Below are 57,671 nucleotides of genomic sequence, written 5' to 3' on the forward strand. Positions count from 1 at the left end.
TCCGTCACGAGCCAGGCGACCCGTCGGGGCGGCTCGAACTCGGTGACCCGAAACGCGGAGTAGTGCAGGTCCGGCACTCGGTAGCTGTATTCGTCCCCGACGGCGGTGGTGCTGCCCTCGACACCTCCGGACCACCAGCTCGCGACGTCATTGATGGCGGCGAAGGCCTGCTCGGGGGTCTGGTCGACGGAGAACGTGATGGTCAGGTCGTTGGTGTTCATGAAAGGACTCCTTGCCGAACGTGACTTGCATGATGCAACTACCGTAGTACCCAAACTTTCATCACGCAAGCAACTTGCTACGATCGGCACCATGCTGGGCAAGACATACGACAGTCAGGTCTGTTCGATCGCCCGCGCCCTGGAGATCGTGGGCGAGCGGTGGAGTCTGTTGGTCATCCGCGACGCGCTGTTCGCCGGCGTCACCCGCTTCTCCGACTTCCAGCACAACCTGGGCATCGCGACGAACGTGCTGCAGTCGCGGCTCGACAGCTTTGTCGAGGCCGGCCTGATGGAGCGGCCCGGAGAGCCCCGGCAGCGCGACTACGTGCTGACGGAGATGGGGCGCGACCTGGCGCCCGTGCTCGTGGCCCTGACCGAGTGGGGCGACCGCTGGGCGGCCCCCGGCGAGCCGCCGATCCTGTATCGCCACCAGGGTTGCCCGGAGCCGGTCCACGCGGTGGCCCGCTGCGCCACGCACGGTGACCTGGCCCCCGCCGACATCACGGTCACGATCGGCCCCGGCATGCCCGCCGACTATCTCGCGGGACGACGACCACGCCGCGACGGCGCAGCGCAGCCCTCCTGACACACGTGTGGCCCGGCTCCCCGAGGGGAACCGGGCCACACGGCATACGAGATCAGGCGGCCGGAGGCCGTCCGGGGGTGCTCAGTCCTCGTCGTCGAGCTTGACCGAGGAGGTCTGCTGCACCTGCACGAGGAACTCGTGGTTGGACTTGGTCTTTCGGAGCCGGTCCAGCAGCAGCTCGACGGCCTGCTGGGAGTCGAGCGCCGAGAGCACGCGGCGCAGCTTCCACATGATCTTCAGCTCCTCGGAGCCCATCAGGATCTCCTCGCGGCGCGTGCCGGAGGGGTTCACGTCGATGGCCGGGAAGATGCGGCGGTCCGCCAGCTGGCGGGACAGGCGCAGCTCCATGTTGCCGGTGCCCTTGAACTCCTCGAAGATGACCTCGTCCATCTTGGAGCCGGTCTCCACCAGGGCGGTCGCCAGGATGGTCAGCGAGCCGCCGTGCTCGATGTTGCGGGCGGCACCGAAGAACCGCTTCGGCGGGTAGAGCGCGCTGGAGTCGACACCACCGGACAGGATGCGCCCGCTGGCCGGGGCGGCCAGGTTGTAGGCGCGACCCAGGCGGGTGATCGAGTCGAGCAGGACGACGACGTCGCCGCCCATCTCGACCAGACGCTTGGCCCGCTCGATGGCCAGCTCGGCCACGGTGGTGTGGTCGTCGGCCGGACGGTCGAAGGTGGAGGCGATGACCTCACCCTTGACCGTGCGCTGCATGTCGGTGACCTCCTCGGGGCGCTCGTCCACCAGGACGATCATCAGGTGCGCCTCGGGGTTGTTCTGCGTGATCGCGTTCGCGATCGACTGCAGGATGAGGGTCTTGCCCGCCTTGGGCGGGGAGACGATCAGGCCACGCTGTCCCTTGCCGATCGGGCTGACCAGGTCGATCATCCGCGTCGTCAGGTTCTTCTGCTCGGTCTCCAGCCGCAGACGGTCCTGGGGGTAGAGCGGGGTCAGCTTGGAGAACTCCGCACGGCCCTTGGCCTCCTCCGGGGACTGGCCGTTGACAGTGTCGAGACGGACCAGTGCGTTGTACTTCTGGCGGTCGCCGCGCCCCCCGGAGTGCTGCTGCTGGCCGTCGGCCTTGATCGCACCGGTGACCGCGTCACCCTTGCGCAGACCGTTCTTGCGGACCATGCCCATCGGGACGTAGACATCGCTCGGGCCGGGCAGGTAACCGGTGGTGCGGATGAAGCCGTAGTTGTCGAGGATGTCCAGGACACCGGCGACGGGGACGAGCACGTCCTCCTCGCTGTAGCTGGTCTCCTGCTCGTCGGCGTAGTTGTCGTTGTCGCCCCGGTTACGACCGCGCTTGCGGTCCCGGCCCCGCTGACGGCTGCGGCGGCGGCCGCGGCCACCGTCCTCGTCGTCGAAGCGGTTGCCGCGGTTGTTCTGGCCGCCCTGGCGGTTGTCACCCTGGCGGTTGTCACCCTGGCGGTTGTCGTCGCCGCCCTGCCGGTCCTGCTGACCACCGCGGTTGTCCTGGCGGTTGTCGTCACGGCCACCCTGCTGGTTGCCGCCCTGGCGGTTGTCGTCACGGCCACCCTGCTGGTTGCCGCCCTGGCGGTTGTCCTGCTGGCCACCGCGGTTGTCCTGCTGACGGTTGTCCTGGCGGTTGTCCTCACCGCCGCCCTGCTGGTTGCCGCCCTGGCGGTTGTCCTGCTGACGGTTGTCGCGCTGGCCACGGCCCTGACGGCCACTGTCCCGGGACTCGTCCCGGCCACCATCGCGGGACTCGTCGCGCGGCTCACGGTCCTGGCGGGGCTGCTGGCTGTCAGAGTCGCTCGGAGCGTCCTGCGCGGGGGCGCTGTCGTCCTTGCCCGCGGCGCGTGACTGCGGCGCACCGGCCGCAGCTGCGACACGGCGCGAGCGGCGCGGCGCCCGCTGCTCGGGCTCCGTGGCGCCTGTCCCCTCAGCGGCCTGGGGAGCGGTGGAACGGTCGTTGGTCTGAGGCGTCTCGTCGCGCGCCGCGGCCGGAGCGGCCTTCTCGGCGGCTGGCGCAGTCTTGCTGGTCGCGGTCGTGTTGCCGCCCTCCCGCCTGGCCCTGATCGCTTCGACGAGGTCCGCCTTACGCATCTTGGGAGACACGGTGATGCCCATGCTCCCGGCCAGGGACTGCAGCTCAGCAACGCGCATCGAGCTCAAAGAGCCCCCGGAGCGGCTCGGTGCAGCGGTTTCGGTGGTGTCTGTCACGAAGGTTTCCTTCTCCCTCGGAGGGGCCCGCACCATGCGTGGCCCAGGGGTAACAAGGGTGATCCGGCTCTTGCCGGCCCGAGTGGGAATCACCGACCAGTGCGAGGCGATGTGACCACGCGAGAAGCGCGTGGCTGCACCACATGCATGGTGGTGGGATCACTACACGAGAACCACGGGCTGATCCCGCAGCGTCATTCGCGAGTGTGTCTTCACGGTATCACTTGTTGGTCCACACCTCGAATACGCGCTCCGACACACCGGTGGCAGGCCACCCCGGGCACACCTGTGGCAGGCCCGCCGGGGACATCGGACTGGCGGGAGCGTCGGGGCTCCGGTCCGTGGCTCAGCCGAGCTTGACGTTGACCTGCTTGATCTGGGTGAACCCTTCCAGCATGCCCTCCAGGGAGAGCTCGCGACCGATGCCGCTGGTCTTCATGCCACCGTAGGACTGGCCGACGACCTGACCGCCGCCCTGGTTGACCTGGACCCAGCCGGAGTCGATCTGGTGGGCCATTGTCAGCGCGCGGTCCAGATTCTTGGAGAAGACGAACGCCGCCAGGCCGTAGTGCGAGTCGTTGGCCATCGACACGACCTCTTCCTGGCCCTTCCACGGGATGACCGCCAGGACGGGCCCAAAGATCTCCTCCTGCGCGATCCGCCAGTCATTGGAGACCTGGGTGAGGATCATCGGCGCGTGGTAGAACCCAGGCGGACCGACCTGCAGGGCCGGCCGACCGTCATACGCCACCTCGACGCCCTCCTGAGCGAGGCCGTCCTCGATGTAGCCCTGCACCCGGTCCCACTGCTTGGCGTTGATGATGCAACCGATGTCGGAGGCCTCCTCGCGGGGGTCGCCCACGACCAGCTGCTCGGTGCGGGCGACCAGCTTGGCGAGGAACTCATCGTGCACCTCCTCGTGCAGGAACAGGCGTGAGCCGGTGGTGCAGCTCTGGCTCTGCCGGGCGAACCGACTCGCCAGGAGCACCTGCTCGACGACCTCGTCGGTGCACGAGTCGGCGTCCACGATGCAGGGCGACTTGCCGCCGAGCTCCAGGGAGGTGTGCGCCAGCCGGGCCCCGGCCTTGGCTGCCACCTGGTGCCCGACGAGCGTCGACCCGGTGAAGGAGACCTTGTCCACGTCCTCGTGCTGGACGAGGGCCTCGCCGATCTCGGCGCCGTAGCCGGTGACGACATTGAGCACACCGGGTGGCAGGTGCTCGGCGCAGATCCGGGCGAGCTCCAGGATGGTCAGCGGTGCGTCCTCGGCAGCCTTGAGCACCATGGTGTTGCCGGCCACGAGGGCGCCGGGCACCTTGAACCCGGCAATCATCAGCGGGCTGTTCCACGGCAGGATGCCGGCGACGACCCCGAGGGGCTGGCGCCTGGTGTACTGCAGCTGGCCGTCGGCGGTCGGCAGCACGGTGCCCTTCACCTCGCCCGCGACTCCCGCCATATAACGGAAGCACGCGACCAGGTTGAGCGCCTCCGGGCGGGCCTGGGTCCGGATCGCGTTGCCGGTGTCCAGGGCCGTCAGCGTGGCCAGGTCCTCGACGTGCTCCTCGAGGGAGTCCGCGATCCGCAGGAGCGCCCGCTGGCGCTCGGTGAAGGACAACGCGGCCCAAGCCGGGAACGCAGCCCGGGCTGCCCTCACCGCTCGATCGGCGTCCTCGGCCCGGGCACGCGGCGTCGTGGCGATCACCACGTTGCGGTCGGTCGGTGTGATCACCTCGAGGGTCTCACCGGATGCCGCAGGCACCCACTCGCCGCCAATGTGCATCAACTGCTCGTCCACGTCCACTCCAATTCTTGGGGAGGTTTGGACCGCTCCATCACCATTTTTGGGGAGGATCGGCACGGCTCCCGCCCTAGTCTCGCGCAGCCACCCTGGACCGCGCCACGTTGACCACGTCGCCGAGCACGGCCGACGCGGTCTCATCGCCACCGGCACCGGCACCCGAGAGCCGCAGGCTCCCGGCCGACTCGGCCTCGATGATCACCATGTTGGTGCCCTCCCGGGTGAGCCCGAAGGGATGGTCGGCCGCGACCGGGGTCGGCCGCACCGCCACCTCGACGCGCCGCGCGGAGGGAGGCCCGGAACACCACGCGGACGCGATCAGCTTGATCACCTGGCCGGTGCCGCGAGCGTTCTCGAAGTCGGCGTCGGTCAGTCCGGTGATCCCCTCGCGCTGCACATCCTCCAGCCCGACGTCCTCGCCCCAGGCAACGCGCGCCAGGAGCACGATCTTGGCCGCGGCGTCCAGCCCGTCGAGGTCCTCCGCGGGGTCGGCCTCGAGATATCCCAGGTCACCCGCCTGCTGCACCGCTTCCTGGAAGGGCACACCCAGCCGGGCAACCATGTCGAGGATGTAGTTGGTCGAGCCGTTGACGATGCCGCTGATCGACAGGATCTTGTCACCGGCCAGCGCCTGGTTCACCGTGCGCATCACCGGCACGGCGGCGACCACGGCGGCCTCGTACTCCAGGGAGCGCCCGGCCCGGTCAGCCAGGTCCTGCAGCTCGACGCCGTGCTGGGCCAGCAACTGCTTGTTGGCGGTGACCACGTCGGCACCCGCGGCGAGGGCGCGCTCGATCAGCCCACGAGCAGGCTGTATGCCGCCCATCACCTCCACGACGACGTCCGCCTGATCGACCAGGGACTCTGGGTCGTCGGTGAGGAGTCCCTGGGGGACCCCGGCCAGGTCACGGGGGCGACTCACGTCGCGCACCGCGATGCCGGTCAGCTCCAGCGGAGCCCCGACCCGTTGCTCGAGCAGATCTGCCCGGTCGGTCAGCCGGCGCGCGACGGCGGCGCCGACGGTGCCGGCGCCGAGGAGCGCGACGCGCACGGCGGGCACGGCACTCACATCCGCTCCGGGGCGGTGACGCCCAGCAGTCCCAGGCCGTTGGCCAGCACCTGCCGGGTGGCGTCGTTGAGCCACAGCCGGGTGCGGTGCAGGTCGGTGATCTCCTCGTGCTGGTCCGTGGGGCGGACCCGGCACTCGTCGTACCACTTGTGGAAGGAGGCGGCCAGGGACTCCAGGTAGCGCGCCACCCGGTGGGGTTCCCGCAGGGTCGCGGCCTGAGCCACGACCCGCGGGAAGTCGCCGAGCGCCGCGAGCAGAGTGGCCTCGGCCTCGTGGTTCAGCAAGGAGGGGTCGAACCCGTCGGTGCGGTGGACGCCGTCCTCACCGGCCAGGCGTGCCACGTTGCAGGTGCGCGCGTGGGCGTACTGCACGTAGAAGACCGGGTTGTCGTTGCTCCGCTTGCGCATCTCCTCGCCGTCCAGGTCCAGCGGGGAGTCGGCGGGGTAGCGGGCCAGGGAGTAGCGCAGCGGGTCGGACCCGATCCACTCGAGCAGGTCGGTGAGATAGATGGCGTTGCCGCGCCGTTTGCCCATCCGGGCACCGGCGATCGTGATCAGCTGACCGATCAGGATCTCGATGTTGACCTGCGGATCGTCGCCCGCGCACGCGGCGATCGCCTTGAGGCGACCAACGTAGCCATGGTGGTCGGCGCCGAGCAGATAGATCTTCTCCGGGAAGCCGCGGTCCTTCTTGCTCAGGTAGTACGCCGCATCGGAGGCGAAGTAGGTGGGCACCCCGTTGGCGCGGATGAGCACGCGGTCGCGGTCGTCACCGAAGTCGGTGGTGCGCAGCCAGACCGCGCCGTCCTGGTCGAAGACGTGGCCCTGCTCACGCAGCCGCTCCACGGCCTGCTCCACGGCACCGTCGTGCAGGGTGCGCTCGGAGAACCAGACGTCGAAGTGCACCTGGAAGCTGTCCAGGGTCTCCTGCATCTGTGCGAGCTGGAGCCGGTAGCCCAGTTCCCGGGCCACCTGGACCTGCTCGTCCGCGGGCAGCTCCAGCAGGTCCGGGCGCTCGGCGAGCACTCCGGCGGCCAGCCCCTCGACATACTCACCGGGGTAGCCGCCCTCGGGCACCTCCGTGCCGGCGGCACGGGCCACGATCGAGGCGCCGAAGAGGTCCATCTGGTGGCCGGCGTCATTGGTGTAGTGCTCGGCGGTGACCTCGGCACCCGAGGCGAGCAGCAGGCGGCGGATCGCGTCGCCGAGTGCCGCCCAACGGGTGTGCCCGATGTGCAGTGGGCCGGTCGGGTTCGCCGAGACGAACTCCAGGTTGAGGACCCGGCCCTGCATCGTCTGGTTGCTGCCGAACGTCGCACCCGCATCCACGATGCTGCGAGCCAGCTCACCGGCGCTCGCGGCGTCCAGGGTGATGTTGAGGAAGCCCGGTCCGGCGACCTCCACCGCGGCGATCCCGTCCACCGCACCCAGTCGTCCGGCGAGGTCGGTCGCCAGGTCGCGCGGTGGCACACCGGCCGGTTTGGCCAGTTGCAGCGCGATATTCGTGGACCAGTCGCCGTGCTCCCTACTCCTGGGTCGCTCGACGCGCACCTCACGCGGAACCTCGACGGTGAGGTCGCCGGCGGCGACGGCCTGGTCGAGGGCGGCAATGATGGCTGCGGCGAGTTGCTCAGGGGTCACCCAGTGGAGTCTAGTTCCGTGGGGCACTGCCAGACGACGGGCGTATGCCGAGGGGCGCGGGCAGCAGGATGGTGTCCGTGCTCGCCCCTACGGTGCAGACATGAGTCGACTGCACCTGGAGAACGTGACCAGCCAGAACTTGCCGGCCTTGACCGAGTTTGCCCTCAGACCCGGGCAGGAACAGTTCGTAGCCCCCGTCGTGCACTCGATCGCCGAGGCCTACGTGACCCCGACAGCCTGGCCCAGAGCGATCCTGCGGGACACGGAGGTGGTCGGGTTCGTCATGGCCAACTTCGACCCGGAGAACGACATGGAAGCCTTCCGCTGCGGAATCTGGCGGCTGAGCGTTGCCGCCGACACCCAGGGGCAGGGCGTGGGTCGGTATGCGGTCGAAGAGGTGGCCCGCGAGGCTCGCAGCCGCGGCCAGGAGCGGATGACCGTCCTGTGGGCCGAGGGTGAAGGCGGTCCGGAGGACTTCTATCTGCGCTGCGGCTTCGAGCCGACCGGCGAGCGCCTCTTCGACCAGGTTGTGGGCACGCGTTCCACCGCCGAGGTGGCTCGGCCGTAGGTGGCTCGACCACGGAGCGCACGCACACAGGCCGCTGACCTGTTACTCCAGGTCAGCGGCCTGTGGTGTCGTTGCGCCCCCGGCAGGATTCGAACCTGCGCTCCCGCCTCCGGAGGGCGGTGCTCTATCCCCTGAGCTACGGGGGCAACGGCGTCACAGATTACCAGCCCGGGAGGGATGCTCCGTCATCGCTCATCCGACACCGTGCGCGTGGTGCGCCGCCCGACCAGCCGACCACCCGGCATACGGACGTGGTCGGGCAGTGGGATCCTGGTGCCATGACCACGCCGACCCATTCCTTCATCGCCGGGCACGATGTCGCCAGCGGCGACACCTACGACAACATCGATCCGGCGACCGGCCAGAGCCTCGGCCCGGTCTCCCGGGGCGGCGCCGACGAGGTCGACCAGGCCGTCTCCAGCGGCGAGCTCGCTCAGCGGGACTGGGTGCGGACCACGCCCGAGCAGCGCTCCAACCTGCTCACCGCCTGGGCGGCACTGGTGGACCGGGACGCCGAGGAGCTGGCCCGGCTGGAGAGCGAGGACACCGGCAAACCCCTGACCCAGGCACGCACCGACGCGACCGTGGCCGCGCGCTACCTGCGCTTCTATGCCCACGCCATCGACTCCTACTACGGCCTGACCATCCCCAAGGGGCCGGACCTGCACGCCTACACCCTGCGCGAGCCGTTCGGGGTCGTCGGCTCGGTCATCGCGTGGAACTACCCGATGCAGCTGTTCTCTCGCTCGGTCGCCGCGGCGGTGGCCACGGGCAATGCCACGGTCGTCAAGCCCGCGGACGAGACGCCGCGGACCGCCGTGGCTCTCGCGCGACTGGCGCTCGAGGCCGGGATCCCGGCGGGCATCGTCAACGTGGTGACCGGCACCGGCGCGGAAGCCGGTGCCGCGCTGACGGCGCATCCCGGCGTGGCGCACCTCAGCTTCGTCGGGTCCACGGAGGTCGGCTCGCTCATCGCCCACGCTGCGGCGGACCGGGTGGTCCCGACCGTGTTGGAGCTGGGCGGCAAATCGGCCCAGGTCGTCTTCGCCGACGCCGACCTGACCGCGGCAGCCGAGGCGGTCGTGCGTGGCGTCCTGCAGAACGCCGGCCAGACCTGCTCCGCGGGCTCCCGCCTGATCGTGCACCGCGCCGTCCAGGACGAGCTGCTCGATGCGGTCATCCAGCGGTTCCGCGCCGTGACCATCGGCCCGGGCTCCGAGGACCCGGACCTGGGCCCGCTGGTGTCGGCCAAGCAGCAGCAGCGGGTCGAGGGTTTCATGGACGACCTAGCCGGCGGCGAGCTGCTCGTGGGCGGCTCCCGGCCCGACGGCGACCACCTCGCATCGGGCGCCTACTTCTCCCCCACCCTGGTGCACGGCGTCGACCCGCAGGGCCGCCTGGCCCAGGAGGAGGTGTTCGGCCCCGTCATCGCCTCGATGGCTTTCGACGCGGAGGACGAGGCGGTCGCCCTGGCCAACGGCACCGACTACGGACTGCTCGCCGCGGTGTGGACCAGCGACCTCTCCCGCGGGCACCGCCTGGCCTCGGCCCTGCGCGCCGGCCAGGTCTTCGTCAACAACTACGGCGCCGGCGGCGGCGTCGAGCTGCCGTTCGGCGGGTGGGGCAAGTCCGGCTACGGCCGGGAGAAGGGTTATGAGGCACTCGATGCCTTCACCCAGACCAAGACCGTGGTCGTCAAGCTCTGACCCGCCCTCGAGACACGACACCTGTGGGAGCGGTGCGCCACGGCCGGCGCACCGCTCCCGGTGTCACCGGCTGAGGTTCTGGAACTGACGCACCGCCAGCGGGACAAAGATCGCCATGATGAGCGCTGGCCAGACGACCGCACCGAGGAGTGCCTGGCCGTCGATCCAGTAGCTGGGCTCACCCAGCCCGGCCCCCGGTGTCGCGAACAGCTCACGGATCGCGTTGGCCGTGGAGGAGATCGGGTTCCAGGCCGCGACCGCACCCAGCCAGCCCGGCATCATCTCCGGCGGCGCGAAGACCGAGGAGATGAACCCGAGCGGGAACGCGACGGCGAACAGCGAGCCGGCCACCTCGCTGTTCTTGATGAGCAGGCCGAGGTAGATCCCCACGAAGATCAGGGCCAGGCGGAGCCATAGCAGCAGCCCGAAGGCGGCCAGCGTCTCGACCAGGCTGCCTCCGGCTCGCCACCCGACGATCAGGGCGATGCCCGCGATGGTCGCCAGGTCGACGGCTGCCTGGATGATGTCGGAGACCCCGCGGCCGGTGACCACGGCCGATGGTGCCATCGGCATGGACCGATAGCGATCCATGAAGCCCTTCTCCTTGTTCAGGGTGACCGCAAAGGCGGTGTTCATGAAGCCGAACGCCATGGTCATGGCAAACATCCCGGGCATCGCGTAGTCGACGTAACCCTCCCCGGCCCCCTGCCCCGTCACGTCCATGGCGGAGCCGAAGACGTAGACGAACATCAGCACCATCACGACCGGCATGCCGAGCTGCCAGGCGAACGTGGACGGCTGACGCGCCAGGTGGGTCAGCTCCTGCTCGACGATGGTCCAGCAGTCGCGCAGCGCCCAGGTCAGCCGGGAGCCCAGCGAGTCCTTCTCGGTGCCGGGCACCGGGGCGGCCGCCAGCGTGCCGCCTTCGGTCGGTGTCGGAGTGCGTCCCGTGGTGCTCATCGTGTGGCCTCGCTCGTCAGGTGCAGGAATGCTTCGTCCAGGGTCGGGCGGCGCAACCCGATGTCGGAGATCTCGATCTGTTCGGCCTGGATGCGGCTGGCCACCGCGGTGAGCGCGGCAACGCCGTCGGGCACGGCGACGCTGGTGCGACCCGCCTCACGGTCCACCGTCACCTCCAGCCCGGTGACCCCGGCCACCAGGTCGGCCACCCCGGACAGGGCGTCCGGGTCGGCGACGGCCACCTCGAGCCGCTCGTCACCGATGCGCCTCTTCAGCCCGGCGGGGGTGTCCTCGATGAAGTTGCGACCATGGTCGATCACGCTGATCCGGTCGCAGAGCTGGTCGGCCTCGTCGAGGTAGTGGGTGGTCATCAGCACCGTCGTCCCCTGGGCCGCGAGCTCGCGCACGGCCTGCCAGACCTCGCGTCGGCCGGCGGGGTCCAGGCCGGTCGTCGGCTCGTCCAGGAACAACACGGCCGGCGCCAGGATCATGCTCGCCGCCAGGTCGAGGCGGCGGCGCATCCCACCCGAGAAGGTCTTGGGGGACCTCCCCGACGATTCCTGCAACCCAAAGATCTCCAGCAGTTCATCGGCCCGGCGTCGCGCCGAGGCCCGGTCCAGCCGGAAGAGCCGACCGAAGGTGGTGAGGTTCTGGCGAGCGCTGAGCTTGTCATCGATGGCGGTCTGCTGACCCACCAGTCCGATGCTCGAGCGCACCTGCCGCGGCTGGGTCCGCACGTCATAACCGGCCACGGACGCCTCGCCGGCGTCGCTGCGGGTGAGCGTGGCCAGGATCCGGACGGTCGTGGTCTTGCCGGCCCCGTTCGGACCGAGGAGGCCGTGGACCGTGCCGCGCGGGACCGACAGGTCGACCCCGTCCAGGGCCAGTTTTGCCCCGTATCTCTTGGTCAGTCCGCGCGTGCGGACGGTCAACTCCGAGGGATTCACAACTCCTCCAAAATGTTCTGGGTACATCGCACGCAGCAGACTAGCGTACAGTGTCCGCAGATAGCAATTGACCTGCCGTGGAGGACTGGTGGAGATTGACCGGTGAGCACCCCGTCACCCGCAGCCTGCGCCTGCTCTGGCACGGGCTGCCTCCTGCCCGCAAGGGGCCCCGACCGAGCCTGACGCTGGACCAGATCGTGCGGGCCGCGATCGCGATCGCGGACGCCGAGGGACTGGACGCACTCTCGATGCGCGCTCTCGCCCGGGAGCTGAACGTCGGCACGATGTCGCTCTACCGCTACGTGCAGGACAAGGCAGAGCTGATGCACCTGGTCCTGGACCACGTCACCGTCCGCACGGTCGAGGACGGCACTCCGGCCACCGACTGGCGCACCATGCTGGAGACCATCTCCCAGGACGCTCGCCAGATGTACCTCGCGCACCCGTGGCTGCTGCAGGTCAACTGGAGCTCGCCGGTCCTTGGCCCCGGAAGTGTCGGCGACCTGGAGCGCACTCTCTCGTCCCTGACGGAGCTGCCCTTCAGCGACCGAGAGCGGATCATGCTCGTCACGCTCCTGGACGCCTACGTCACCGGCTCGGTCCGTCAGGAGGTCCTCTTCGATCAGGCCTCGGCGCTGACAGACCTGACCTATGAGGAGTTCTGGGAGCTCCAGCTGCCGTTCCTGGAGGCGGCCATGGAGTCCGGGCGGTTCCCCACCATGGCCGCGATGTCGGAGGACTCCTTCAGCGGCGGGTGGGAGGAGACCTTCGAGCTGGGCCTCACCCTGCTGCTCGATGGCGTGGAGCGAGAGGTTGCGCGCCGCGAGTCAGCCAGCCACGCGTCTCCCCCCAACGACTGACAACCGTCACTGTCCCGACCGCCGGATCTCCCCCAGAATGGGGATGCGTGGGCCGCCCGGCACGTGATGGGCTGTATGCCGGATGGTCACCGCCGTCCACGACCCGAAGGGAAGTCCTTGATGACCGTGTCTGCCCCGGCAGAGCACCCGCCCCGGTCCCGCGACGCCGCTATCGTCGTGCGCGACCTGACCAAGAAGTTCGGCGACTTCGTCGCCGTGGACAGCCTCTCCTTCGAGGTGGCACCGGGTCGGATCACCGGGTTCCTCGGTCCCAACGGTGCTGGCAAGACCACCACGCTGCGCATGCTGCTGGGGCTGATCCGCCCCACCGCAGGCACGGGCCTGATCGACGGCGTGACCTATGCCCAGCTGGATCGTCCTCTGCAGACGGTGGGCGCGGCACTCGAGGCGACCAACTTCCACCCCGGCCGCAGCGGTCGGGATCACCTTCGGGTGCTCGCGGCGACCCACGGCATACCGGACTCCAGGGTGGATGAGCTCCTGACGCTGGTCGGGATCCCGGCCGCCGCCCGCAAACGGGCCGGCGGCTACTCGATGGGGATGCGCCAGCGCCTGGGGTTGGCGGCCGCCCTGCTGGGCGACCCGCACGTGCTGATCCTCGACGAGCCGGCCAACGGGCTAGACCCCGAGGGAATCCGCTGGCTGCGCGGCTTCCTCCGCCACCTGGCGAGCCAGGGCAAGACCATCCTGATCTCCTCGCACCTGCTCAGTGAGGTCGAGCAGACCGTCGACGACGTGGTGATCATCGCCAACGGCGAGCTGGTCCGGCAGGGCACGATGGAAGAGCTGCACGGCGAGTCGACCGCACTCGTTCGCACGAGCAACGCCCGCGGCCTGATCGAGGCCCTGCAGGGTGCCGGGCTCGAGGCCGGCGACGAGGCGGCCCAGGGACCGGGTGCGGTCCGGGTCACCACCGACGACCTCGTGCGTGTCGGTGACATCGCCCTGGCGGCCGGGGTGCCTGTCCACGAGCTGCGGATCCTGCGCACCGACCTGGAGCGCCTCTACTTCCAGCTCACCGAGTCACCCGAGCGGCAGAACCGCAACCGGTCCGAGGCTGGGCCACCACCCTCCGGCCCGCCGGTCGACCAACCACCGGGAGCACCCGGCATACCCGGTCCCGGTCCGGACACGACGCGGGGGGGCCAGCGATGAGTCACCTGATCCGTTCCGAGCTGCGCAAGTACTTCTCCACCCGGATGTGGTGGGGCATGACGCTGGCGATGTTCTTCGTCGGTGCGCTCTTCGCCGCGTTCACCGGCTACTTCACCCTCTACGGCGAGATGCCCGTGGGCCAGGCCATGGTCAGCGTCAAGGACGCCATGCCCGAGCTGACGCTGGTCCGGATGATCTACAGCGCCGGCATCCAGTTCGGCTACATGCTCGCCCTGGTGATCGGCGTGCTCAGCATGGGGCAGGAGTTCCGGCACAAGACGATCTCCAACACCTTCCTGGCCGGGCCCCGGCGCCACCAGGTGGTCCTGGCCAAGGTGGCCGCCCTCGTGGTCATCCTGGTCGTCAACGCCGTCGCGCACATCGCCGGGTCCGTCCTGGGCGGCGGCATCCTGCTCAGCACCGCCGGCGTGACCCTCTTCCCGGACGCGGGGGCCCTCGCTCAGACCTTCGCGCTGATGGCCCTGATCCTCGTCGTCTGGGGCCTGATCGGGCTGGGTCTGGGCGTGCTGATCCCCAACCAGGTCGCCGCCCTCTTCCTCGGCATCGCGATCACCCTCATCGTCGAGCCGCTGGTCGCGCTCGCCCTGTCCTTCTTCGAGGGCGTGGACGTGCTGGCGAAGTTCTTCCCGAGTCAGGCCACCACGGCGACACTGTCGGTCTTCGATGGTGTCGATCCCGCCCTGGCCGAGGCCATGGGTGCCGGCGGCGACCAGCTCACCTGGTGGGGCGGCGCGGTGACCCTGCTGTGCTACGCCCTGGTCATGACGCTCATCGGCCTGCTGCTGACCCGGCGACGGGACATCGCCTGACCCGCCTCAGCGGCCCTCAGCCGAGGCTCCGAAGACCTGGGGCGGGGACACGGCCGGGAGGCCATGGCCGGGTCCGCGGGAACTGTCTCCGGACCCGCGGGGCCGGCTGTGCGGGATAGCGCGCATCAGGGATAGGCTTGCCACACAAGTTCGGCCGACTACCTGTGAGAAAGAGGCGCGCACGCCGTGGCGAACCACTCCCCCAGCAGCGACAACCCCCTGGCAGACTTCGGGGCCAACGAGTGGCTCGTGGAGGACATGCGCGAGCGCTATCTGGCGGACCCACAATCCGTCGACGTCGTGTGGCGCGAGTTCTTTGCCGGCCGTGACGGAGGTGCGCCGACCGAGTCGATGACCAAGGAGAAGGCCGCTGACGGTCCGGTCGGCGAGCAGAAGCGCCCGGAGACGTCGGACGCGCAGGGTCAGCCCGCCCCGGCTGCCAAGCCGGTCCCCGCGGACCCCGCACCGGCGCAGACCAAGTCCGCCGAGGCGAAGGCTCCCGCGAAGGCTGCCGAGACGAAGGCTGCTCCCGACAAGTCGGCCGAGACGAAGACTGCTCCCGACAAGGCTGCCGAGACGAAGGCTGCTCCCGACAAGCCGGCCGAGTCCAAGTCGGCCGAGTCCAAGTCGGACGGCGGTGCGCCGACCCCGCGGGACGCCCCCGCACGCAAGTCGGCCAAGCCCCAGTCGGAGTCACAGGTGACCAAGCTGCGCGGTGCCACCGCACGCACTGTCACCAACATGGAGCAGAGCCTCACGGTGCCGACGGCGACCAGCCTGCGCGCGATCCCGGCGAAGCTGCTCATCGACAACCGCATCGTGATCAACAACCACCTGTCGCGCAGCCGCGGCGGCAAGGTGTCCTTCACCCACCTCATCGGCTACGCCATGGTGAAGGCCCTGCAGGCGATGCCCGAGATGAACAACAGCTACACCGAGCAGGACGGCAAGCCACACATCGTGGAGCCGGCCCACGTCAACTTCGGTCTGGCCATCGACCTGCCCAAGCCAGACGGGACCCGCCAGCTCGTCGTGCCCAACATCAAGGGCGCCGAGTCGATGGACTTCGCCAACTTCTGGGGCGCCTACGAGGACCTGGTCGCCAAGGCCCGCGACAACAAGCTGACCCTGGAGGACTACCAGGGCACCACCATCTCGTTGACCAACCCCGGCGGCATCGGCACCGTCTCGTCCGTGCCGCGACTGATGCCCGGTCAGGGCGCGATCATCGGTGTCGGCACCCTGGACTACCCCGCGGAGTGGGAGGGCGCCAGCAGCGAGGCCATCGCACGCGCGGCGGTGAGTAAGGTGCTGACGCTCACCTCGACCTACGACCACCGGATCATCCAGGGCGCTCAGTCAGGCGAGTTCCTGCGCGTGCTCCACCAGCTGCTGCTGGGGGCCGACGGGTTCTACGACGACATCTTCACCGGGCTGCGGATCCCCTACGAGCCGGTCCGCTGGGCACCCGATGTCACCGCCAGCCACGACGACGACGTCTCCAAGGCCTCGCGCGTCCAGGAGCTGATCCACGCCTACCGGGTCCGTGGTCACCTGATGGCCGACACCGACCCGCTGGAGTACCGCCAGCGGCGGCACCACGACCTGGACATCACCAACCACGGTCTGACGCTGTGGGACCTGGAGCGCAGCTTCCCCACGGGCGGTTTCGGTGGCTCGGCGCGCCTGACGCTCCGCAAGATCCTGGGGATCCTGCGGGACTCCTACTGCCGCACCATCGGCATCGAGTACATGCACATCCAGGACCCGGAAGAGCGGGCCTGGATCCAGCGGCACGTCGAGATCCCCTATGAGAAGACGTCGGCGGACGAGCAGCTGCGCATCCTGCGGCGCCTCAACGCCGCAGAGGCCTTCGAGACCTTCCTGCAGACCAAGTTCGTCGGGCAGAAGCGGTTCAGCCTCGAGGGCGGTGAGTCCGTCATCGCGCTGCTGGACCAGATCCTCACCGACTCGGCCAACGACGGCCTGGACGAGGTCTGCATCGGGATGCCGCACCGTGGCCGACTCAACGTCCTGGCCAACCTCGCGGGCAAGTCCTACGGTCAGATCTTCCGTGAGTTCGAGGGCAAGCAGGCTGCCGGGTCCGTCCAGGGCTCCGGCGACGTGAAGTACCACCTCGGCACCGAGGGCGAGTTCGTCACCGAGAGCGGCATGTCCACCCAGGTCTACCTCGCGGCCAACCCCTCGCACCTGGAGGCCGTCAACCCGGTCCTGGAGGGCATCGTGCGGGCCAAGCAGGACCGCCTCGACCTGGCTGGGGAGTCCTTCACCGTGCTGCCGGTGCTGATGCACGGCGATGCGGCCTTCGCGGGACAGGGTGTGGTCGCCGAGACCCTCAACCTGTCCCAGCTGCGTGGCTACCGCACGGGCGGGACGATCCACGTGGTCATCAACAACCAGGTGGGCTTCACCACCAGCCCGGAGGCATCGCGGTCCACGGTCTACTGCACCGATGTGGCCCGCATGGTCCAGGCCCCGATCTTCCACGTCAACGGTGATGACCCCGAGGCCTGTGTGCGCGTCGCCGAGCTGGCCTACGAGTACCGCCAGCAGTTCAACAAGGACGTCGTGATCGACATGGTCTGCTACCGCCGGCGCGGTCACAACGAGGGTGACGACCCCTCGATGACCCAGCCGTTGATGTATGACCTGATCGAGAACAAGCGCTCGGTGCGCAAGCTCTACACCGAGTCCCTGGTCGGTCGCGGCGACATCACCATCGACGACGCCGAGAACGCGCTGCGGGACTACCAGCACCAGCTGGAGCATGTCTTCACCGAGACGAAGGCGGCTCTGAAGGGTGAGGACGGCACGACCGGTCAGCTCGACCGGCCCCGCGCCCAGGACGAGGATGACCGCGCTCCGCGCAAGCCGCACCAGACCCGGATCTCCAGTGAGCTCGTCGAGAAGATCGGTGACGCCTTCGCGAACACCCCCGACGGGTTCACGGTCCACCCCAAGTTGGCTCAGCTCATGGAGCGCCGCCAGCAGATGACCCGCGAGGGTGGCGTCGACTGGGCGATGGGTGAGCTGCTCGCGATCGGCTCGCTCCTGGTGGAGGGCACCCCCGTGCGCTTTGCTGGCCAGGACACCCGTCGCGGCACGTTCGTGCAGCGCCACGCGGTGCTGACCGACAAGACCAATGCCACCGAGTGGAACCCCCTGCTGCACCTGTCCGAGGACCAGGCCAAGTTCTGGATCTACGACTCGCTGCTCAGTGAGTACGCCGCGATGGGCTTCGAGTACGGCTACTCCGTCGAGCGCCCGGACGCACTGGTGCTGTGGGAGGCGCAGTTCGGCGACTTCGTCAACGGCGCGCAGACCGTCATCGACGAGTTCGTCTCCTCCTCCGAGCAGAAGTGGGACCAGCGCTCCTCGGTTGTGCTCCTCCTCCCCCACGGTTACGAGGGCCAGGGGCCGGACCACTCCTCGGCCCGCATCGAGCGGTTCCTGCAGCTGTGTGCCGAGGACAACATGACGGTGGCCTATCCCTCCACCCCTGCCTCCTACTTCCACCTGCTGCGCAAGCAGGCCTTCCAGCGTCCGCGCAAGCCGCTGATCGTGTTCACCCCGAAGGCCATGCTGCGGCTGAAGTCGGCAGGCAGCAGCCCGGAGGACTTCACCACCGGCACCTTCGCCCCGGTTCTTCCGGACCGCGTCGAGCTGGACGCCGAGAAGGTCGACCGCGTGCTCCTGGTCAGCAGCAAGCTGACCTACGAGCTCGAGGACGAGCGCACCAAGCGGGAGGATGAGCGCACCGCGATCATCCGGGTCGAGCAGCTCTACCCGGTCCCCGGCCGCGAGGTCGCCGAGCAGGTCAAGGCGTTCCCGAACGCCGAGCTGGTCTGGGTGCAGAACGAGCCGAAGAACCAGGGAGCCTGGCCGTTCATGGCGCTCAACCTGCCCGAGTCGATGGCACAGCACGGTGAGGACCGGCCCCTGCGGGTCGTGTCGCGTCCCGCCTCGGCCTCGCCGGCCACGGGCTCGGCCAAGGTGCACGCCGTCGAGCAGGAGGCGCTGCTCAGGGGCGCCTTCGACCGCTGAGGGGTCGGGCACGGTCCGGTCGCTCTGAAATACTGTCGCCCATGAGTTCACCCGAGGTCACCACCACGTCCGGCACGACGCTTCCGCCAGGGTGGACGTCGCAGGAACCCACCGACCGCGACGTCGAAGACCTGGTCCGGCTGCTGCGGCGGCACGAGAAGCAGGCGCGGGGCTGGCCGGGGGCGGACAGTGAGCAGGTCACGGCAGACGTGACCGGCCATGGCGCCGTCATGCGCACGAACTGGCTGGTGCGGGACGGCGAGGGCACCGCGCGTGCGTGGGTGAGTTGCCACGACCGTGCCGCCGGCCGCGTGCTGGTGGGGGTCACGGTCGACCCGGACCTGACCGCGGAGCTGGCCGAGCCGGTGGCGGCCTACTGCTTCGCGCTGGCGGAGCAGATCTCGGCCGACATCGCCCGCGATCGCGGGCTCGCCGCGACCCAGATGGACTCCGGAGCCTTCGAGGACGATGAGCGCCAGGACCGCTGGCTGAAGCAGGCGGGGTTCCGCCTGGTGCGCACGTGGTGGCAGATGGAGCGTCCCGTCACCCCTGCCGAGGCGACCGACCATCCCGAGCCCCGTGAGGGCGTCGTGGTGCGCAGAGTCCGCCGGGACGACGCGGTGGGGCTGCCGGAGGACGCGGACCTGCACGCGGTCCACGAGATCCTCGAGGAGTCCTTCGCGGACCACTTCAACAACTACCGGGAGACCTTCGAGGAGTTCCTGGCACGGCTGCGCGCCGACCCGGGGCACCGCTGGGACCACTGGTGGCTGGCCGAGGTCGACGGGCGACCGGCCGGGGCACTGGTGGGCACCACGGTCACCGGCCGCTTGGACGCCGCTGGCAACCCGGTGCCCGACGGTTCCTACATCGAGTACATCGGCGTCCACTCCAGCGCCCGGGGCCGCGGAGTGGCCAAGGCCCTTCTGTGGGCGGTGGTCGCCGACGCCGCCGCACGCGGACGCAACCGGGTGGGCCTGGAGGTCGACGCGCAGTCCCCCACCGGCGCCGACGGGCTCTACACCGCGTTGGGTTGGCAGACGGTCTACGTGACAGAGTCGTGGCACAAGGATGTGGCCGCCTCGGCGGGTTAGTCTGCGGCTGTGTACTTCACCGACCGCGGCATCGAGGAGCTAGCCACCCGACGTGGCGAGGAGGAGGTCACTCTTGCGTGGCTCTCCGAGCAGTTGCGCACCTTTGTCGACGTGCACCCAGAGTTCGAGACGGCCACTGACCGACTCGCCACCTGGCTGGCCCGGTTGGATGACGATGATGACGAATGATGGAGGACACCTGTGACACCCGCCGACGACGAGTCCGTCGTGGAGTTCAACCCCAGCGCCGAGTTCCACGTCGCTGACGGCCCCCGCGATATCGGGCTCTGTTTCGTGGGCGACGGCTTCGTCGCCGGATACGGCGACCCGAAGGCCCTCGGCTGGGTCAGCCGGGTCGTGGGCCGCAGCCCGGTCGCGGACGCTGACCTGACCGCCTACAACCTGGGCGTGCGCGGCGAGTCCAGCGCCGACGTGATGACGCGCTGGCGCGGCGAGTGCGCACCGCGGTGGAGCGGCCGCTCCGAGCGACGTCTCGTCGTCGGGGTCGGCGCGACCGACATCGCAGCAGGCATCACGACCGCTCGCTCGCGACTCAACCTGGCCAACATCCTGGACGAGGCCACCACGACGGGCATCGGCACCTTCGTCGTGGGCCCGACCCCGACGCTCGACGCCGAGGTGAACCAACGCCTCGAGGTGCTGGCCGATGCCCAGGCCGATGTCTGCGCCCGGCGGTCGGTCCCCTATGTCGACTGCTTCCACCCGCTGCGGGACCACGACCAGTGGCAGTCCGACCTCGCCGCGGGCGACGGGGTGCACCCGGGCCAGGCAGGCTACGGCCTGATGGCCTGGTTGGTCCTCCACGCGAACTGGCAGGGTTGGCTCAAGATCAACGGCTGAGCCCGTCGAGCGATGGGGTCAGCGGCTGAGCCCGTCGAGCCACGCGCGAGACTCCTCATAGGCCGCTGCGGTCGCCACGTCGGGGACGGCGGCTGGCGCACCATCAGCCCGTGGGTAGGACCCGAGATAACGCACGTCGGCACAGATCCGGCGCAGCCCGGCGAGTGCCTCCGCCACACGCGGCTCGCTGAGATGTCCTAGAGCCTCGATCGCGAAGCAGTACTGCCCCAAGGCCTCCCCCGTCGGTCGTGACTCGAGGCGCACCAGGTCGACCCCGCGCATCGCGAACTGATTGAGCAGGTCGAGCAACGCACCGGCGTGGTTGTGTCGCAGATACGCCACGACCGTCGTGACGTCGGCCCCGGTCGCCTCGGGCACCACCCCGGGACGAGCCAGCCGGATGAACCGGGTGACGGCCCCCTGACGGTCGGCGATCCCGTCCTCCAGCACCACCAGGTCGTGGCGCTCGGCCGCCAGAGGAGCGGCGATGGCCGCGTCATAGACCTCCGCCGCCACGAGGACGGCAGCGCGGGCCGTCGAGGACTCCGGGATCACCTCGGCGTCGGGGAGGTGAGCCGCCAGCCACTCCCGCGTCTGGGCGATGGCCACCGGGTGCGTGGCAACCCGTCGCACCGCGGACAACTGCGTGCCGGACCGCGCCATCAGGGCGAACTCCACCTCCACGTGGACCTCCGCGGTGATCACGAGGGGTTCGCCGCGGATCAGCTCATCGAGGGTGGCCGAGACCGAGCCCTCCACCGAGTTCTCAAAGGGCACCAGTGCCGCGTCGAGGGAGCCTTCACGCACCGCCTGCAGTGCCGCCGGCACGTTGGGCGCCGCCCAGGCGGTCTCGGCTGCGACCGGGTCGAGCCGCCGCAGGGCTGCCTCGGTGAAGGTCCCCGCTGGGCCGAGGAAGCCCAGGCCACCCCCGCTCACGGGGTCAGCACGACCTTGCCGAAGACCTCACCGGCGGCCAGCGCGGCGATGCCGTCCGCCGCGTCAGCCAACGGGATCACCCGGTCGATCACCGGCCGCAGGCCGGTCTGCTCCATGAGCCGGGAGACCTGCACCAGCTGCTCGCGGTTGCCCATCGTGGAGCCCTGCACCCGCAGTTGGTGGAAGAAGATCCTGGTCAGTTCCGCCTTCGTGGGTGCGTCCCCGGAGGTGGCACCCGCGATCACGAGGGTGCCGCCGGGTCGCAGGCTGGACACCGAGTGCGACCAGGTCGCCGCCCCGACGGTCTCCAGGACCACATCGACCCGCTCGGGCAGCCGCTCGCCGGGAGCGAAGACCGCTTCCGCGCCGAGCTCCAGGGCACGCTGCCGGCGTGCCTCGTCCCGGCTCGTCGCCCACACCCGATAACCGGTGGCGGCCCCGATGCCGATGGCCGCGGTGGCCACGCCCCCACCGACGCCCTGCACGAGCACCGTCGACCCGGGGGGAGCCCCGTTGACGCACAGCATCTTGTAGGCGGTCAGGAAAGCGGTGGGCAGGCAGGCCGCCTCCTCGAAGGAGAGGCCGGGTGGCTTGGGCACCAGGTTGCCGGCGGGCACCACGACCTGCTCGGCCAGGGTGCCCTGATAGCGCTCGGACAGCAGGGAGCGGCGGGGGTCGAGGGTCTGCTCCCCGGTCCACCCGGGCGAGGAGACGACGGCGTGGACGAGCACCTCCCGGCCGTCCTGGTCGACACCGGCGGCGTCGCACCCCAGGATCATGGGCAGTTTGTCCTGCCCGAGACCGACCCCACGCAGTGACCAGACGTCGTGGTGGTTCAGGGCGGCGGCACGGACGTCGACCTTCACCCACCCGTCGGGGACCTCGGGCTCCGGTCGCTCCCCGACCACCAGCCCCGCGACCGGGTCATCGGGATGGATCTCAGCGGCATAGGCAGCAAGCATGAGGACACGTTATCGGCCTGTTGAGCAGGGTCACCACCGGCCTGTTGAGCAGGGTCACCACCGGCCTGCTGAGCAGGGTCACCACCGGCCTGTTGGCGCGAGGTCGGCGACCGCAGGGATCAGTAGGCTCCAGCACCCTCGGGTCGGATCACCACACGGAACGTGCGCCACATGATCATGATGTCGAGCAGCGGCGTCCAGTTCTCCACGTAGTAGAGGTCCAGTCGCACGGACTCGGACCAGGACAGGTTGCTGCGTCCGCTGATCTGCCACATGCCCGTCATGCCCGGCTTGACCAGCAGCCGTCGTCGCGTGTCGGACTCGTAGGCAGCCACCTCCCGGGGCAACGGAGGGCGTGGACCGACCAGACTCATCTCGCCGCGGATCACATTGAGGAGCTGCGGGAACTCATCCAGGCTGTATTTGCGCAGCACCCGGCCGATCCGGGTGACCCGCGGGTCGTCCTGCAACTTGAACAGCGGGCCGGCTGCCTCGTTGGCCGCCATCAGCTGGGGCAGCACGGACTCGGCATCGGTGATCATGGTCCGGAACTTGAGCATCCGGAAGGTCTGTCCGTCCCGACCGACCCGTTCCTGGCGGAAGAAGATCGGGCCCCGGTCGTCGATCACGATCAGCACGGCCACCGCGAGGAAGATCGGGAGCAGCAGGAGCATGATCACGGCGGCCCCGATGCGGTCCATCATGTTCTTGACGACCAGGCTCGGACCGGTGAAGCTGGGCGCCTCCACATGGATCAGCGGCAGGCCCTGCACCGGGCGGGTCAGCACCCGGGGGCCAGCGACGTCCATGATGCCGGGGGCGACGACCAGGTCGATGTCGGTGCCCTCCAGAGCCCAGCCCAGTCGCCGGAGCCCAGCGCCGCCGAGGCCGGCGGAGGAGGAGACAGCGATCACGTCGACGTCCATCTCGATGCCCCGGATCAGCACATCGCTTTCCGTGCCGACCACCGGGACGCCGGCGACGAGGTCACCGTCGGCGTCGTCGACGCAGGCACCGAGCACGTGGTAGCCGGCGTCCGGGGTGCGCCGCAGCGCGACCACGAGGTCGGTCACCTGCTCCTGGTTGCCGACCAGCAGCACCTGGTCGGAGAGCATCCCGGCGCGCCGTTGGTGGACCAGCCACCGTCGGGCACCCCACCGGGATGCGAGCAGGAGCAGCGTGCCCAGCGGGAAGGCCAGCAGCACATACCCCCGCGCCACGTCCTGCTTGAGGGCATAGGCGAGGACCGCCACCACGGCGAAGAGCCAGAGCGAGGCCTGGAAGACGTTGCGATACTCCTGGACGCCGTGACCACTGAACCGCCCGTCATAGGCGGAGTGCACCTGGAGCATCAGCACCCAGGCCACGGCCAGCACCAGACCGATCTGCCAGTAGGCCCAGCCCTGCCGCGTCGTGGCGGTCGTGGCGGTCGTCAGGTTGGCTTCAGTGAGCCCGAACCGCGTGATGGTGGTGATGGTCAGCGCCGCGAGGATCACGGCCAGGTCGGCGATCCGCAACCACTGCAGGTGACCGGCGAGATAGTTGCGTGCCCGGGTCGGTCCCGCTCCACGTCGGGGTTCGGGGGCAGCCAGGTCGGCGAGGGTCTCCGGAACGACGAAGAGCGGTGTCGGGCGGGGCGATGCCACCTGGGCGCTGTCGACTGATGAGGAGGACCGATGCAGCGAGAGTCGCTGCAGGTCACTGCTCTGCTGCGTCGTCATGAGCACCCCGTTTGTCCTTCGACAGAACCGGCCTTTACCGATTCATGACCATTTGCAGGCTAGTTGTTTACTGACAGATGCGCCACCCCAAACGGGAAATCGTCATAAAGTCGCAGGTCAGCGGACTCGCGCGGGCGCGTCGGGAGACCGTCACATGGACTTTACCCAGGGTTTACCATCACCGGGGCAACCCCGGAAGGACCCTCGGGTGGCTCTGTGCAGCTGGTCCTCACGTTCCCGTGAGGTGCGGGCAAAAGGGCCTACTGCTCCGTGGAGCGCCAGCGAGACCCGTGGGCCAGCGCCTGGATCGTGCGAGGCTGGTCGCCCTCCAGCGGGTGCCCGTCCCGGTCGGGCTGTCGGGACAGCACCAGCTCGAGTCGGTCCTCGGCCAGCTCCTCGGCCAGGCCGTGGCCCCACTCGACCACCGTGACGACCTCCTCGAGATCGGTGTCGAGGTCGAGGTCGTCAAGCTCGGCGAGACCACCCAGCCGGTAGGCGTCGACGTGCACCAGATCCGGCCCGTTCCCCAACGAGGGATGCACCCGGGCGATGACGAAGGTCGGTGAGGTGATCGGTCCGCGGACCCCCAGCCCCTCCCCGATGCCCTGGGTCAGGGTCGTCTTGCCGGCGGCAAGGTCACCGGTCAACAGCACTAGGTCACCCGCTCGCAGGACCCTCCCGAGGGCTGCTCCGAACGCGTGAGTCTCCCCCGCGGTCGCCAGCTCGACCTGCTCGCCGGCGAGCAGGGCGGCCAGCGCCGCTCGCTCTCTCATGCCTGCTGCCGCGACCGGCTCCGGGACGGCCGGGACTCTCGCTCACGTCGCCGTTTGCTGAGGTTGGTGACCGTATGCCGTGCGCCGGCTCGGTGCGCTCGCCCCCGTCCGCGTTCGGCGCGGGAGATCAGGGCCAGCAGCTCCTGGGACAGCAGGTCGGGGTGCTCGAGCATGATGATGTGGCCGGCGTCCCGGACCAGCACGTGCTCTGCTCCCGGGACCGCTTCGACGATCTCGCGACTGTGCACGGCCGAGGTCAGGGCGTCCTTCTCGCCGTTGAAGACCAGGACCTCCTGGTCGACCAGGTGGGCCAGGGCCGTGCGCTTGTCGTGGTCCTCCAGGGTGTGTCCGTAGGCCGACATGACCGACAGCGGCGTGCCGAAGATCATGTCCGCCGTGAGGCGCACGACCGACAGCGGCACCGGCGACCCGAAGGAGCCTCGGGCGACGAAGAACTCCTGCAGCTCACGCCCGCCGCGCAGCGCCGAGTCGACGAAGTCCTGGTGCGTGGACAGCTCCCGCAGCACCGTGGGCCCGAACCGGGTGACCACTCCACCGAGCAGGGACCCCAACCCCCAGGTGATCCGGTGCAGGCCACCGGCGCTCGTGCTGATCAGGGCGACCCCGAGGACCCGCTCCCGGAACAGCCCGGGATCGGCCTCCGCGAGGGCCATGACGGTCATTCCACCCATCGAGTGGCCGGCCAGCACCAGGTCGCCGGTGGGCGCCACGTCAGCGATCACCTGCGCCAGATCCACACCGAGCTGCTCGATCGCATAGGACTCAGTGGCCCCTTCTCCGGAGCTCCCGTGTCCGCGCAGGTCCCAGGTCACCACCCGATAGCCCGCCTCGGTCAGGGCCTGTCGCTGATAGAACCAGCACCGCAGGTCCAGGGTGAAGCCGTGGCAGAGGATGACCGTCGTGCCGCCCTCGTCCCACCCCTCGGGCTGATCGATCTCCACGTGCAGGGGCACGCCGTCGTCGGCCAGCACCACGCGGGTCTCGGACGGCACGATCGTGAAGTCCTCGTCCTCCCCCAGCGCGATCGCGTGGCGCCGGTCGCGCCACAGCCGATCCACAGCGATGGCGCCGACCGCGGCCAGCCCGGCCGCGGCGACCCCAGCTCCCACACCGACCAGAGTGCTGTTGCGGGCCTGGCTCACTCCGGTCTCCTGTCTGCCTGGGCCCAGGGCATCTCCCCGGACCGGGGTCCGACAAACTCCCGGGGCACCCGGGGGCCGAACCTGGTGACGATCTCATAGTTGATGGTGCCGATCGCCTCGGCCCAGTCCTGTGCCGTGGGCTCACCCCTGGTCCCGGGACCGAACAGGACGATCTCATCTCCCGGCGCCACCGGGAGGTCACCAGCGTCGACCACGAACTGGTCCATGCAGACCCGTCCGGCGATCCGCCGGCGCGCTCCAGCCACCAGGACCTCGGCGACCCCGGAGGCATGACGTGGCACACCGTCGGCATAGCCCAGCGGGATATCGACGAGAGTGGTGGGCGCGGTCGTGGTGTAGGTGTGCCCGTAGGAGACTCCCTGTCCGGCAGGAACCCGTTTCACCACGGACGCCGAGGCGGACGCTGTCATGGCCGGCACCAGCCCGAAGTCCTCGGAACTGCCCACCGAGGGAGCGGGAGTCAGTCCGTAGACGGCCAGGCCCGGGCGCACCAGGTCCCAGGCCGCGGCCGGCGTGGTGAGCGTGGCGGCAGAGTTGGACATGTGCCGCACGTCGGGGCGCAGACCCGCCCGCTCGGCGAGCGCCACCGCCTCAGTGAAGGCCTCCTGCTGGGCCAGCACGGTGGGATGTTCGGGCGCGTCGGCATACGCGAAGTGCGTGAACAGGCCGGTGACCCGCAGCGCCTCCTCCGCCTCGAGCTGCCGTGCCCGCTCGACCAGCAGCGCCCAGTCACTGGCCACGCCGGTCGGCGAGAACATATAGGCCCCGTTGCGGCCGAGCCCGGTGTCGACCTTGAGCTGGACCCGGGCGGTGTGGCCGGTCTCGCGTGCGGCTGCGGCGATCTCATCGAGCATCCAGGTGCCCGAGACCCCGATGTCGATGCGCTCGGTGATGGCCGCGGCGAACCCTGCCCCTGGCGCGTGCAGCCAGGCCAGGACCGGGGCCGTGATGCCGGCCGCCCGCAGGGTCATCGCCTCGGGCAGCTGGGCCACCCCCAACCAGCTCGCCCCTCCGAGAAGGGCCGCTCGCGCCGAGGGCACCAGGCCGTGGCCATAGGCATCGGCCTTGACCACAGCCATCACCCCGGCCGAGCCGGCCCGCTGGCGCAGCACCCCGACGTTGGCGGCGATGGCGCCGAGGTCCACCACGACGCGGGCCGGGAAGGGCACCGGGATCGGGGCCCGGGCCAGGGTCGCGGCAGGGCCCTGGCTCGCGGCAGAGTCCTGGGTCGCGACAGGTCCTTGGGTCGCGGCGGGGTCCTGGGTCGCGGCGGGGTCCTGGGGCGCGGCAGGGTCCTGGGTCACGGCAGGACTCTGGGTCGTGGCCGGGTCCGGCGTTGGTGCGGTCATGATCGGTCCAGTCTGCCAGCGGCAGGACGTTCAGCCAGGTAGGCCGGCCTGCACCGCGGCGAGCTGGGTCATCAGGCTGCTCTCGATGGCGCCCTCGCCTGCCTGCACCGCCGCGGCGATGCGCTCCCCCAGCTCGGCGGTGGAGGCACCCATCCGCTCGCCCGAGAGCTCCGGCAGGTCCGCGAGGACGCCGGCCGTCGCCGACTCGACCGCCGCGGCCGCCGCACCTTCCCCCAGGCTGGCCAGGCACAGCGCGAGGGACAGCCCGGCGCCGGCGGGGTTGGCCCACCCCTTTCCGGCGATGTCGGGAGCGGAGCCGTGCACCGGCTCGAACATGCTGGGGGCCGACCCCTCGATGTTGAGGTTGCCGCTGGCCGCGACGCCCAGGCCACCCTGCAGGACCGCCCCCAGGTCGGTGATGATGTCGCCGAACAGGTTGTCGGTCACCACCACGTCGAACCGCTCGGGCGAGACCGGCAGGTGCATGCACATGGCGTCGACGTGCACGTAGTCGTGCTCCACGTCCGGGAAGCGTGCGGCGACCTCCTCCACCACGTCCAACCAGAGGGCTCCGGCCTCGACGAGCACATTCGTCTTGTGACAGAGGGTGACCCTGCCTCGCCGTTGCTCTGCGAGACGGAACGCGAAGTCCACAGCCCGGTGCACGGCATACCAGGTGTTGGTCGATCCCTGGGTGGCGACGGCGGCGGGAGTCCCCTGGTGCACCGTGCTGCCGCCCCCCACATAGGAGCCCTCGGAGTTCTCCCGGACCACGACCAGGTCGCACCGCTCCGGCGTGAGGCCGGCGATGGGCGTGGGCACCCCGGGATAGAGCCGGACCGGGCGCAGGTTGATGGCCTGGCGCAGTTCGGCGCGCAGGGCCAGGATGATGCCGCGCTCGAGGATGCCGGGCGTGACCCGGGGGCTGCCGATGGCGCCGAACAGGATGGTGTCCTGCTCCCGCAGCGTCTCGATCGCCGAGCTGGTGAGCAGGTCACCGGACTCCAGGTAGGCGTCGGCGCCAAGCGGCACCTCGGTGCGCGAAGTGGTGAAGCCGAACCGGTCCTGGGCGGCGTCCAGGATGGTCAGAGCCGCCTCCGTCACCTCGGGACCGATGCCGTCGCCCCCGATGACCGCGAGCTTGTGGGACCGGCCGGTGCTCGCGTCCTCAACGCTGGGCTTGTCCAGACCTGACTGCGACACGGGGTCCTCCTTGGCTCGCACGACTCGTGCGGGTCAGTCTGCACGATGCGACCGCGGGCGGTGCGCACGGCCCCGCACCTCACACCGCTTTCCGTGGCGTCAATCCCCACGGCTAGAGTGTCGAGAAACCCGGACCGGTGCAGGTGAGCACCGGTCGTGATGAGTCTGTGAAGGAGGAGCGATGGGACACACGCTGGCCGAGAAGGTCTGGCGCTCGCACGTGGTGCGACAGGCGGAGGGTGAACCGGACCTTCTCTACATTGATCTGCATCTGGTGCACGAGGTGACCAGCCCGCAGGCGTTCGAGGGGTTGACGGCCGCGGGGCGGACGGTGCGGCGTCCGGATCTGACCGTGGCCACCGAGGACCACAATGTGCCCACGACGCCGGGGCCGGTGCTGGACCTGATCAGCAAGACCCAGTTGGAGGCGTTGACCGCCAACTGTGCGAAGTTCGGGATCGTGCACCACCGGCGGGGCCGGTTGGGGCAGGGCATCGTCCACGTGATCGGCCCGGAGCTGGGGCTGACCCAGCCGGGGATGACGATCGTCTGCGGTGACAGCCACACCTCCACCCACGGCGCGTTCGGGGCGCTGGCCTTCGGCATCGGCACCTCCGAGGTCGAGCACGTGCTGGCCACCCAGACGCTGCCGCTCAAGCCGTTCAAGACGATGGCGATCAACGTCACCGGCCAGCTCGCGCCGGGAGCCAGCGCCAAGGACATCATCCTGGCCGTGATCAACCGGATCGGCACCGGCGGCGGGCAGGGATTCGTGCTGGAGTACCGCGGCGAGGCTATCGAGAGCCTGTCGATGGAGGGCCGGATGACGATCTGCAACATGTCGATCGAGGCCGGTGCCCGGGCGGGCATGATCGCCCCCGACGAGACGACCTTCGCCTATGTGCAGGGCCGCCCGCACGCCCCGACCGGCGCCGACTGGGACACCGCCGTGGAAGCCTGGCGGCAACTGCGCACCGACGACGACGCGGTCTTCGACGAGGAGATCACGATCGACGCGGCCACCCTGACGCCGTATGTCACCTGGGGCACCAACCCGGGCCAGTCAGTGACCCTGGACGAGGCCGTGCCCGACCCGGCCGAGCTGGGCGATGACGACGCCCGCGGCAACGCGCAACGGGCCCTGGAGTACATGGACCTGACCCCGGGCACCCCGATGCGCGACATCACCGTGGACGCGGTCTTCCTCGGGTCCTGCACCAACGGCCGGATCGAGGACCTGCGCCTGGCCGCCAGCGTCCTGCGCGGCCGGCACGTCGCCCCCGACGTGCGGATGATGGTCGTCCCCGGCTCGCACGCCGTGCGCCTGCAGGCCGAGCAGGAGGGCCTGGACGTCGTGTTCACCGACGCCGGCGCCGAGTGGCGCCTGGCCGGGTGCTCGATGTGCCTGGGCATGAACCCCGACCAGCTCGCCCCGCAGGAACGGTGCGCCTCCACCTCCAACCGCAACTTCGAGGGCCGGCAGGGCGCCCGCTCCCGCACCCACCTGGTCTCTCCCGCCGTCGCCGCCGCGACCGCGGTGCGCGGCACCCTGTCCGCCCCCACCGACCTGGACACCCCCACCGGCCCCGGGCCACGGCATACCAGCGACCCGACGCACCAGGAGGTCCCGGCCTGATGGAGAAGTTCACCACCCACACCGGCGTCGGTGTCCCGTTGCGCCGCAGCAACATCGACACCGACCAGATCATCCCTGCCCAATGGCTCAAGCGGGTGGCCCGCACCGGATTCGAGGAGGGCCTGTTCTCCCGGTGGCGCGAGGACCCCTCCTTCGTCCTGAACCAAGAGGCGTATGCGCAGGGCTCGGTCCTGGTGACCGGCCCCGACTTCGGCACCGGGTCCAGTCGCGAGCACGCCGTGTGGGCGCTGCAACAGTTCGGCTTCCGCGTCGTCATCTCCTCCCGCTTCGGCGACATCTTCCGCGGCAACAGCGGCAAGGGCGGCCTGCTCACCGCCCAGGTCGCCCAGCCCGACGTCGAACTCATCCTCAAGCACCTGGAGAACAACCCCGGCGCGACCATCACCGTCGACCTGCAGGCCCGCACCGTCACCGCCGACGACATCGTCGCGTCCTTCACCGTCGATGACTACGTCGCCTGGCGCCTGCTCAACGGCCTCGACGACATCTCCCTCACCCTCCAGCACGAGGACGACATCACCGCCTACGAAGCCTCCCGGCCGGCCTACAAGCCCGTCGTCACCGCGGAGACCGGCGCTGCCCCGCGGGCTCAGATCCAGGTCTCCACTGCGCCGACCGGCGACTGATCGGTCGATGGCGTCCGGCGCACTGTAGTTGCGGTGCTGTTGCCGCCTGATCGGCTGCTGTGCTACCCGACGCCTCAATCGGCTGACGTCTGCCCGGCTTATGTCATGCAGTCCCAGGGTGATGACCCTGGGACTGCATGACATAGCGAGGGTCCGAGCATGCGTCAGGGGGTCACGAGAGGGGCAGGTCACGCGAAGTTCGGGTCACGCGAAGTTCGGGTCACGCGAGGGGCAGGCAGGGCGGTTGCTCAGACACCGCGTCCCTTCCACCCTCGCTGACGGAGAGCCTGGGACACCTGCGCAAGAAAACCAGCCTCATCGACCAACAGTCCGAGCACCGGGATCTCCAGGGTCAGGTCGCTGGCCAGCGTGCGGTCGTTGCGCCTGCGCGCGTCAGCGACTGGTCCCAGGCCCGCATAGTGCTGGGCACCGTTGATCTCGGCGTGCACTCCATACCTGTCAAACCACACGTCCAGGTAGACCAACCCCTGGGACGTGTGTCGCACCTCCTGACGCGACGGTTCAGGGAGCCCGCGACGACGGCAGACTCGGGCGAAGTCCAGCTCACCCAGGGCGTGCGCGCCGTCGCAGACCAGCGGAATCGCCTCGGACAGCAGGGCGCCCCGCGGATGCCGTTGGATGGCCTCCCACTCCCGCAGCAGACGATCGGCAGGAACCAGGCGCTGCTGCACCGACATAGCCACCAGTGTCAGGGCCTGCCGGTCCGAGCTTGCCCATCCGGCTGCTCGCAGTGTTGCGACCTCGGGCGCACTGCGTGGCGGATCGGTGGTGAGCGTGCGACCCATCCGGCGCTGGTGATGGATCCGCACTCCGTCAGCAGGGCGCGTGCGAGTGCCGCGGGGAACGCTAACGTGCACGAGCGACTCCTCCCACGACCGCAGGCCGGCCATGAGGAGAGATGACGCACCATCGAGCACGGCGCCCGACCCGGACTCCCACACCGCGGCTGCCCAGGACGCCTCCCGGCTCGGTCCCGGCCCGAGGAGTCCGATGGTCCTGCGCCCGAGCCGGTGCCAACGGCCCGCTGAAACCTCCGCCATCACCTGGTCGTAGGTCAGACCGAGCGCATACAGGTCATCGAGTCGCGTAGCGCCGCCGTGCCGCGCGCCCAGCTTGTCGGCCACCAGTGTCCGGCGCTCAGCGGGAGTGAGCGCCCTGACCGCCTGTCGTCGATCCCCCATGCGCGCCATCGTGGCTCAGCGGCGCGTCGCGCGCTGGCGACCCTGTGGACAGCGCTCTTGTGTCAGGCACTGACCGGGTGGGAACCCTGTCGTTGCATGACATAGCGACGGAAGGGGCGGCGGCGGAGGGGCGGCGGCGGCGGAGGAGGGGCGGCGACGACGGGGGCGGCGGCGGAGGCGAGGGCGGGGGTGACGGCGAGGCGGCTGAGGGGCGACGGCGGCGGGCGGGGGCGACAGCGGCGGCGAGGGCGGGGGCGACGGCGGCGGCGACGGGCGATGAGCGGGGGCGCGCTTGACGTGACGTCAGGTTGATCGGCTACAGTCGACCCCAATGGCACGCATGCTCCTCCTCAGTCGCCGCAGCGAGACCCTCTAGGTCCGGCCCTCGCTGCGGAGTCTGCGCTGTCCCGGACACCCCGACAGCCCCAGCGAGGAAGCCAGCATGACCGCCATTCAGAGCACCCCAGCACCGAGCGCGCCGACCGTCGTGTCGACCGACGCCCCCAGCCGCAACCCACAGCAGCCGAGCGGGATGCCGTTCAGCCGCTACTCCGCATACCCCGCCGTTGACCTGCCCGACCGCACCTGGCCCGGCCGGACCATCACCCAGGCCCCGCGCTGGTGCGCGGTCGACCTGCGCGACGGCAACCAGGCCCTGATCGACCCGATGACTCCGGACCGCAAGCGACGCATGTTCGAGCTGCTGGTCGAGATGGGTTACAAGGAGATCGAGGTCGGTTTCCCCGCCGCCAGCCAGACCGACTTCGACTTCGTGCGCATGCTCATCGAGGAGGACCTGATCCCCGATGACGTCGTCATCCAGGTGCTGACCCAGGCCCGGGAGCACCTGATCGAGCGGACCTACGAGTCGATCGCCGGGGCCAAGCAGGCGATCGTGCACCTCTACAACTCGACCTCGACCCTGCAGCGGCGCGTGGTCTTCCGGGCCAGCGAGGACGAGATCGTGGACATCGCGGTGCAGGGCGCGCGGGTGTGCAAGAAGTATGAGGAGCAGCTGCCAGGGAGCACCGAGATCTTCTACCAGTACTCCCCTGAGTCCTACACCGGCACCGAGCTGGAGTTCGCCGCGCGCATCTGCAACGCGGTCATGGAGGTCTTCGTCCCGACGCCGGAGAAGCCGGTCATCATCAACCTGCCCGCGACGGTGGAGATGGCCACCCCCAACGTGTATGCCGACTCGATCGAGTGGATGGGCCGGCACCTGAACCACCGGGAGAACGTCATCCTGAGCCTGCACCCGCACAACGACCGTGGCACCGGCGTGGCTGCGGCCGAGCTGGGCTATCTGGCCGGCGCCGACCGCATCGAGGGCTGCCTGTTCGGCAACGGCGAGCGCACCGGCAACGTCTGCCTGGTCACTCTGGGGATGAACCTGTTCACCCAGGGCATCGACCCGCAGATCAACTTCTCCCAGATCGATGAGATCCGGCGCACGGTCGAGCACTGCAACCAGCTGCCGGTCCCCGAGCGCCACCCCTGGGGCGGCGATCTGGTGTTCACCGCATTCTCCGGCTCCCACCAGGACGCCATCAAGAAGGGCTTCGAGGCACTGGAGGCCGGCGCCGCCGCGGCCGGGGTACCGGTGGAGGAGTTCCGGTGGGAGGTGCCCTACCTGCCGGTGGACCCCAAGGACGTCGGGCGCACCTACGAGGCCGTGATCCGCGTCAACAGCCAGTCCGGCAAGGGCGGCGTCGCCTACGTCATGAAGACCGAGCGCAAGCTGGACCTGCCGCGGCGCATGCAGGTCGAGTTCAGCCAGGTCGTGCAGCGGCGCACCGACACCGAGGGCGGCGAGATGTCACCGGCTGCCATCTGGTCGGAGTTCCAGCAGGAGTATCTCGAGCAGGCCGGTCCGGTCGCGATCAAGGACTTCGCGATCACGCACGAGTCCGGTGCCACCGAGCAGGACGTGCTGACCGCGACGATCTCCGTGGACGGTGTCGAGCACGAGGTCGAGGGACACGGCAACGGCCCGGTGTCGGCCTTCGTGCACGCGCTGGAGGGTGTCGGCATCGATGTGCGGGTCCTCGACTACAGCGAGCACGCGATGTCCGCCGGGGACGACGCCAACGCGGCCGCCTATGTGGAGTGCAGCATCAACGGTCACGTCCGCTGGGGCGTGGGCATCCACCCCAGCATCGTGAGCGCCTCGCTGAACGCGGTGTGCAGCGCGATCAACCGCCCCAACCCCACCGCCTGATCGTGACCGCTGGCCGCCGTCCCGCTCAGCCGAGGAACGGGACGGCGGCAGCGATCGTCTCAGCGTCGCCGAACAACCGACTGGCAGCGTCCGCGGCCAGCAGGAAGCCGATGATCCCGAGCACCCAGCCCAGCATCTCGTCCTTGTTGCGCTGCAGCCAGCCGTTGACCCGGGTGAGCAGCGGCTCGGCCTGCCGGGCCGCGGCCAGTCGCAACCCCAGCAGGAGCAGGGCGGGGAGGGTCATCACGACGACATAGCCCGCGAGCACGCCGACACTCGTGGCCATGCCCCACCCGGCAGCGGTGAGCAGTCCGATGGCGGCCAGGTAGGGCAGCATCGAGGCGGCCTCGACCAGTCCGGCCGCCAACGCCACCCCGGTCACGGTGCCCAGGGTCGCGTTCGGCCCCACTGCTCGGGCGGTCCAGCGTTGCATGCGGGTCGGGCGATCGCCGCGCTGAGCCCGCCGGGCCTCGCCCCGCTTCCGGGTGAACAGAAAGCTCAGCGCAAACAGGCTGGCGCCGACCACCAGCTGAGCCCACAGGACAGGCTCGGAGTCCAGGACGCCGGCCAGCCAGTCGGACTCCACGAGCGCCCCCGCGCCGGCCATCAGCGCCAGACCGAGCAGCCAGTAGAACAGGGCGATGACACCGAGGTAGGTCAGGACCGCGCCGACCCTCAGCCTCGGCTGGACGAGCATCCAGACGGGCACACCCAGCGTGCCGAAGCTGGTGCTGTCCACCAGCGCGAGCGCCGCCAGCGCACCGAGTGTCGCGATCTCCACCAGAGAAGCCTAAGCGCCGGGCGGCGCTGCCGCGGCCCCTTTCTGGGGCCCGGCGCCCGGGCCGGCAAAGGTCCGCCGATAGGCCTGGGGCGTGGTCGCCAACCCCTGCCGCATCCGGTGCCGGAGCGCCGCAGCCGTGCCGAAGCCCGCCTCCTCAGCCACCCGGTCAACGGGCAGATCCGTGCGCTCCAGCAGCTCCAGCGCACGCTGCAGCCGAGACTGCAGCAACCACTGCTGGGGCGACAGGCCGGTCTCGGCGCGGAACCGTCGGCTGAGGGTGCGCTCGCTCATGCGGGCGTGCGCCACGAGGTCCTCCACCCGGGCCACCGTCCGCAGGTTGGACTGCGCCCAGGCACGGGTGGCCGAGGTCGACTGGTCGGGACGGGGCGGCAGGGGATGCTCGATGAACTGGGCCTGACCACCTTCGCGCCACGGTGGGACCACACACCCGCGGGCGGCATGGTTGGCGGCCTCGACGCCGAAGTCCCGGCGAATCAGGTGCAGACACAGGTCGACGCCGGCGCCCAGCCCGGCCGAGGTGAGCACCTCACCCTCATCGACGAAGAGGACATCCGGGTCAAGCTCGACGGCCGGAAACAACTCACGGAAGTCGTCGGCATACTCCCAGTGTGTGGTGGCGCGCAGGCCGTCGAGCACCCCGAGGCAGGCCAGCGCAAAGGCCCCGGTGCAGACGGAGACCTGCCGGGTGCCCGGCCGGAGCAGCGCCCACGCCGCCTCGAGCTCCGGAGTCGGGCGCCCCTCGCCGCGGATCACGGGGTGCTTCGTCCCCGGGATCACCACGGTCTGGGCCCACGACAAGGTCTCGGGTCCGTGGTCCGGCACCACGGCATACCCCTTGTGGGTGCGCACCGGCCCGCCGTCCAGGGAGGTGACCCGCACGTCATAGAGCAGCTCCCCGTGCGCGCCGCGGGCGGCCTCCAGGACCTGCGGGACCAGGGTCATGTCGAAACCGACGAGCGGCTCGATGCAGAGGACGACGACACGGTGGGGAGGTTGCGGACCACTCATGGCCGAAAATTAATACATTCCGTCCAATCCGCCACTCGTCCGCGACGGAGGAAGATCACAGACTGGTCCGTATGCCGTTCCTCTCCCCCGTGCGCACGTCCCGTCAGCGTGTGGTCGGCGCTGGTGCGCCCCGGATCCACCGTGCCTGGTGGGTCGCCCTGGCCGGGTTCGTCGCGATGGTCGGCGCCGCCGGCTTCCGGTCGGTGCCCGGCGTCCTGATCAACCCGTTGCACGAGGAGTTCGGCTGGTCGCACGGCACGATCGGGATGGCGGTCTCGATCAACATGCTGCTCTATGGCCTGTTCTCCCCGTTCGCCGCCGCCCTGATGGACCGCTTCGGGATCCGACCGGTGCTCACGGCAGCGCTCCTGCTCCTGGCGACCGGCGGCGGCCTGACGGTCTTCATGACCCAGCCCTGGCAGCTGTGGCTGCTGTGGGGCTTCCTGGTCGGCCTCGGCGCGGGGTCGATCTCCATGGCCTTCATCGCGACCCTGGTCAACCGGTGGTTCGTGACGCAGCGCGGCCTGGTCAGCGGCGTGCTCACCGCGGCCGGGGCCGCAGGCCAGCTGATCTTCCTGCCCGCCGTGGCCTGGCTGGCCACGAGCTATGGGTGGCGCGTGCCGGCACTCTTCGTGGCCGGCACGGCCCTGCTGGTGCTGCCCCTGGTGCTCTACGCCGTGCGGGACCACCCGCACGAGATCGGGCTGGAGGCCTACGGCGCGAGCGAGAGCGCACCCACCCAGCCTCGCGCCGCCCGCACCGGCAACGCGGCTGCCATGGCCCTGTCCGGCTTGGCCGAGGCCGCCCGGACACGGACCTTCTGGCTGCTCGCCGGGGGCTTCGCGGTGTGCGGTGCCTCGACGAACGGACTGGTCGGCACCCACTTCGTGCCGGCTGCGCACGACCACGGCATGCCGTTGACCGCCGCGGCCGGGCTGTTGGCCGTGATCGGCATCGTGGACATCATCGGCACCATCGGCAGCGGGTTCCTCACCGACCGGATCGACCCCCGTCTCCTGCTGGCCGTCTACTACACCCTGCGTGGCCTGTCCCTCATGGCGCTGCCAACGCTGTTCGGCCCGGAGGTGCAGCCCAGCATGTGGGCCTTCATCATCTTCTATGGGCTGGACTGGGTCGCGACCGTGCCGCCGACCGTCGCCCTGTGCCAGGAACACTTTGGCGACAAGGCACCGGTCGTCTTCGGGTGGGTCTTCGCGTCCCACCAGGTGGGCGCGGCGGTCGCGGCCACCGGCGCGGGCCTGATCCGGGACACCCAGGGGTCCTATGACTTCGCGTGGCTCGGGGCCGGGGCACTCTGCCTGCTGGCCACCGTCTGTTCGCTGTTGGTGCCGCGGCACCGGGCCAGCAGCCCCGTGAGCGCCTTCGGATGACTGGACGGGGCCCTGCACGGCAAGAGCCCAGGGCCTTTGCTGGCACCGCTGGTCATGTCAGGAGGCGACGATATTCTGTCGATGCCGAACGCGACTATCCAGGCCACCGCGCGGAACGACCAGGGCGCATGCTGGTTCAGCTGAAACCGCGGACGTACAGTGGCAATGGGTGTTCGGCCTGCTGAGCGACCGCTCTGACCATGCTTCCGCGAAGAAGTGTGATGTCGCCTCGGGCCGGTGCTCACGGGTTGGGCGCGCAGGCGGCAGACCACCATGTGGGTCTGCCCGGGCGATGAATGAACATTTCCGCAGCGCAGCCGGCGAGAGTGGCTGCTCGAGTCGTGGCCATTGACAGGCACGGTGCGCGCTGGGATGCTCCCCTATCAGATTCAGTCCGCAATGCACTGACGAAGGGGAAACTGATGACAACATCAAAGTTGCGCGAGGTCATCACGGCTGCCGGGTGTGCTGTCGTGATGGCGCTCGCCATGTTAGTGGCGGCGCCAACTCTCGCGAACGCTGACACGCGAAACGGACCGGTCATCCACTGTCAGACGTCAACGACCGTTGGTGCCTACAGCAGGGCAGACGGGGCGACCTTCCAATCTCACACCCACACAAGCACTTACTACAAGTCCACCGGCTCGTACATCCACGCCACTACTAGCCCCTTCCGGAGCGCCTCGACGTACTGGTGGGCGGACTCATACATCCAAGTCTGGAGCAACAGCTGCCAGTACTGATGCGCATGTCAGGGCTGCAGCGGCAGAGCGTTCGCGGCACTCGACACCTCTCAATTCTACTTTGCGGCACGCTTCTCGTGGGCTGCAGCGGTAACGGCGACACCACGTCGACGCGGGGCAAGACCACGACTCGTGCGGACGCGCCCGCGGAGACTTCCCCGCCGTCATCGAGATCGCCCGCCGCCGACGCCTCCGTGTCCGACACGGCACCCTTGCCTGAGGGAGTCCCGGACACTTACTACGCGGACATGGCGGAACTTGCTGAGGGCCACGGACTCGAGGACCCCCCTTCGGTGCGACCGATCCGCGCGGTTCACCCCGACGAGAGAGCCCAGGTCATGGCGGATTGCCTGACCGCCGAGGGCTTTCCCGCTGAAGCCGACCCGGATGGGAGTTGGGGCTTCGGCGCGGCTCCCGGCCAGCACGAAGCAGCCATGCTGGCAGAGTACGTGTGTCTGGCCAGATACCCGCTTGCGGCGGAGTACGTCGAGCCACTGGACCCTGTGCAACTGCGGGTCCACTACGACTGGCTCATTGAGGAGACCCTGCCCTGCATGGCAGGGTTGGGTTACCCCATCCCCGAACCTCCGTCGTGGCCCACCTACCAGGAGCAGTACGCCACTGACGGCAGCATCTTCTTCGCCGACGAAGCCCTTGACCCTGCCACCATCGCCTCGGACATGAGCATTATTACGGCGGACTGCGAGGTGAAGCCTCCGTCGGACCTGCTGTACCCAGCAGAGGGATGACGGCGCTGCCCCGCAGGTCTCGAACGAGGTCACCCGCGACCGTCGCCCACCAGGGTCCGGCCATCCTCGGTGACGCTCCAGAAGGGATTGTGCGCGACCTCCCAAGGGTGGCCCTCGGGATCGATGAAGACCCCGGAGTAGCCGCCCCAGAAGGTGCCTCCGCCGGCGCGGCCGATCGTGGCACCGGCGGCCTCGGCCTGCTCGATCACCTCGTCAACCTCCTCGCGGCTGTTCACGTTGTAGGCCAACGTCACCCCGCCCCAGCCACCAGAGTCCTCGGTGCAGGAGTCCACCTCCAGGGCGGCGCGTCCCACAGCGCGACCACCAGGCCGCCGACCTGAAAGAAGACCACGCCCTCGGGCGCTGCCGCCGGTTCCCACCCCATCCCCCGATAGAAGGCCACGGCACGATCCAGGTTGTGCACACCAAGGGTCATTAAGCTCAGTCTCTGGTCCACAACGGCACCCTACTGTGCGCCGAGGCTGCCTCTTAGCCCACAGCCCGTCTTCAATCGACACGCCCAACCTGCCGCTGGCGGAACCCGTGATGATCATGTCAAGGTGCTCGCGAAATGTGACCGCCTGCCTCAGTTGAGTTTGCTCGCGTGTGAGGGGGCTCAGGAAGCGTCTGGCTGGGTGAGGGTCTTGGTGCGGGCGTGGTCGATGAGGTGGGTCTGGATCGCGTTGATGCGGCGGGTCAGGTCGGCGGGGTTGAGCTCGGCGCGGACGGCGCTCAGTTCGGCGCGGACCTGATCGGTGAGACGGTCAGCGACCTCGGCCAGTTTGTCGTGGGCGGTGACTTGGTCCAGGCTCTCTTCCATGATCACGACCAGGTACTTCCCGCACGGCTCACCGACCAGCGTCCACACCGCGATCAGCACCTTCAAGGCGTCGTAGGAGTAGCCGCGGCCCCGTGGCTTACGCACCTGCGCCCGGGCCGGCCCACGACGCTGGGCCGCGGTACGGATCGCCCGGCGTGCGTTGGCCCGCGACCACCCCATCACGCCGATCAGCTCATCGAGTAACTCGCCCTTGCGGAGCTTCGAGGCGGCCGCGTACTCGCGGGCGTACTTCTTGGTGACCTCGTGCCTGGCAGCCATCGACAACACTGAAACCATCCGGCCAGCCCCCCGCGGAACAGACCCAACCGTTTCGCGAGCAAACCCATCTGAGGCACGCGACCCGTTTCGCGAGCACTTTAGGTGAGTCTCGTCGAACCTGTTGCACAGGCACTCATTGAGAGCACCTGCGGCCCGTAGGCGGCGCATCGCCAGATTCATGGTCGAAGTCCGTGACGGGGAGAACCTCACCCCCTGAGCAGGTCAGCCACCGTCCCCGGGATGGCTCGGGCCACGGCCAGCGCGCGCACCGGGCCGCCCGGGTTGGCGTGGTGAGCCGCGCGACCGTGCACCAGGGCGGCCAGGGACCCGGCGTCGAGCAGGTCGAGACCGGCCGCCAGCAGCATGCCGGCGAGCCCCGCCAGGACGTCACCGGCGCCCGCGGTGGCCAGCCAGGGCGGGGCATCCGTCTGACAACGCACCGCCTCGCCGGTGTCGGGGCCGACCACCAGGGTCGTGGCTCCCTTGAGCAGGACGGTGGCTCCGGTCAGCTCGGCCACCCGTCGGGCGTGGTCCAACGGCGCGGCACTGATCTGGTTGCGGTGGAAGACCCGCCCCTCCTCCAACCGGCTCAGCATCCGCGCGAGCTCACCCGCGTGCGGCGTGAGCAGCGTCGGTGCCTCCCGCGGTCCCTCGATCAGGTCCAGGGCCCCGGCGTCGACGACGCACGGCACGTCCGAGGCCAGCGCGCTGCGGCACGCCTCCACCTGACGGCGCACGTCCGAGGTGGTCTCGTCCGTGGGGATGCCCGGCCCGAGCACCCAGGTCTGGACGCGCCCCGGGCCCGGGACCGCCTCCGGGACCGCGTGCAGGACCTGCTGCGCAGCTGCGTCGGGCCCCACATAACGGACCATGCCCGCACCGGCCTCCGCCGCGGCACTGACCGACAGCACCGCAGCGCCGGGATAGCGTGCGCTGCCGGCAACCACGCCGAGGACACCGCGGGAGTACTTGTCATCGCTCGGACCAGGCACCGGCCACAGGGCGGGCACATCAGCGCCGGTGAGCTGCTCGACAGCAGCAGACTCGGGTTGGTCGATCCCGATGTCGACCACGGTCAGCCGCCCCACGGCCTGGCGGGTGGCGGGCAGCAGGTGGACCGGCTTGGCCAGCCCGAAGGTCACGGTCTCATCGGCGTGCACCGCGACCGCGAGCGCCTCGACCCCCTCGGGGTCCGCCCCGCTCGGGAGGTCGACCGCGATGACGAACGCGGCCTCGGGGATCGCCTCGGCCAGCCCGGCCATGGCACCACTGAGTCCGGGCCGGCCACCGATGCCGAGCAGGCCGTCCACGATCACGTCGGCCTCGGACAGTGCCTGGCGCACCGGCTGGGTCAGGGCCCGTCGAGTGCGGGCCACGCGCAGGCGGGGCACGCCCGCCTCCACCGCGGCTGCCAGGCCGTCGGGGTGGACGGCATCACCCACCTGCACCACGACCACGGGGAGGTGCTCGCAGAGGTGCGCTGCGGCATACAGCGCGTCTCCGCCGTTGTCGCCCGGCCCGACCAGGACGACGACCGAGCCGGCACGCCGCTCCCGCGCCCTGGCCAGGACCACCGCCGCGAGCGCGTCCGCGGCCCGCCGCATCAGGTCACCGGAGGTGAGGGCATCGCCGGTGGCCTCCTCGGCCGCCCGGACCGCAGGGATGCTGAACGCGCGGATCATGCTCAGCCCTCGGCAATCACGACCGCGGAGGCGACCCCCGCGTCGTGCGACAGGGACACGTGGAAGGCACTGACCCCCAGCTCCTGCGCGCGGGCCTGCACGCTGCCGGTCACGACCAGCTCGGGCCTGCCCCAGTCTGCCCGTCGCACGCTCGCATCGGTCCAGCTCAGCCCGACCGGGGCACCCAGCGCCTTGGCCAGAGCCTCCTTGGCGGCGAAGCGGGCCGCCAGGGAGGGCAGGCGCAGGGCCTTCTCCTCGTCGGTGAACAGCCGGTCCAGCAGCCGCGGGGTGCGCTCCAGTGAGTCGCCGAAGCGGGCAATGTCGACCACGTCGATGCCCACCCCGATGATCATCTGTGGCTGCTCACTCGACGGTGACCGACTTGGCCAGGTTGCGCGGCTGGTCGACGTCCAGCCCCTTGGCGGTGGACAGCTCGAGGGCGAAGACCTGCAGCGGCACGACGGTCAGCAGCGGCGCCAGGAGCGCCGATGTGCGGGGCACGCGGATGACCTCGTCGGCGAACGGCTCCACGTCCTCGTCGCCCTCCTCGGCGATGACCAGCGTGCGGGCCCCGCGGGCGCGGATCTCCTGGATGTTGGAGACGACCTTGCCGTGCAGACCGTGCTCGGAGTCCGGCGACGGGACGACGACGAACACGGGCTGGCCCGGCTCGATCAGCGCGATGGGACCATGCTTGAGCTCGCCCGCGGCGAACCCCTCGGCGTGGATGTAGGCCAGCTCCTTGAGCTTGAGAGCGCCCTCCATCGCCACGGGGAAGCCGACGTGGCGGCCCAGGAAGAGCACGGCACGGGTGTCGGCCATGAACCGGGCGATCTCCTTGACGCGGTCCATGCTGCCCAGCAGCTCCTGGATCTTCTCCGGGATGCGCTGCAGCTCGGACATCACCTCGGCGACACCCTCACGCTGGTCGCGGCGCACCTGCACCAGGTAGAGGCCGAGGATGTAGCTCGCGGTGATCTGGGCCAGGAAGGCCTTGGTGGAGGCGACCGCGATCTCCGGGCCGGCGTGGGTGTAGAGCACGCCGTCGGACTCGCGCGGGATGGTCGAGCCGTGCGTGTTACAGATGGAGATGGTGCGCGCGCCCAGCTCCTTGGCGTGGCGGACCGCCATCAGGGTGTCCATCGTCTCGCCGGACTGGCTGATCGAGACCACCAGGGTCTTCTCATCGATGACCGGGTCGCGGTAGCGGAACTCATGGGCCAGCTCGACCTCGACGGGGATCCGCGCCCACCGCTCGATGGCGTACTTGGCGACCATGCCGGCATACGCGGCGGTGCCGCAGGCGACGATGACCATCTTGTCGATGGCGCGCAGGTCCTCTTCGGTGAGCCCCATCTCATCGAGCACCAGGAGGCCGGTCTCGTCGGTGCGTCCCAGCAACGTGTCGGCGACCGCGTGCGGCTGCTCGTGGATCTCCTTCTCCATGAAGGTGTCGAAGCCGCCCTTCTCGGCGGCCGCGGCGTCCCAGGTGACCTCATAGGCCTTGCCGTCGCTCGGCGTGCCGTCGAAGTCGATGACCGTGTAGCCCTCGGGGGTGATCGTGACGATCTGGTCCTGCCCGAGCTCGAGCGCCCGGCGGGTGTAGCCGATGAAGGCAGCGACATCGGAGCCGAGGAAGTTCTCGCCCTCGCCCAGGCCCACGACGAGCGGGGAGTTGCGGCGGGCGCCCACGACCACGTCGGGCTGGTCGGAGTGCACCGCCAGCAGGGTGAAGGCTCCGTGGAGGGTGTTGACGACCTCGCGCATCGCCGCGGTCAGGTCGCCGGTCCCCGCGAAGGCGCGGGAGACCAGGTGCGCCACGACCTCGGTGTCGGTCTCGGAGGAGAACACGACGCCGTCGGCTATGAGCTGCTTCCGGAGGCTGTGGAAGTTCTCGATGATCCCGTTGTGGACCAGCGCGAGCTTGCGGTCCGTGCCGCCCCGGTGCGGGTGGGCGTTCTCATCGGTGGGTCCACCGTGCGTGGCCCACCGGGTGTGCCCGATCGCGGTCGTGGTCTCCGGCAGCGGCTGCTCGGCCAGGGCCTTGGTGAGGTTGCTCAGCTTGCCGGCGCGCTTGGCGCCCACGACCTCACTCCCGCCGACCAGCGCCACCCCGGCGGAGTCGTATCCGCGGTACTCCAGGCGGGTCAGCCCATCCATCACGACCTCAAGGGCCCTGCCACTGCTGTTCGGACCGACATAGCCCACGATTCCACACATGAGGGGCAGCCTAATCCGTGCGACCCCGGAGAACCGCATGAACAGCCGGTGACGGCGCCGTGCAGAATGTCCGCATGGCTTCCAACGGCGCCGGCATCCACTCGCCCTATGTCGAGCTCGACCGGGCCGGGTGGGCCGCGCTGCGTGACCAGCACCCGATGCTCCTGACCCAGGACGACATCATCCGGCTGCGCGGCCTCGGCGAGCGGCTGGACATGGAGGAGATCGAGCAGGTCTATCTGCCGCTGTCCCGACTGCTGTCCTTCTATGAGCGCGAGGTCGAGCAGCTGCACCAGGTGACCAGCGACTTCCTCGGTGAGCGTCACGAGCGCACGCCCTTCGTCATCGGGGTCGCAGGGTCGGTGGCGGTCGGCAAGTCGACGACGGCCCGCATCCTGCAGGCGCTGATCCAGCGCTGGGAGTCCGAGCCGGTGGTCGAGCTGGTCACCACCGACGGCTTCCTCTACCCCAACAAGGTGCTCACCGACCGCAACCTGATGGCCCGCAAGGGCTATCCGGAGAGCTATGACCGGCGAGCCCTGCTGCGCTTCGTCATGGAGGTCAAGTCGGGCAAGGACGAGGTGCGCGCACCGGTCTACTCCCACCTCACCTATGACATCGTCCCCGGCCAGGAGGTCGTGGTCCGGCGTCCTGATGTGCTGATCGTCGAGGGGCTCAACGTGCTGCAGCCGCCCCGCCAGCACAGCGACGGTCGCACGGGGCTGTCGGTGTCGGACTTCTTCGACTTCTCGGTCTATGTCGACGCCAAGCAGGCCCTGATCAAGAAGTGGTATGTCGACCGTTTCCAGGAGCTGCGCCACACCGCGTTCAACCAGCCCGAGTCCTACTTCCGCCGTTATGCCAGCCTCGCTGACGACGCGGCCGAGGACATGGCCGAGAGCATCTGGGACGCGATCAACGCCCCCAACCTCGTCGAGAACATCCTGCCGACCCGCGGCCGGGCGACCCTGGTGCTGAGCAAGGGTGAGGACCACGCGGTCAACCGGGTGCGGCTGCGCCGCCTCTGAGGTATGCCGAGGCTCACCTCATGTGCGCCCCTCCCCTGAGGGTCGGTCAGGTCAGGTGAGGACGGGTCATCGCCAGGACATCCAAGGCGGCATCAAGCTGCTCCTCGGTGAGATCGCCCTTCTCGATGTGCCCGCGCTCGATGACGACCTCCCGGATGGTCTGCCGGCTCGCCAGGGCCTGCTTGGCCACGGCCGCGGCGGCCTCGTAGCCGATGTATTTGTTGAGCGGCGTGACGATCGCGCTCGAGCTCTCGGCGAGCTCCCGGTTGTGCTCGACGTTGGCGGTGATCCCGCTGATGCAGCGGTCGGCCAGCAGCCGGGATGAGGTGGCCAGCAGGGTGATCGACTCCACCAGCACCTGCCCCATGACGGGGAGCATCACGTTGAGCTCGAAGGTGCCGCTGGCCCCACCGACCGTCATCGTCGTGTCGTTGCCGATCACCTTCGCGCAGACCATCAGGGTCGCCTCGGGCAGGACCGGGTTGACCTTGCCGGGCATGATCGAGGAGCCCGGTTGCAGGTCCGGCAACTGGATCTCCTGCAGTCCGGCACGCGGTCCGGAGCCCATCCAACGCAGGTCGTTGCAGATCTTGGTGAGGGAGACCGCCACGACGCGCAGGGCGCCGCTGAGGGCCACGAGGGCATCCTGGGTGGACTGTGCCTCGAAGTGGTCGGTGGCCTCGACGAACTCCACCCCGGAGCGGCGGGACACCTCGGCGATCACCTGCGGCGCGAACTGTGGGTGGGCGTTGAGGCCGGTGCCGGCCGCGGTCCCACCCAACGGCAGTTCCGCGGCGGGGCCGGCGGCCTCGGTGACCCGCTGGGACCCGAGGGCGATCTGCCGGGCATAGCCCCCGAACTCCTGGCCCAGGGTCACCGGCACGGCGTCCATCAGGTGCGTTCGGCCGGCCTTGACCACGTCGGCGAACTCGGCGCTCTTGGTCGTGAGCGCCTGCTCGAGACGCTCCAGGCCCGGGAGCAGCTCGTCGTGGACCAGACGCACGGCGGCGACCCGGATCGCCGAGGGGAAGGTGTCGTTGCTGGACTGCCCGGCGTTGACGTGGTCGTTGGGGTGCACTGCTGGATCACCGTCGAGCGCCCGGTTGGCCAGGGTGGCGACAACCTCGTTGACGTTCATGTTGGTGGACGTGCCCGACCCGGTCTGATAGACGTCGATCGGGAAGTGCGCGTCGTGCTGCCCCGCTGCCACCTCGTCAGCGGCGGCACTGATCGCCTCGGCACGTGCGGCGTCCAGGACTCCCAGCTGTGCGTTGACCTCGGCAGCCGCGGACTTGATCAGCGCCAAGGCATGCACGATCGCGGCCGGGACTGGCTGCCCGGAGATCGGGAAGTTCTCGACCGCGCGAGCCGTCTGCGCGGCATACAGCGCATCGGCCGGGACCTGCACCTCCCCCATCGAGTCGCGCTCGGTGCGCATGGGGGTGTCGACGGCGGGGGTCGCGGGGCTGGAGTCGGCAGTCATACCTCTAGTCAACACCTCACGTCCGCTGGACGGCCAGTTGCCGTCGAGGGGTGAGCCTCGCGCCCTGGCCGTGCATTGCTCGTGCACGGCTCAGGCGTTCCGAACCTCCCCAAGAAGGCGCGAGAGGCGTTCCGAACCTCCCCAAAAATGCGCGAGAGGCGTTCCGAACCTCCCCAAAAATGGGTCAGTACCAGCCGACGGACTGCGAGTGCGCCCAGGCGCCGCACGGGCTGCCGTAGCGGCCCTGGATGTAGCCCAGGCCCCAGCGGATCTGGGTGGCCGGGTTGGTCTGCCAGTCGGCACCGGCCGAGGCCATCTTGCTGCCCGGCAGGGACTGCGGGATGCCGTAGGCGCCCGAGGACGGGTTCTGCGCGTAGGTGTTCCAGCCGCTCTCGCGGTTCCACAGCGAGTTCAGGCAGCTGAACTGGTCCTGCCCCCAGCCATAGTTGCCGAGCATCCCGGCGGCGATGTCCCGGGGGGAGCCGGACGGGGTGGGAGCCGGAGCCGGCTCGGGGGCGGGAGCCGCCTCCTCGACCGGTGCCTCGGCGCGCTCCTGGGAGCGGGCGGCGGCCTCCTGCTCGGCGGCACGCTCGGCGGCGGCCTGCTCGGCAGCGGCACGCTCGGCGGCAGCCTGCTCTGCAGCGGCCTGCTCGGCAGCGGCACGCTCTGCAGCGATCTCACCGGAGCGCTCGATGGCGGCGTCGCCACCCTTGCGGGCGCTCCACGCGGAGAAGTTCATGTTGCTCGCAGCGACCTGCTCCTCGACCGCGGCCACGGCCTCGGTGAGCGAGGACTCGCTGCGCTCGGCGACATTCTGCAGGGCGGCGTCGCCGACGAAGGGGCTCGCCTGACCGAGGCTGTTCGCGACGCCGGTGGCGTCGAGGGACGGCGCACTGTTCGGCAGGCCGGCGTAGGTTGCCATGGCAACGGCGCCGGCGGCGATGACTGCGGTCACGGCAGTGGCGCCGCGGTGCAGTCGCTTGCGATGGCGGCCATTGGTCTCGTCGCTGTCGGCGAGCACGGTGATCTCAGGGGCGTTGGACACAGGGATAACCTCCACGCCCGGGGCACCGTCAGCTGCGGGGAACAGCAGGGGGACACGGTCACGAGCGTTATGAATTCGTGATGTTGAAGCAACCACCGTGACAGCACGAGTCAATATTTCGCAAACCGCTGGGCCATTCCGTGGGCAAGGTCACACAGCCCCGGGGGCCGCATGCTGTGACCCCTGGGGCTGATGGTGATAGTGGGACTTTGTGCAGGTCAGGTCAGCCGCTCGCTGCCCTCGAGGAGATCGGTGACCAGCGCTGCGATCGGGCTGCGCTCACTGCGGTGCAGCGTGATGTGAGCGAACAGCGGGTGCCCCTTGAGCGTCTCGATGACCGCGGCGACGCCGTCGTGCCGGCCCACCCGGAGGTTGTCACGCTGGGCGACGTCATGGGTCAGCACGACCCGCGAGTTCTGGCCGACCCGGGACAGGACGGTCAGCAGCACGTTGCGCTCCAGCGACTGGGCCTCGTCCACGATCACGAAGGCGTCGTGCAGCGAGCGGCCGCGGATGTGCGTCAGCGGGAGCACCTCGAGCATGTCGCGGTCGATGATCTCCTCGACGACCTCCTTGGAGACCACCGCCCCGAGGGTGTCGAAGACCGCCTGGGCCCACGGCCCCATCTTCTCGTTCTCGCTCCCGGGCAGATACCCGAGCTCCTGACCGCCGACCGGATAGAGCGGGCGGAAGACCACCACCTTGCGGTGCTGTCGGCGCTCCATGACCGCCTCCAGCCCCGCGCAGAGGGCCAGGGCGGACTTGCCGGTGCCCGCGCGACCCCCGAGGGACAGGATGCCGACGTCCTGGTCCAGCAGCAGGTCCAGGGCGATGCGCTGCTCCGCGGAGCGTCCGTGCAACCCGAAGGCGTCGCGGTCGCCGCGCACCAGCTTGACCGCGCGGTCGGGCGCGACCCGGGCCAGCGCACTACCGGACGGGCCGAGCACGGTCAGGCCGGTGTGGACCAACAGGTCCGCGGCCGCCTCGTGCTCCAGCCGCCCGTTCTCATAGAGGGTGGACATCTGCGCGTCGTCGACCTGCAGCTCGGCCATGCCGGTCCAGCCCGAGTCGACGGCCAGCTCGGCGCGATACTCCTGAGCGTCCAGTCCGCAGGCCGAGGCCTTGACCCGCATCGGCAGGTCCTTGCTGACCACGGTCACGTCATGTCCCTCGCCGGCGAAGTTGCAGGCCACGGCGAGGATGCGCGAGTCGTTGTCGCCCAGTCGGAACCCGGCCGGCAGCGAGGACGGGTCGGCGTGGTTGAGCTCCACGCGGAGGGTGCCCCCGGTCTCCCCCACCGGCACCGGCTCGTTCAACCCGTCGTGCTGCACCCGGAGGTCATCCAGGAGCCGCAGCGCCTCCCGGGCGAAGTAGCCCAGCTCGGGGTGGTGCCGCTTCTCCTCCAGCTCGGTGATGACCACGATGGGCAGCACGACCTGGTGCTCGGCGAAGCGCAGCAGTGCCCGCGGGTCGGACAGCAGGACCGAGGTGTCCAGGACATAGGTCTTGGTGCTGACCTCGGCGGGCTGGGCAGCGCGTGCGCGCGTGGATCGGGTGGCGGATCGGCTGGTGGTGGTTGCCATGTCGACTCTCCCTGACACGCGCGCTGTCGCTACGCGTGGTGACGGTGGGTTGACCGGGACCGGACACTGACCAGGTGGTCGAGGTGCCGGCGCCGGCCCCCCGCCCAGAGCAGTCGCTCCATCTGGTTGGCCTCCCGGACGAGGACGGGCGTCCTCGTCACCACCGACGTTAGGACCAGTTGGGGCACCGACACGCCAATCGGCGCGGCGTGGCGCAAAGGTCCGCCAGGCAGTCGTTGACCATTCACCCGCGTGTCACCTCAGGTTCCCCGGCAGGGCGGGCCGGCCACACGGCATACCCAGATCCGGCTGTATGCCGAGGCTCACCCCCCGAAGCGACGCTCGCGTTCGGCGTAGGCCCGGAGTGCGCGGAGGAAGTCCACCTTGCGGAAGTCCGGCCAGTAGGCCTCGCAGAAGTAGAACTCGCTGTGGGCGCTCTGCCAGAGCAGGAAGCCCCCCAGCCGCTGCTCGCCGCTGGTGCGGATGACCAGGTCGGGGTCCGGTTGCCCCTTGGTGTAGAGGTGGGAGGCGATGTCCTCGACCTCGACGGTGCGGGCGAGCTCCTCCAGCGAGGTGCCCTGCTCGGCGGCCTCGGCGAGCAGGGAGCGCACCGCGTCCGCGATCTCCTGCCGCCCGCCGTAGCCGATGGCCACGTTGACGACCATGCCGTCGACGTCGGCCGTGCGGTCCACCGCGTCCCGCAGGACCTGCACGGTGTCGGTGGGCAGCAGGTGCGCCGCGCCGACCAGGTTGAGCTGCCACTGGCGCCCGTCGGCCAGCTCGGTGACCACGTCCTGGATGATCGTCAGGAGCGGCTCGACCTCCCGTGCGTCCCGGCGCAGGTTGTCGGTCGAGAGCAGCCAGAGCGTGACGACCTCGACGCCGGCCTCCTCGCACCACTCCAGCAAGGGCCTGATGTTGTCCGCACCCGCACGGTGCCCCTGTGCTGTGTCGGCCCCGCGCAGCTTCGCCCAGCGGCGGTTGCCGTCCAGCATGACCCCGACGTGCCGCGGCAGACGCTCCACCGGGAGGCTCTTGGTCAACGATCGGTTGTATGCGCGATAGAGCAGGTCGCGGGGAGAACGCATAGCGGCCAACCTACTCGCCGACGCTGGGCGATCTCGGTGATCTCCACGGTCTGTCCACCAACGCTGCGCGAAGTCCTCACCTGCCGAGCCGGAGGATGGTGGCGCGGCCTCTACCCCACTCGCTGGTTACCGGTTCGTAACTTACGGCAACGTAGGTTACGCTGGTTGCATGGACGAGAGCAGCACGGGCAGGACCAGGGACCGGGTGCAGCACGCCCGGGAGTCCGCGATGCAGGATGTTCGGGAGACCGCTGACACCGTCCGCGAGAGCGCCCGGGAGGCGGTCGCCGCGATCAAGCCCAAGCTGCGCGGCTGGCTGCACCTGGGGACCACACCGCTGGCCCTGGCCGCCGGCATCGTCCTGGTCGCGCTGGCACCGACCACCCCCGCCCGCATCGCCTCCGCGATCTTTGCGATCACCGCGGTGCTGCTGTTCGGCACCTCGGCGGTCTATCACCGGGGGAACGGGCACTTCAGCGAGCGCACCAGCCGGGTGCTCAAGCGCCTGGACCACGCCAACATCTTCCTGATCATCGCCGGCACCTACACGCCGTTCGCGGTGCTCCTGCTGCCGGAGGGCCAGGGCCGGACCCTGCTGTGGCTGGCCTGGGGCGGCGCGATCGTCGGGGTGCTCTTCCGGGTGCTCTGGGTCGGTGCACCCCGCTGGCTCTACACCCCGGTCTATGTGGCCCTGGGGTGGGTTGCGGTGTTCTATATGCCGGGCTTCCTGCGCAGCGGCGGCGCGGTCGTGGTGGCGCTGATCGCCGCCGGCGGCCTGCTCTACACCCTGGGCGCCGTGGTCTACGGCACCAAGCGACCGAACCCTTCACCGCGCTGGTTCGGCTTCCACGAGATCTTCCACGCGTTCACGATCGTGGCCTTCGCCGCGCACTACGTGGCCGTGTCCTTCTCGGTCTACGGCGCGGCGCCTGTCGCCACCGGCTGACCCTTCAGGCCCCCAGAGACCGCTGCCCGGCCCGCGAAACCGCGCACACCAACCGGAATCGTCAGCACCCCCTGCGCATCGGTGCAGGTCAGAGCACCGACCCTCTGCGCACCCGGTCACGATTCCGGTTGGTGTGCGCGGCGTCGCCCGTGCGCTCCCCGCCCTCGGTGCACGCGCGCTCAGCGTGGGGTGTCGTCGCCCAGTCCTCGGCGCACGCGCGCTCAGCGTGGGGTGTCGTCGCCCGCGTCCGGGTCCTGCTCAGCCTCGCCCGCCGACTCGCCGGCCTCGCGGTCGCGCCGCTCCTGGTTGAGCCGCTCCTCCTCCAAGCGCAGCTCCTCCTGGTGGTTGAGTCGGCGCAGCCGCTTGTTCAGGTCATAGCCCAGCAGGATCAGGGCGCAGGCCAGGAAGAAGACCGCCAGGAACCCGCCCAGGCCCGCGGTGATCTCGACACCGGTGCCGTTCACGAAGCCTGCTCACTGTCGCGGTCATGGTGACCCTCGACCTCGGTGATCTCGTCATCCAGGTCCTCGGTCTGCCGCGCGTCGTCCACCCCGTCGCCGTCCTCGTCCTGCGGGGGCGGCGGCACGGAGCGGTAGGCGGCCACCACCTCACCGGCGGCGTCCCGCTCGGGTGCCTGTCGGCATACGGCGTCCAGGTCCAGCTCACGCAGGCCGGCGAACAAGTCGTCCTCGGGCAGGGTCGGCTCCACCAGGGAGAACGCCAGCTCCCAGTCCTCGGTGGAGTGGACCCGCTGCTGCAGCTCCATCGGCACCTTGAACCAGAAACCGTCGGGGTCGACCTGGGTGGCGTGCGCCCGCAGCGCGTTGTCGCGGACCGGGAAGAACTCGGCGCACTCCACGTGGGTCTGGATGTCGCGCTCGGGGCGGCTGCGCAGTCCGCTCATCCAGTCCTCGTAGGGCGACTCGAGCCCCTCGGCCAACATCGCCTCGTGGATCGCCGTGATCCGCCGGATCGACCAGCCGGAGAAATAGACCTTCTGCGGCTGCCAGGGCTCGCCCGCATGGGGGTATGCGGAGGGGTCGCCGGCGGCGTGGAAGGCCGCCATCGACACCACGTGGGTCATGATGTGGTCGGGGTGAGGGTAGCCGCCGTTCTCGTCGTAGGTGGTGATGACGTGGGGCCGGAACTCGCGGATGACCCGCACCAGGGCCTCGGCGGTGACCTCGACGGGCTCGAGGGCGAAGCACCCCTCGGGCAGCGGCGGGAGCGGGTCACCCTCGGGCAGCCCGGAGTCCACGAACCCCAGCCAGGTGTGGCGCACGCCGAGGATCTGTGCCGCGGCGGCCATCTCGTCACGGCGGACCTGCGTGAGGTCCCGCTCGATGTGCGGGTCGCCCTTGAGCCGTTCGTTGAGGACGTCTCCGCGCTCACCACCGGTGCAGGAGACGACCATCACCTCGACCCCGTCGGCGACATACTTCGCCGTCGTGGCGGCACCCTTGCTGGACTCGTCGTCCGGGTGTGCGTGGACGGCCATCAGGCGAAGCTCCTGAGACACCCTTGCGCTCCTCGTGATCTGGTGTGACGGACAATGGTGGCGCGCCCCTGCGCGACACAGTCACCTATCCTCTCACCTCCGGGGCGCAGGACCTCCCCCAATATCGCGGCACGCACCAGACGGAGCACCACCTGTGAGCACGACCACCCGGACCGGACCCAGCCAACGCACCTGGTGGATCGTCGGAACCATCGGGGTGCTGGTGATGAGCGGGATCGCCGTGTGGTTCGGCATCGCCGCGACCAGCGGCAAGGTGCACTGGGTGAACACCGGCTTCGACGTCATCTCCGACGAGCAGGTGGACATCCGCTTCGACCTGCGGCGCGACCCCGACCGGGCCGTGCTGTGCGACCTGCATGCCCTCGACGGACACCACGCGCGGGTCGGGACGGGCCAGGTCACCGTGCCGCCCGCCGCTGAGTCGCCCAGCCGGCACATCGAGCCGCTGCGCACCGTGGCACGCGCGGTGACCGGCTATGTCGACACCTGCTCCTACGTCGACGGCGAGTGACGCGGCGGGCCACGGCGGGGGCTGACCGCTCGCACACCTGTGACCCGATCGTGACCTTTATATGTGGCCACCAGCCGTTTCCTTGTTAGACTTGGGGTTCGCGAAGGTCCGGGCCGGACGTCACTGGGAAATTCTCCCAGGCAGTTCACATTGCCCGGACCTCACTGTTTGATCGTGACAGGGGCCCGTACTGCGTGACCCAGCCCTGGCGCGTGACCCGAGGAGTGACTGAAGTGACCGACACGACCACGAAGCAGACGGCGACCTACCTGACGCCGGAGGCTCACGCCCGCCTGCAGGCGGAGCTGGCTCACCTCAAGGGTGAGGGCCGCTCCGAGATCTCTCAGCGCATCGAGGAGGCCCGCGAGGAGGGTGACCTCAAGGAGAACGGCGGCTACCACGCGGCCAAGGAGGAGCAGGGCAAGATGGAAGCCCGCATCCGCCAGCTCGAGCAGCTGCTCCAGAACGTCGACATCGGCGAGGCCCCGGCAGACGACGGCGTCGTCGAGCCCGGCATGATCGTCACCGTCGAGATGTTCGGTGAGGAGGAGAAGTTCCTGCTGGGCAGCCGCGAGATCATCGGCGACGACGAGTCGCTGACCGTCTACAGCGAGAAGTCCCCGATGGGCGCCGCGATCCTCGGTCACGAGCCGGGCGACACCGTGACCTTCACCGCGCCCAACGGCAAGGACATCGACGTCAAGGTCATCTCCGCGACGCCCTACTCCGGCTGAGCCGGCCCAGGCAGCGCCAGCTCAGGCTGGCACGACTCGGCCCGAGCCACGACGGACCTCGGCCGAGCTCCGCACCACCCAGATACCGCCTCGTGCACGCACGCCGACTCAGTCGGCCAGCACGGGGCGGTATCCGTGTTCGGTGAGGCAGTCCACGACCCGCCTGGAGTGCTCCTGCCCGTCGGTCTCCACCGTGACGCCGATCTGCACCTCGTGCACGTGCAGGGAGGCGGTGGTGCGGCCGTGCTGCACCTCCAGGACGTTGGCCCGCTCCTGCGCCAGGAGCGCCAGCAGCCCCGAGAGTGACCCGGGACGGTCCGGCACGGTGACGCGGAACTGCAGGTAGCGACCGGCGATGCCGAGACCGGTGCGGATGATCCGCAGCATCAGGAGGGTGTCGATGTTGCCGCCGGAGAGCACTGCCACGACCGGCTTGTCCGGGTCAAAAACCGGCTCCCCGCCGGCCGCCGTGGAGCGGTCCATCAGGTGGGCCACTGCTGCGGCCCCGGCCGGCTCGACCACCAGCTTGGCCCGCTCCAGCAGGAAGAGCATGGCCCGGGCGATCGCGTCCTCCCCCACCGTCTCGACGCCGTCCACGAGATCGCGCACGAGCTCGAACGGGACGTCTCCCGGGCGACCCACGGCGATGCCGTCAGCCATCGTGGTCATCGAGGCCACCGGCACCGGGTGGCCCGCGGCCAGCGACTCCGGCCAGGCCGCGGCCTCCTCCGCCTGCACGCCGATGACCCGGACGTCCGGGCGCACTGCCTTGACCGCTGTGGCGATGCCGGCCAGCAGTCCCCCACCGCCCAGGCAGACCAGGATGGTGCCGACGTCCGGCACCTCCTCGAGGATCTCCAGCCCGCAGGTGCCCTGCCCGGCCACGATCGCGGGGTGGTCGAACGGCGGGATGAACACCGCGCCGGTCTCCTGCTCGACCGCGCGCGCCCGCTCGATGCAGTCGTCGATCGTGGTCCCAACCTGCTCGACCGTCGCGCCATACCCGCGGGTCGCCCGCAGTTTGGGCATCGAGGCGCCGTTGGGCATGAAGACCGTCGCCTCGATGCCCAGCAGCTGGGCCGCGAGCGCGACGCCCTGTGCGTGGTTGCCTGCGCTGGCGGCCACGACGCCACGCGACCGCTCCTCCTCGGTGAGGCTGGCCATGCGGTTGTAGGCTCCCCGGATCTTGAACGACCCGGCGCGCCCCATGTTCTCGCACTTCAGGTGCACGGGGACGCCGGCCAGGGAGCTCAGGGCCCGGCTGAACTCCATCGGCGTGGGGTCCATGACGCCGGCCAGGAGATCGCGGGCGGCGTCGATGTCGGCGGGTGTCACACGTGGCGTCGCTGTCACGAGCCTCACCCTAGTGCGAGGCTCGACACGCACTGCGCGCGGTGTGACGTCGTCAACGTCACACCGCGCGCATCAGGTCGCCGGACGGGGCGGGCGTGGACCTCGGGTCAGGCAGCGTCCTCCGCGGCGGCGCCGGGGACCCGCTCGGACATGCGCAGGTCCTCCTTGCCCAGGGGACCTGTCATCGGCTTGTCGATGAGGTAGCGGACATAGGCGTAGTTGGTGAAGAACCCGGGCAGGTACTCCCCCAGCGCGACATACTCCAGCACCTCCCGCGCGTGGGCCAGCGGCTCGAAGGCCTCCTGCCCGAGCTCGGAGACCAGACGTCCGGTCTCCTCCTCGATCAGGTCACCGACCATCTGGCGGGTGATCTGACGCCCGTCGTCCAGGGTGGTGCGGTTGCGGATCCACTGCCAGAGCTGGGCCCGGGAGATCTCGACCGTCGCCGCGTCCTCCATCAGGTTGTCGATCGCCACCGCACCGGTGCCTCCGGTCCAGGCGGCCAGATAACGCAGCGGCACCGTGATGTTGGTGCGCAGCCCACTCTCGGTGACGATCGCCTCGGTGCCGATGGTGAGCAGGTCGCCCGCGGTGACCTCGACATCGTCGCGCCGGTGGTCCCGCTGGTCCGGTCGCAGCCCGAGCGCCTCGTCGAAGACGTCGGTGCAGGTCGGCACCAGAGCGGGGTGGGCGACCCACGAGCCGTCGAATCCGTCGGCGGCCTCGCGCTCCTTGTCCGCCCGGATCTTCTCCAGCGCCGCCGCGGTGGCCGCCTCGTCGGTGCGGTCCGGCACGAAGGCGGCCATCCCGCCGATCGCGTGGGCTCCCCGCTTGTGGCAGGTCCGCACCAGCAGCTCGGTGTAGGCCCGCATGAACGGGCTGGTCATGGTGACCGCCGACCGGTCCGGGAGCACGAAGTCCGGGCCCCGGGTCGCGAAGGTGCGGATGTAGCTGAAGATGTAGTCCCAGCGCCCCGCGTTCAGACCCGAGGAGTGGTCACGCAGCTCATAGAGGATCTCCTCCATCTCGAAGGCGGCCGACACCGTCTCGATGAGGACGGTGGCCCGGATGGTGCCCTGCGGGATGCCCAACAGCTCCTGGGCCATCACGAAGACGTCGTTCCAGAGGCGCGCCTCCAGGTGCGACTCCAGCTTGGGCAGGTAGAAGTACGGGCCGGCGCCGCGGGCCAGGAGCTCCCGGGCGTTGTGGAAGAAGTACAGCCCGAAGTCGACCAGGGAGGCCGGCAGCGGCCGGCCGTCGACCGAGAGGTGCTTCTCGCACAGGTGCCAGCCACGCGGCCGCAGGACGATGGTCGGGGTCTGCCCCTCCACGGCATACCGTTTGCCGTTGTCGTCCGTGAAGTCGAGCTGACCACGGATGGCGTCGTGGAGGTTGAGCTGGCCGTCGATCACGTTGAACCAGGTGGGGGCGGTCGCGTCCTCCAGGTCGGCCATCCACACGCGAGCACCGGAGTTCAGGGCATTGATGGTCAGCTTGCGGGTGGCCGGACCGGTCATCTCACAACGCCGGTCGCTCAGCCCCGGCGCGGGCTCGGCCACCCGCCAGGAGTTGTGCTCGCGCACCGCGCGGGTCTCCGGGAGGAAGTCGAGGCCGGCGCGGCCGGCCGCGATCTGGTGGGACCGCTCCCGGCGCGCCTGGAGCAGCTCGGCGCGACGGCCGGCGAACGCGCCGTCCAGCTGGCGCACGAAGGCCAGCGCCTCAGGGGTGAGGATCTCGGCGAAGCGGGCATGCTCGGTGCCACGGACCTGAACGGCGCCGTTGGTGCCGCGGGGTGGGGTGGTGCTCATCGTGGGTCTCCTTCGTGTATGCGGTGTGGCCGGGTGGGGATGGCCGCGGCGGTCTAGTGGAACTGCTCTTCCTCGGTGGACCCGGTCAGCGCGAGGGTGCCGCTGGCGGGGTTGATGGCGGTGGAGACCTTGTCGAAGTAGCCGGTGCCGACCTCGGCCTGGTGCTTCACCGCGGTGTAGCCGCGCTCGGCGTCGGCGAACTCGGCCTCCTGCAGCTCGACGTAGGCGCTCATGCCGGTGCGGGCATAGCCGTGGGCCAGGCTGAACATCGAGTGGTTCAGGGCGTGGAAGCCGGCCAGGGTGATGAACTGGAACCGGTAGCCCAGCGCACCCAGCTCGTCCTGGAAGGCGGCGATCTCGCTGTCGGACAGCGCCGACTTCCAGTTGAACGACGGCGAGCAGTTGTAGGCGAGCATCTTGCCCGGGAACTCCTTGTGCAGCTCGGCCGCGAACTCGCGGGCCAGGCCCAGGTCG

50 protein-coding genes and 1 tRNA gene (2 of these 51 only partly in view) are annotated in these 57,671 nt (G+C 69.8%); 19 read left to right on the forward strand and 32 right to left on the reverse strand.

The annotated features are described in order from the left end of the window. Positions 1 to 221, reverse strand: partial view of an SRPBCC family protein gene (locus DPQ65_RS09655; protein WP_114907142.1) — the start only. The gene continues 289 nt to the left of window position 1, outside the view; only the first 221 of its 510 coding nucleotides appear in the window; its start codon is at positions 219 to 221; its stop codon lies beyond the left edge, outside the window. 91 nt (positions 222 to 312) lie between these two features. On the opposite strand from DPQ65_RS09655, the gene DPQ65_RS09660 reads away from it, so the two are divergent. After that, entirely contained in the window at positions 313 to 807 is a 495-nt protein-coding gene (locus DPQ65_RS09660; RefSeq protein WP_114907143.1) for a winged helix-turn-helix transcriptional regulator, read from the forward strand. Positions 808 to 888: 81 nt separating this feature from the next. Here DPQ65_RS09660 and rho read toward each other — a convergent pair whose 3' ends face one another. The 4 genes from rho to argS all read right to left on the reverse strand — a co-directional run bounded on the left by rho (position 889) and on the right by argS (position 7,504). Beyond that, positions 889 to 2,997, reverse strand: coding sequence for a transcription termination factor Rho (gene rho / locus DPQ65_RS09665; RefSeq protein WP_114907144.1), 2,109 nt, complete (start codon positions 2,995 to 2,997; stop codon positions 889 to 891). A 346-nt stretch (positions 2,998 to 3,343) separates the two neighbouring features. Beyond that, positions 3,344 to 4,777, reverse strand: a complete 1,434-nt coding sequence (locus tag DPQ65_RS09670) for an aldehyde dehydrogenase family protein (protein WP_114907479.1) — start codon at positions 4,775 to 4,777, stop codon at positions 3,344 to 3,346. 88 nt (positions 4,778 to 4,865) lie between these two features. Further along, a complete protein-coding gene (locus DPQ65_RS09675; RefSeq protein WP_162802146.1) occupies positions 4,866 to 5,864 on the reverse strand; it encodes a homoserine dehydrogenase in 999 nt (332 codons plus the stop codon). Continuing rightward, complete coding sequence (gene argS, locus DPQ65_RS09680; protein WP_114907146.1) at positions 5,861 to 7,504, reverse strand: arginine--tRNA ligase; 1,644 nt, start codon at positions 7,502 to 7,504, stop codon at positions 5,861 to 5,863. Before argS ends, DPQ65_RS09675 begins: the two co-directional genes overlap by 4 nt. Before the next feature lie 100 nt (positions 7,505 to 7,604). Between argS and DPQ65_RS09685 the strand changes: the two genes are divergently transcribed. Continuing rightward, positions 7,605 to 8,072 carry a GNAT family N-acetyltransferase gene (locus tag DPQ65_RS09685; protein WP_114907147.1) on the forward strand — a complete coding sequence of 156 codons (468 nt, stop codon included), beginning with the start codon at positions 7,605 to 7,607 and terminating at the stop codon, positions 8,070 to 8,072. Positions 8,073 to 8,146: 74 nt separating this feature from the next. On the opposite strand, the gene DPQ65_RS09690 is transcribed toward DPQ65_RS09685, so the two are convergent. Further along, positions 8,147 to 8,218: transfer RNA gene (locus tag DPQ65_RS09690), tRNA-Arg, on the reverse strand. 132 nt (positions 8,219 to 8,350) lie between these two features. On the opposite strand from DPQ65_RS09690, the gene DPQ65_RS09695 reads away from it, so the two are divergent. After that, positions 8,351 to 9,778, forward strand: a complete 1,428-nt coding sequence (locus DPQ65_RS09695) for an aldehyde dehydrogenase family protein (RefSeq protein WP_114907148.1) — start codon at positions 8,351 to 8,353, stop codon at positions 9,776 to 9,778. A 63-nt stretch (positions 9,779 to 9,841) separates the two neighbouring features. Here the strand turns inward: DPQ65_RS09695 and DPQ65_RS09700 are convergent, their stop codons facing one another. Together DPQ65_RS09700 and DPQ65_RS09705 are read right to left on the reverse strand one after the other, a co-directional pair. After that, positions 9,842 to 10,738, reverse strand: coding sequence for an ABC transporter permease (locus DPQ65_RS09700; RefSeq protein ID WP_114907149.1), 897 nt, complete (start codon positions 10,736 to 10,738; stop codon positions 9,842 to 9,844). Further along, positions 10,735 to 11,685, reverse strand: a complete 951-nt coding sequence (locus DPQ65_RS09705) for an ATP-binding cassette domain-containing protein (RefSeq protein WP_238146771.1) — start codon at positions 11,683 to 11,685, stop codon at positions 10,735 to 10,737. The genes DPQ65_RS09700 and DPQ65_RS09705 overlap by 4 nt, the downstream gene beginning before the upstream one ends. 95 nt (positions 11,686 to 11,780) lie before the next feature. Here DPQ65_RS09705 and DPQ65_RS09710 point away from each other — a divergent pair, with 95 nt between their 5' ends. The 7 genes from DPQ65_RS09710 (at position 11,781) to DPQ65_RS09740 (ending at position 20,571) form a co-directional block, all read left to right on the forward strand. Beyond that, positions 11,781 to 12,545, forward strand: a complete 765-nt coding sequence (locus DPQ65_RS09710; protein WP_162802147.1) for a TetR/AcrR family transcriptional regulator — start codon at positions 11,781 to 11,783, stop codon at positions 12,543 to 12,545. A gap of 120 nt (positions 12,546 to 12,665) precedes the next feature. Further along, positions 12,666 to 13,721, forward strand: coding sequence for an ABC transporter ATP-binding protein (locus tag DPQ65_RS09715; RefSeq protein WP_114907152.1), 1,056 nt, complete (start codon positions 12,666 to 12,668; stop codon positions 13,719 to 13,721). After that, positions 13,718 to 14,551 (forward strand): ABC transporter permease subunit, encoded by an 834-nt coding sequence (locus DPQ65_RS09720; protein ID WP_114907153.1) that lies wholly within the window; start codon positions 13,718 to 13,720, stop codon positions 14,549 to 14,551. The genes DPQ65_RS09715 and DPQ65_RS09720 overlap by 4 nt, the downstream gene beginning before the upstream one ends. Positions 14,552 to 14,737: 186 nt before the next feature. After that, entirely contained in the window at positions 14,738 to 18,616 is a 3,879-nt protein-coding gene (locus DPQ65_RS09725; protein WP_114907154.1) for a multifunctional oxoglutarate decarboxylase/oxoglutarate dehydrogenase thiamine pyrophosphate-binding subunit/dihydrolipoyllysine-residue succinyltransferase subunit, read from the forward strand. Between the two features lie 41 nt (positions 18,617 to 18,657). Next, positions 18,658 to 19,710: a GNAT family N-acetyltransferase gene (locus DPQ65_RS09730; protein ID WP_114907155.1), complete on the forward strand. Its 1,053-nt coding sequence runs from the start codon at positions 18,658 to 18,660 to the stop codon at positions 19,708 to 19,710. 9 nt (positions 19,711 to 19,719) lie between these two features. Continuing rightward, positions 19,720 to 19,899 (forward strand): DUF6104 family protein, encoded by a 180-nt coding sequence (locus tag DPQ65_RS09735; protein ID WP_114907156.1) that lies wholly within the window; start codon positions 19,720 to 19,722, stop codon positions 19,897 to 19,899. Between the two features lie 12 nt (positions 19,900 to 19,911). Next, the gene (locus tag DPQ65_RS09740; RefSeq protein ID WP_114907157.1) at positions 19,912 to 20,571 is read left to right on the forward strand and encodes a GDSL-type esterase/lipase family protein; all 660 of its coding nucleotides are present in this window, start codon (positions 19,912 to 19,914) and stop codon (positions 20,569 to 20,571) included. A gap of 18 nt (positions 20,572 to 20,589) precedes the next feature. On the opposite strand, the gene pheA is transcribed toward DPQ65_RS09740, so the two are convergent. From pheA to DPQ65_RS09775, 7 genes are all read right to left on the reverse strand, one after another. Next, positions 20,590 to 21,507, reverse strand: coding sequence for a prephenate dehydratase (gene pheA / locus DPQ65_RS09745; RefSeq protein WP_202863072.1), 918 nt, complete (start codon positions 21,505 to 21,507; stop codon positions 20,590 to 20,592). Next, entirely contained in the window at positions 21,504 to 22,469 is a 966-nt protein-coding gene (locus tag DPQ65_RS09750; RefSeq protein WP_114907158.1) for a zinc-binding dehydrogenase, read from the reverse strand. Before DPQ65_RS09750 ends, pheA begins: the two co-directional genes overlap by 4 nt. Before the next feature lie 119 nt (positions 22,470 to 22,588). Then, on the reverse strand, positions 22,589 to 24,190 hold the full coding sequence (locus tag DPQ65_RS09755) for a sugar transferase (RefSeq protein WP_162802148.1): 1,602 nt from the start codon (positions 24,188 to 24,190) through the stop codon (positions 22,589 to 22,591). A 260-nt stretch (positions 24,191 to 24,450) separates the two neighbouring features. Beyond that, positions 24,451 to 24,963 carry a tRNA (adenosine(37)-N6)-threonylcarbamoyltransferase complex ATPase subunit type 1 TsaE gene (gene tsaE / locus DPQ65_RS09760; RefSeq protein ID WP_114907160.1) on the reverse strand — a complete coding sequence of 171 codons (513 nt, stop codon included), beginning with the start codon at positions 24,961 to 24,963 and terminating at the stop codon, positions 24,451 to 24,453. Then, a complete protein-coding gene (locus DPQ65_RS09765; RefSeq protein WP_238146772.1) occupies positions 24,960 to 26,126 on the reverse strand; it encodes an alpha/beta fold hydrolase in 1,167 nt (388 codons plus the stop codon). The genes tsaE and DPQ65_RS09765 overlap by 4 nt, the downstream gene beginning before the upstream one ends. Beyond that, complete coding sequence (gene alr / locus DPQ65_RS09770) at positions 26,123 to 27,496, reverse strand: alanine racemase (RefSeq protein WP_114907162.1); 1,374 nt, start codon at positions 27,494 to 27,496, stop codon at positions 26,123 to 26,125. The genes DPQ65_RS09765 and alr overlap by 4 nt, the downstream gene beginning before the upstream one ends. A 30-nt stretch (positions 27,497 to 27,526) precedes the next feature. Continuing rightward, on the reverse strand, positions 27,527 to 28,699 hold the full coding sequence (locus DPQ65_RS09775; protein ID WP_238146773.1) for a 3-isopropylmalate dehydrogenase: 1,173 nt from the start codon (positions 28,697 to 28,699) through the stop codon (positions 27,527 to 27,529). A gap of 181 nt (positions 28,700 to 28,880) precedes the next feature. Between DPQ65_RS09775 and leuC the strand changes: the two genes are divergently transcribed. Then, positions 28,881 to 30,335 carry a 3-isopropylmalate dehydratase large subunit gene (gene leuC, locus DPQ65_RS09780; protein ID WP_114907163.1) on the forward strand — a complete coding sequence of 485 codons (1,455 nt, stop codon included), beginning with the start codon at positions 28,881 to 28,883 and terminating at the stop codon, positions 30,333 to 30,335. Further along, complete coding sequence (gene leuD, locus DPQ65_RS09785; protein WP_114907164.1) at positions 30,335 to 30,982, forward strand: 3-isopropylmalate dehydratase small subunit; 648 nt, start codon at positions 30,335 to 30,337, stop codon at positions 30,980 to 30,982. The genes leuC and leuD overlap by 1 nt, the downstream gene beginning before the upstream one ends. A gap of 248 nt (positions 30,983 to 31,230) precedes the next feature. Here the strand turns inward: leuD and DPQ65_RS09790 are convergent, their stop codons facing one another. Continuing rightward, positions 31,231 to 32,184, reverse strand: coding sequence for a hypothetical protein (locus tag DPQ65_RS09790; RefSeq protein ID WP_114907165.1), 954 nt, complete (start codon positions 32,182 to 32,184; stop codon positions 31,231 to 31,233). A 442-nt stretch (positions 32,185 to 32,626) separates the two neighbouring features. Between DPQ65_RS09790 and leuA the strand changes: the two genes are divergently transcribed. Next, a complete protein-coding gene (gene leuA / locus DPQ65_RS09800) occupies positions 32,627 to 34,405 on the forward strand; it encodes a 2-isopropylmalate synthase (protein WP_114907166.1) in 1,779 nt (592 codons plus the stop codon). Positions 34,406 to 34,430: 25 nt separating this feature from the next. Here the strand turns inward: leuA and DPQ65_RS09805 are convergent, their stop codons facing one another. Then, complete coding sequence (locus DPQ65_RS09805; protein WP_114907167.1) at positions 34,431 to 35,186, reverse strand: GAP family protein; 756 nt, start codon at positions 35,184 to 35,186, stop codon at positions 34,431 to 34,433. A gap of 9 nt (positions 35,187 to 35,195) precedes the next feature. Continuing rightward, positions 35,196 to 36,215, reverse strand: coding sequence for a GlxA family transcriptional regulator (locus tag DPQ65_RS09810; RefSeq protein ID WP_114907168.1), 1,020 nt, complete (start codon positions 36,213 to 36,215; stop codon positions 35,196 to 35,198). A 71-nt stretch (positions 36,216 to 36,286) separates the two neighbouring features. Between DPQ65_RS09810 and DPQ65_RS09815 the strand changes: the two genes are divergently transcribed. Both DPQ65_RS09815 and DPQ65_RS15670 read left to right on the forward strand, forming a co-directional pair. Further along, positions 36,287 to 37,606: an MFS transporter gene (locus DPQ65_RS09815; RefSeq protein ID WP_114907169.1), complete on the forward strand. Its 1,320-nt coding sequence runs from the start codon at positions 36,287 to 36,289 to the stop codon at positions 37,604 to 37,606. A 1,081-nt stretch (positions 37,607 to 38,687) separates the two neighbouring features. Then, complete coding sequence (locus DPQ65_RS15670) at positions 38,688 to 39,098, forward strand: hypothetical protein (RefSeq protein ID WP_162802149.1); 411 nt, start codon at positions 38,688 to 38,690, stop codon at positions 39,096 to 39,098. 29 nt (positions 39,099 to 39,127) lie between these two features. On the opposite strand, the gene DPQ65_RS09830 is transcribed toward DPQ65_RS15670, so the two are convergent. The 5 genes from DPQ65_RS09830 to glmS all read right to left on the reverse strand — a co-directional run bounded on the left by DPQ65_RS09830 (position 39,128) and on the right by glmS (position 44,099). Beyond that, positions 39,128 to 39,412, reverse strand: coding sequence for a VOC family protein (locus DPQ65_RS09830; RefSeq protein WP_238146774.1), 285 nt, complete (start codon positions 39,410 to 39,412; stop codon positions 39,128 to 39,130). 302 nt (positions 39,413 to 39,714) lie between these two features. Further along, complete coding sequence (locus tag DPQ65_RS09835; protein ID WP_114907172.1) at positions 39,715 to 40,197, reverse strand: hypothetical protein; 483 nt, start codon at positions 40,195 to 40,197, stop codon at positions 39,715 to 39,717. 206 nt (positions 40,198 to 40,403) lie between these two features. Further along, positions 40,404 to 41,879: an NAD(P)H-hydrate epimerase gene (locus DPQ65_RS09840; RefSeq protein ID WP_114907173.1), complete on the reverse strand. Its 1,476-nt coding sequence runs from the start codon at positions 41,877 to 41,879 to the stop codon at positions 40,404 to 40,406. Between the two features lie 2 nt (positions 41,880 to 41,881). Beyond that, complete coding sequence (locus DPQ65_RS09845; RefSeq protein WP_114907174.1) at positions 41,882 to 42,232, reverse strand: holo-ACP synthase; 351 nt, start codon at positions 42,230 to 42,232, stop codon at positions 41,882 to 41,884. A 10-nt stretch (positions 42,233 to 42,242) separates the two neighbouring features. Then, a complete protein-coding gene (gene glmS / locus DPQ65_RS09850) occupies positions 42,243 to 44,099 on the reverse strand; it encodes a glutamine--fructose-6-phosphate transaminase (isomerizing) (protein WP_114907175.1) in 1,857 nt (618 codons plus the stop codon). Between the two features lie 74 nt (positions 44,100 to 44,173). On the opposite strand from glmS, the gene coaA reads away from it, so the two are divergent. Further along, positions 44,174 to 45,127 (forward strand): type I pantothenate kinase, encoded by a 954-nt coding sequence (coaA, locus tag DPQ65_RS09855; protein ID WP_114907176.1) that lies wholly within the window; start codon positions 44,174 to 44,176, stop codon positions 45,125 to 45,127. 46 nt (positions 45,128 to 45,173) lie between these two features. Here coaA and DPQ65_RS09860 read toward each other — a convergent pair whose 3' ends face one another. The 4 genes from DPQ65_RS09860 to DPQ65_RS09875 all read right to left on the reverse strand — a co-directional run bounded on the left by DPQ65_RS09860 (position 45,174) and on the right by DPQ65_RS09875 (position 50,326). After that, a complete protein-coding gene (locus DPQ65_RS09860) occupies positions 45,174 to 46,610 on the reverse strand; it encodes a class II fumarate hydratase (RefSeq protein ID WP_114907177.1) in 1,437 nt (478 codons plus the stop codon). A 184-nt stretch (positions 46,611 to 46,794) separates the two neighbouring features. Further along, complete coding sequence (locus DPQ65_RS15870) at positions 46,795 to 47,655, reverse strand: aggregation-promoting factor C-terminal-like domain-containing protein (protein WP_202863073.1); 861 nt, start codon at positions 47,653 to 47,655, stop codon at positions 46,795 to 46,797. A gap of 218 nt (positions 47,656 to 47,873) precedes the next feature. Then, positions 47,874 to 49,238, reverse strand: a complete 1,365-nt coding sequence (locus tag DPQ65_RS09870) for a PhoH family protein (RefSeq protein ID WP_114907178.1) — start codon at positions 49,236 to 49,238, stop codon at positions 47,874 to 47,876. 323 nt (positions 49,239 to 49,561) lie between these two features. Next, positions 49,562 to 50,326 (reverse strand): isoprenyl transferase, encoded by a 765-nt coding sequence (locus DPQ65_RS09875; RefSeq protein ID WP_114907179.1) that lies wholly within the window; start codon positions 50,324 to 50,326, stop codon positions 49,562 to 49,564. Between the two features lie 229 nt (positions 50,327 to 50,555). Here DPQ65_RS09875 and trhA point away from each other — a divergent pair, with 229 nt between their 5' ends. After that, entirely contained in the window at positions 50,556 to 51,272 is a 717-nt protein-coding gene (gene trhA, locus DPQ65_RS09880) for a PAQR family membrane homeostasis protein TrhA (RefSeq protein WP_114907482.1), read from the forward strand. Between the two features lie 221 nt (positions 51,273 to 51,493). Here trhA and DPQ65_RS09885 read toward each other — a convergent pair whose 3' ends face one another. Together DPQ65_RS09885 and mca are read right to left on the reverse strand one after the other, a co-directional pair. Beyond that, positions 51,494 to 51,736, reverse strand: coding sequence for a hypothetical protein (locus tag DPQ65_RS09885; protein WP_114907180.1), 243 nt, complete (start codon positions 51,734 to 51,736; stop codon positions 51,494 to 51,496). Further along, positions 51,733 to 52,791 (reverse strand): mycothiol conjugate amidase Mca, encoded by a 1,059-nt coding sequence (gene mca, locus DPQ65_RS09890; protein WP_114907181.1) that lies wholly within the window; start codon positions 52,789 to 52,791, stop codon positions 51,733 to 51,735. The genes DPQ65_RS09885 and mca overlap by 4 nt, the downstream gene beginning before the upstream one ends. Before the next feature lie 133 nt (positions 52,792 to 52,924). Here mca and DPQ65_RS09895 point away from each other — a divergent pair, with 133 nt between their 5' ends. Together DPQ65_RS09895 and greA are read left to right on the forward strand one after the other, a co-directional pair. Then, the gene (locus DPQ65_RS09895; protein ID WP_114907182.1) at positions 52,925 to 53,302 is read left to right on the forward strand and encodes a DUF4307 domain-containing protein; all 378 of its coding nucleotides are present in this window, start codon (positions 52,925 to 52,927) and stop codon (positions 53,300 to 53,302) included. 233 nt (positions 53,303 to 53,535) lie between these two features. Beyond that, on the forward strand, positions 53,536 to 54,036 hold the full coding sequence (greA, locus tag DPQ65_RS09900; RefSeq protein ID WP_114907183.1) for a transcription elongation factor GreA: 501 nt from the start codon (positions 53,536 to 53,538) through the stop codon (positions 54,034 to 54,036). Between the two features lie 108 nt (positions 54,037 to 54,144). Here greA and ilvA read toward each other — a convergent pair whose 3' ends face one another. The 3 genes from ilvA to aceA all read right to left on the reverse strand — a co-directional run. Next, complete coding sequence (gene ilvA, locus DPQ65_RS09905) at positions 54,145 to 55,389, reverse strand: threonine ammonia-lyase (protein ID WP_202863074.1); 1,245 nt, start codon at positions 55,387 to 55,389, stop codon at positions 54,145 to 54,147. 107 nt (positions 55,390 to 55,496) lie between these two features. Then, complete coding sequence (gene aceB / locus DPQ65_RS09910) at positions 55,497 to 57,197, reverse strand: malate synthase A (RefSeq protein ID WP_114907185.1); 1,701 nt, start codon at positions 57,195 to 57,197, stop codon at positions 55,497 to 55,499. A 53-nt stretch (positions 57,198 to 57,250) separates the two neighbouring features. Beyond that, positions 57,251 to 57,671, reverse strand: the 3' portion of a protein-coding gene (aceA, locus tag DPQ65_RS09915) for an isocitrate lyase (RefSeq protein WP_114907186.1). It continues 899 nt past the right edge of the window; only the last 421 of its 1,320 coding nucleotides appear in the window; the start codon falls outside the window, past its right edge; it ends in the stop codon at positions 57,251 to 57,253.

Origin of the sequence: Ornithinimicrobium murale (assembly GCF_003352835.1) — a bacterium.
Taxonomy (GTDB): domain Bacteria; phylum Actinomycetota; class Actinomycetes; order Actinomycetales; family Dermatophilaceae; genus Ornithinicoccus; species Ornithinicoccus muralis.

Bases quoted from the DNA above. Each gene is read 5' to 3' on its own strand.
- DPQ65_RS09720 (WP_114907153.1), top strand. From the start codon at position 13,718: ATGAGTCACCTGATCCGTTCCGAGCTGCGCAAGTACTTCTCCACCCGG.
- DPQ65_RS09845 (WP_114907174.1), bottom strand. From the start codon at position 42,232: ATGATCATCGGGGTGGGCATCGACGTGGTCGACATTGCCCGCTTCGGC.
- DPQ65_RS09860 (WP_114907177.1), bottom strand. From the start codon at position 46,610: ATGACTGCCGACTCCAGCCCCGCGACCCCCGCCGTCGACACCCCCATG.
- DPQ65_RS09715 (WP_114907152.1), top strand. From the start codon at position 12,666: ATGACCGTGTCTGCCCCGGCAGAGCACCCGCCCCGGTCCCGCGACGCC.
- leuA (WP_114907166.1), top strand. From the start codon at position 32,627: ATGACCGCCATTCAGAGCACCCCAGCACCGAGCGCGCCGACCGTCGTG.
- DPQ65_RS09815 (WP_114907169.1), top strand. From the start codon at position 36,287: ATGCCGTTCCTCTCCCCCGTGCGCACGTCCCGTCAGCGTGTGGTCGGC.
- DPQ65_RS09750 (WP_114907158.1), bottom strand. From the start codon at position 22,469: ATGCTTGCTGCCTATGCCGCTGAGATCCATCCCGATGACCCGGTCGCG.
- DPQ65_RS09685 (WP_114907147.1), top strand. From the start codon at position 7,605: ATGAGTCGACTGCACCTGGAGAACGTGACCAGCCAGAACTTGCCGGCC.
- DPQ65_RS09835 (WP_114907172.1), bottom strand. From the start codon at position 40,197: ATGGCTGCCAGGCACGAGGTCACCAAGAAGTACGCCCGCGAGTACGCG.
- coaA (WP_114907176.1), top strand. From the start codon at position 44,174: ATGGCTTCCAACGGCGCCGGCATCCACTCGCCCTATGTCGAGCTCGAC.
- DPQ65_RS09755 (WP_162802148.1), bottom strand. From the start codon at position 24,190: ATGACGACGCAGCAGAGCAGTGACCTGCAGCGACTCTCGCTGCATCGG.
- leuD (WP_114907164.1), top strand. From the start codon at position 30,335: ATGGAGAAGTTCACCACCCACACCGGCGTCGGTGTCCCGTTGCGCCGC.
- DPQ65_RS09875 (WP_114907179.1), bottom strand. From the start codon at position 50,326: ATGCGTTCTCCCCGCGACCTGCTCTATCGCGCATACAACCGATCGTTG.
- tsaE (WP_114907160.1), bottom strand. From the start codon at position 24,963: ATGAGAGAGCGAGCGGCGCTGGCCGCCCTGCTCGCCGGCGAGCAGGTC.
- trhA (WP_114907482.1), top strand. From the start codon at position 50,556: ATGCAGGATGTTCGGGAGACCGCTGACACCGTCCGCGAGAGCGCCCGG.
- DPQ65_RS09730 (WP_114907155.1), top strand. From the start codon at position 18,658: ATGAGTTCACCCGAGGTCACCACCACGTCCGGCACGACGCTTCCGCCA.
- DPQ65_RS09660 (WP_114907143.1), top strand. From the start codon at position 313: ATGCTGGGCAAGACATACGACAGTCAGGTCTGTTCGATCGCCCGCGCC.
- leuC (WP_114907163.1), top strand. From the start codon at position 28,881: ATGGGACACACGCTGGCCGAGAAGGTCTGGCGCTCGCACGTGGTGCGA.
- alr (WP_114907162.1), bottom strand. From the start codon at position 27,496: ATGACCGCACCAACGCCGGACCCGGCCACGACCCAGAGTCCTGCCGTG.
- DPQ65_RS09700 (WP_114907149.1), bottom strand. From the start codon at position 10,738: ATGAGCACCACGGGACGCACTCCGACACCGACCGAAGGCGGCACGCTG.
- glmS (WP_114907175.1), bottom strand. From the start codon at position 44,099: ATGTGTGGAATCGTGGGCTATGTCGGTCCGAACAGCAGTGGCAGGGCC.
- DPQ65_RS09840 (WP_114907173.1), bottom strand. From the start codon at position 41,879: ATGATCCGCGCGTTCAGCATCCCTGCGGTCCGGGCGGCCGAGGAGGCC.
- DPQ65_RS09810 (WP_114907168.1), bottom strand. From the start codon at position 36,215: ATGAGTGGTCCGCAACCTCCCCACCGTGTCGTCGTCCTCTGCATCGAG.
- DPQ65_RS09695 (WP_114907148.1), top strand. From the start codon at position 8,351: ATGACCACGCCGACCCATTCCTTCATCGCCGGGCACGATGTCGCCAGC.
- DPQ65_RS09790 (WP_114907165.1), bottom strand. From the start codon at position 32,184: ATGGGGGATCGACGACAGGCGGTCAGGGCGCTCACTCCCGCTGAGCGC.
- DPQ65_RS09870 (WP_114907178.1), bottom strand. From the start codon at position 49,238: ATGGCAACCACCACCAGCCGATCCGCCACCCGATCCACGCGCGCACGC.
- DPQ65_RS15670 (WP_162802149.1), top strand. From the start codon at position 38,688: ATGGCGGATTGCCTGACCGCCGAGGGCTTTCCCGCTGAAGCCGACCCG.
- aceB (WP_114907185.1), bottom strand. From the start codon at position 57,197: ATGAGCACCACCCCACCCCGCGGCACCAACGGCGCCGTTCAGGTCCGT.
- DPQ65_RS09670 (WP_114907479.1), bottom strand. From the start codon at position 4,777: ATGCACATTGGCGGCGAGTGGGTGCCTGCGGCATCCGGTGAGACCCTC.